At 35.6% G+C, this 57,671-nt stretch carries 49 protein-coding genes and 1 tRNA gene (1 of these 50 running past the window's edge); 22 read left to right on the top strand and 28 right to left on the bottom strand.

Annotated elements, in window-relative coordinates:
• Nucleotides 1-3 precede the first annotated feature (3 nt).
• From B2Z27_RS16240 to B2Z27_RS16225, 4 genes are all read left to right on the top strand, one after another.
• A complete protein-coding gene (locus B2Z27_RS16240; RefSeq protein ID WP_286814434.1) occupies nt 4-1,776 on the top strand; it encodes a MutS-related protein in 1,773 nt (590 codons plus the stop codon).
• 48 nt (nt 1,777-1,824) lie between these two features.
• On the top strand, nt 1,825-4,224 hold the full coding sequence (locus B2Z27_RS16235; RefSeq protein WP_286814433.1) for a hypothetical protein: 2,400 nt from the start codon (nt 1,825-1,827) through the stop codon (nt 4,222-4,224).
• 197 nt (nt 4,225-4,421) lie between these two features.
• Nucleotides 4,422-6,818, top strand: coding sequence for a hypothetical protein (locus tag B2Z27_RS16230; protein WP_286814432.1), 2,397 nt, complete (start codon nt 4,422-4,424; stop codon nt 6,816-6,818).
• An 8-nt stretch (nt 6,819-6,826) separates the two neighbouring features.
• Nucleotides 6,827-7,828, top strand: coding sequence for a metal-dependent hydrolase (locus B2Z27_RS16225; protein ID WP_286814431.1), 1,002 nt, complete (start codon nt 6,827-6,829; stop codon nt 7,826-7,828).
• A 3-nt stretch (nt 7,829-7,831) separates the two neighbouring features.
• Here B2Z27_RS16225 and B2Z27_RS16220 read toward each other — a convergent pair whose 3' ends face one another.
• Nucleotides 7,832-10,117 (bottom strand): BamA/TamA family outer membrane protein, encoded by a 2,286-nt coding sequence (locus B2Z27_RS16220; protein ID WP_286814430.1) that lies wholly within the window; start codon nt 10,115-10,117, stop codon nt 7,832-7,834.
• Nucleotides 10,118-10,163: 46 nt separating this feature from the next.
• Nucleotides 10,164-15,140, bottom strand: a complete 4,977-nt coding sequence (locus B2Z27_RS16215) for a translocation/assembly module TamB domain-containing protein (RefSeq protein ID WP_286814429.1) — start codon at nt 15,138-15,140, stop codon at nt 10,164-10,166.
• A gap of 429 nt (nt 15,141-15,569) precedes the next feature.
• Here B2Z27_RS16215 and B2Z27_RS16210 point away from each other — a divergent pair, with 429 nt between their 5' ends.
• Nucleotides 15,570-15,698: a hypothetical protein gene (locus tag B2Z27_RS16210; protein WP_257786201.1), complete on the top strand. Its 129-nt coding sequence runs from the start codon at nt 15,570-15,572 to the stop codon at nt 15,696-15,698.
• A 60-nt stretch (nt 15,699-15,758) separates the two neighbouring features.
• Here the strand turns inward: B2Z27_RS16210 and B2Z27_RS16205 are convergent, their stop codons facing one another.
• The 3 genes from B2Z27_RS16205 to B2Z27_RS16195 all read right to left on the bottom strand — a co-directional run bounded on the left by B2Z27_RS16205 (nt 15,759) and on the right by B2Z27_RS16195 (nt 19,697).
• Nucleotides 15,759-16,862, bottom strand: coding sequence for a DUF4407 domain-containing protein (locus B2Z27_RS16205; RefSeq protein WP_286814428.1), 1,104 nt, complete (start codon nt 16,860-16,862; stop codon nt 15,759-15,761).
• Between the two features lie 136 nt (nt 16,863-16,998).
• Entirely contained in the window at nt 16,999-19,329 is a 2,331-nt protein-coding gene (locus B2Z27_RS16200) for a M56 family metallopeptidase (RefSeq protein ID WP_286814427.1), read from the bottom strand.
• Between the two features lie 2 nt (nt 19,330-19,331).
• Nucleotides 19,332-19,697, bottom strand: coding sequence for a BlaI/MecI/CopY family transcriptional regulator (locus B2Z27_RS16195; protein WP_058104004.1), 366 nt, complete (start codon nt 19,695-19,697; stop codon nt 19,332-19,334).
• A gap of 204 nt (nt 19,698-19,901) precedes the next feature.
• Between B2Z27_RS16195 and B2Z27_RS16190 the strand changes: the two genes are divergently transcribed.
• Nucleotides 19,902-20,480: a PhnA domain-containing protein gene (locus B2Z27_RS16190; RefSeq protein ID WP_071341216.1), complete on the top strand. Its 579-nt coding sequence runs from the start codon at nt 19,902-19,904 to the stop codon at nt 20,478-20,480.
• 144 nt (nt 20,481-20,624) lie between these two features.
• Here the strand turns inward: B2Z27_RS16190 and B2Z27_RS16185 are convergent, their stop codons facing one another.
• Nucleotides 20,625-22,016 carry a dipeptidase gene (locus B2Z27_RS16185; RefSeq protein ID WP_286814426.1) on the bottom strand — a complete coding sequence of 464 codons (1,392 nt, stop codon included), beginning with the start codon at nt 22,014-22,016 and terminating at the stop codon, nt 20,625-20,627.
• A gap of 201 nt (nt 22,017-22,217) precedes the next feature.
• Here B2Z27_RS16185 and B2Z27_RS16180 point away from each other — a divergent pair.
• The 15 genes from B2Z27_RS16180 (at nt 22,218) to B2Z27_RS16110 (ending at nt 36,241) form a co-directional block, all read left to right on the top strand.
• Nucleotides 22,218-22,299, top strand: a tRNA-Leu gene (locus B2Z27_RS16180).
• Between the two features lie 376 nt (nt 22,300-22,675).
• Nucleotides 22,676-23,173, top strand: a complete 498-nt coding sequence (locus tag B2Z27_RS16175; RefSeq protein WP_286814425.1) for a ParB/RepB/Spo0J family partition protein — start codon at nt 22,676-22,678, stop codon at nt 23,171-23,173.
• A 3-nt stretch (nt 23,174-23,176) separates the two neighbouring features.
• A complete protein-coding gene (locus tag B2Z27_RS16170) occupies nt 23,177-24,142 on the top strand; it encodes a hypothetical protein (RefSeq protein ID WP_286814424.1) in 966 nt (321 codons plus the stop codon).
• 36 nt (nt 24,143-24,178) lie between these two features.
• Complete coding sequence (locus B2Z27_RS16165) at nt 24,179-24,460, top strand: hypothetical protein (protein ID WP_286814423.1); 282 nt, start codon at nt 24,179-24,181, stop codon at nt 24,458-24,460.
• 263 nt (nt 24,461-24,723) lie between these two features.
• Nucleotides 24,724-24,885, top strand: a complete 162-nt coding sequence (locus B2Z27_RS16160; protein ID WP_283636710.1) for a hypothetical protein — start codon at nt 24,724-24,726, stop codon at nt 24,883-24,885.
• A gap of 16 nt (nt 24,886-24,901) precedes the next feature.
• Nucleotides 24,902-25,738 carry a DUF932 domain-containing protein gene (locus B2Z27_RS16155; protein ID WP_286814422.1) on the top strand — a complete coding sequence of 279 codons (837 nt, stop codon included), beginning with the start codon at nt 24,902-24,904 and terminating at the stop codon, nt 25,736-25,738.
• Nucleotides 25,739-26,707: 969 nt separating this feature from the next.
• A complete protein-coding gene (locus B2Z27_RS16150) occupies nt 26,708-27,052 on the top strand; it encodes a single-stranded DNA-binding protein (protein ID WP_286814421.1) in 345 nt (114 codons plus the stop codon).
• Between the two features lie 78 nt (nt 27,053-27,130).
• On the top strand, nt 27,131-27,511 hold the full coding sequence (locus B2Z27_RS16145; protein ID WP_286814419.1) for a DUF6876 family protein: 381 nt from the start codon (nt 27,131-27,133) through the stop codon (nt 27,509-27,511).
• An 11-nt stretch (nt 27,512-27,522) separates the two neighbouring features.
• Nucleotides 27,523-27,720 carry a hypothetical protein gene (locus B2Z27_RS16140; RefSeq protein ID WP_286814417.1) on the top strand — a complete coding sequence of 66 codons (198 nt, stop codon included), beginning with the start codon at nt 27,523-27,525 and terminating at the stop codon, nt 27,718-27,720.
• Nucleotides 27,721-28,165: 445 nt separating this feature from the next.
• Nucleotides 28,166-28,546 carry a BfmA/BtgA family mobilization protein gene (locus tag B2Z27_RS16135; RefSeq protein WP_286814416.1) on the top strand — a complete coding sequence of 127 codons (381 nt, stop codon included), beginning with the start codon at nt 28,166-28,168 and terminating at the stop codon, nt 28,544-28,546.
• 10 nt (nt 28,547-28,556) lie between these two features.
• A complete protein-coding gene (gene mobB, locus B2Z27_RS16130; protein ID WP_286814415.1) occupies nt 28,557-29,588 on the top strand; it encodes a MobB family relaxase in 1,032 nt (343 codons plus the stop codon).
• A 5-nt stretch (nt 29,589-29,593) separates the two neighbouring features.
• On the top strand, nt 29,594-31,174 hold the full coding sequence (locus tag B2Z27_RS16125) for a type IV secretory system conjugative DNA transfer family protein (protein WP_286814414.1): 1,581 nt from the start codon (nt 29,594-29,596) through the stop codon (nt 31,172-31,174).
• A gap of 227 nt (nt 31,175-31,401) precedes the next feature.
• Nucleotides 31,402-34,506, top strand: coding sequence for an HsdM family class I SAM-dependent methyltransferase (locus B2Z27_RS16120; RefSeq protein ID WP_286814413.1), 3,105 nt, complete (start codon nt 31,402-31,404; stop codon nt 34,504-34,506).
• Nucleotides 34,507-34,509: 3 nt separating this feature from the next.
• Nucleotides 34,510-35,130 carry a hypothetical protein gene (locus B2Z27_RS16115; RefSeq protein WP_286814412.1) on the top strand — a complete coding sequence of 207 codons (621 nt, stop codon included), beginning with the start codon at nt 34,510-34,512 and terminating at the stop codon, nt 35,128-35,130.
• A 61-nt stretch (nt 35,131-35,191) separates the two neighbouring features.
• Nucleotides 35,192-36,241 carry a hypothetical protein gene (locus B2Z27_RS16110; RefSeq protein WP_286814411.1) on the top strand — a complete coding sequence of 350 codons (1,050 nt, stop codon included), beginning with the start codon at nt 35,192-35,194 and terminating at the stop codon, nt 36,239-36,241.
• Nucleotides 36,242-36,244: 3 nt separating this feature from the next.
• On the opposite strand, the gene B2Z27_RS16105 is transcribed toward B2Z27_RS16110, so the two are convergent.
• The 9 genes from B2Z27_RS16105 to B2Z27_RS16065 are packed head-to-tail and all read right to left on the bottom strand — an operon-like array spanning nt 36,245 to nt 43,479.
• Nucleotides 36,245-36,607 carry a hypothetical protein gene (locus B2Z27_RS16105; protein ID WP_286814410.1) on the bottom strand — a complete coding sequence of 121 codons (363 nt, stop codon included), beginning with the start codon at nt 36,605-36,607 and terminating at the stop codon, nt 36,245-36,247.
• A gap of 7 nt (nt 36,608-36,614) precedes the next feature.
• Entirely contained in the window at nt 36,615-37,451 is an 837-nt protein-coding gene (locus B2Z27_RS16100) for a DUF4138 domain-containing protein (RefSeq protein ID WP_286814409.1), read from the bottom strand.
• A complete protein-coding gene (gene traM / locus B2Z27_RS16095; RefSeq protein ID WP_286814408.1) occupies nt 37,448-38,377 on the bottom strand; it encodes a conjugative transposon protein TraM in 930 nt (309 codons plus the stop codon). The genes B2Z27_RS16100 and traM overlap by 4 nt, the downstream gene beginning before the upstream one ends.
• 30 nt (nt 38,378-38,407) lie before the next feature.
• Entirely contained in the window at nt 38,408-39,022 is a 615-nt protein-coding gene (locus B2Z27_RS16090) for a conjugal transfer protein TraK (RefSeq protein ID WP_286814407.1), read from the bottom strand.
• An 11-nt stretch (nt 39,023-39,033) separates the two neighbouring features.
• The gene (locus B2Z27_RS16085; RefSeq protein ID WP_286814406.1) at nt 39,034-39,876 is read right to left on the bottom strand and encodes a hypothetical protein; all 843 of its coding nucleotides are present in this window, start codon (nt 39,874-39,876) and stop codon (nt 39,034-39,036) included.
• 2 nt (nt 39,877-39,878) lie between these two features.
• Nucleotides 39,879-40,511, bottom strand: coding sequence for a conjugal transfer protein (locus tag B2Z27_RS16080; RefSeq protein WP_414673384.1), 633 nt, complete (start codon nt 40,509-40,511; stop codon nt 39,879-39,881).
• Between the two features lie 4 nt (nt 40,512-40,515).
• Nucleotides 40,516-42,918: a TraG family conjugative transposon ATPase gene (locus B2Z27_RS16075; RefSeq protein WP_286814405.1), complete on the bottom strand. Its 2,403-nt coding sequence runs from the start codon at nt 42,916-42,918 to the stop codon at nt 40,516-40,518.
• Nucleotides 42,905-43,189 (bottom strand): hypothetical protein, encoded by a 285-nt coding sequence (locus B2Z27_RS16070; protein ID WP_286814404.1) that lies wholly within the window; start codon nt 43,187-43,189, stop codon nt 42,905-42,907. Before B2Z27_RS16070 ends, B2Z27_RS16075 begins: the two co-directional genes overlap by 14 nt.
• A 2-nt stretch (nt 43,190-43,191) precedes the next feature.
• Nucleotides 43,192-43,479 carry a hypothetical protein gene (locus B2Z27_RS16065; protein ID WP_286814403.1) on the bottom strand — a complete coding sequence of 96 codons (288 nt, stop codon included), beginning with the start codon at nt 43,477-43,479 and terminating at the stop codon, nt 43,192-43,194.
• A 189-nt stretch (nt 43,480-43,668) separates the two neighbouring features.
• Here B2Z27_RS16065 and B2Z27_RS16060 point away from each other — a divergent pair, with 189 nt between their 5' ends.
• Nucleotides 43,669-44,298, top strand: coding sequence for an N-acetylmuramoyl-L-alanine amidase family protein (locus B2Z27_RS16060; RefSeq protein ID WP_286814402.1), 630 nt, complete (start codon nt 43,669-43,671; stop codon nt 44,296-44,298).
• 79 nt (nt 44,299-44,377) lie between these two features.
• Here B2Z27_RS16060 and B2Z27_RS16055 read toward each other — a convergent pair whose 3' ends face one another.
• The 13 genes from B2Z27_RS16055 to B2Z27_RS15995 form a co-directional block, all read right to left on the bottom strand.
• Complete coding sequence (locus B2Z27_RS16055; RefSeq protein ID WP_286814401.1) at nt 44,378-45,616, bottom strand: HEPN domain-containing protein; 1,239 nt, start codon at nt 45,614-45,616, stop codon at nt 44,378-44,380.
• A gap of 29 nt (nt 45,617-45,645) precedes the next feature.
• Nucleotides 45,646-47,967, bottom strand: a complete 2,322-nt coding sequence (locus B2Z27_RS16050) for a S8 family peptidase (protein ID WP_286814400.1) — start codon at nt 47,965-47,967, stop codon at nt 45,646-45,648.
• Between the two features lie 151 nt (nt 47,968-48,118).
• On the bottom strand, nt 48,119-49,102 hold the full coding sequence (locus B2Z27_RS16045; protein WP_286814399.1) for an AAA family ATPase: 984 nt from the start codon (nt 49,100-49,102) through the stop codon (nt 48,119-48,121).
• A gap of 73 nt (nt 49,103-49,175) precedes the next feature.
• Nucleotides 49,176-49,838 carry an ATPase gene (locus B2Z27_RS16040; RefSeq protein WP_210708398.1) on the bottom strand — a complete coding sequence of 221 codons (663 nt, stop codon included), beginning with the start codon at nt 49,836-49,838 and terminating at the stop codon, nt 49,176-49,178.
• On the bottom strand, nt 49,822-50,574 hold the full coding sequence (locus B2Z27_RS16035) for a hypothetical protein (protein WP_286814398.1): 753 nt from the start codon (nt 50,572-50,574) through the stop codon (nt 49,822-49,824). The genes B2Z27_RS16040 and B2Z27_RS16035 overlap by 17 nt, the downstream gene beginning before the upstream one ends.
• Before the next feature lie 3 nt (nt 50,575-50,577).
• A complete protein-coding gene (locus tag B2Z27_RS16030; protein ID WP_210708396.1) occupies nt 50,578-50,862 on the bottom strand; it encodes a helix-turn-helix domain-containing protein in 285 nt (94 codons plus the stop codon).
• A 293-nt stretch (nt 50,863-51,155) separates the two neighbouring features.
• Nucleotides 51,156-52,007 carry an RteC domain-containing protein gene (locus B2Z27_RS16025; RefSeq protein WP_286814397.1) on the bottom strand — a complete coding sequence of 284 codons (852 nt, stop codon included), beginning with the start codon at nt 52,005-52,007 and terminating at the stop codon, nt 51,156-51,158.
• Nucleotides 52,008-52,071: 64 nt separating this feature from the next.
• Nucleotides 52,072-53,286 carry an MFS transporter gene (locus tag B2Z27_RS16020; protein ID WP_210707533.1) on the bottom strand — a complete coding sequence of 405 codons (1,215 nt, stop codon included), beginning with the start codon at nt 53,284-53,286 and terminating at the stop codon, nt 52,072-52,074.
• Complete coding sequence (locus B2Z27_RS16015; RefSeq protein ID WP_286814396.1) at nt 53,287-55,404, bottom strand: copper-translocating P-type ATPase; 2,118 nt, start codon at nt 55,402-55,404, stop codon at nt 53,287-53,289.
• An 18-nt stretch (nt 55,405-55,422) separates the two neighbouring features.
• On the bottom strand, nt 55,423-55,716 hold the full coding sequence (locus B2Z27_RS16010; protein ID WP_210707531.1) for a phosphoribosylpyrophosphate synthetase: 294 nt from the start codon (nt 55,714-55,716) through the stop codon (nt 55,423-55,425).
• Nucleotides 55,717-55,722: 6 nt separating this feature from the next.
• Nucleotides 55,723-56,325: a hypothetical protein gene (locus B2Z27_RS16005; protein ID WP_286814395.1), complete on the bottom strand. Its 603-nt coding sequence runs from the start codon at nt 56,323-56,325 to the stop codon at nt 55,723-55,725.
• A 44-nt stretch (nt 56,326-56,369) separates the two neighbouring features.
• A complete protein-coding gene (locus B2Z27_RS16000; RefSeq protein WP_286814394.1) occupies nt 56,370-57,263 on the bottom strand; it encodes a ribose-phosphate pyrophosphokinase in 894 nt (297 codons plus the stop codon).
• Between the two features lie 11 nt (nt 57,264-57,274).
• Nucleotides 57,275-57,671, bottom strand: partial view of a thymidine phosphorylase family protein gene (locus tag B2Z27_RS15995; RefSeq protein WP_286814393.1) — the 3' portion only. The gene runs 1,106 nt beyond the window's last position; only the last 397 of its 1,503 coding nucleotides appear in the window; its start codon lies off the right edge, out of view — the gene reads right to left on this strand; it ends in the stop codon at nt 57,275-57,277.

The raw sequence follows: 57,671 nt of genomic DNA, 5'->3' as shown, positions 1-57,671 counted from the left end.
TGAATGAATAATTTACAAGAGTTTTATACCACTAAAGTAAACGGTTTTGAAAAACAGATCGAGGCACTGAACAAACAGTTATTTACGTTCAGTATACTTCGTTTACTAATATTTCTTGGGACCATTGTTGCCATATATTTCGCATCTGTAGATGCTAAATATGTCATTGGTGTATTGTGTGTGGGTATACCGTTGTTCTTGTATCTGGTGAGCAAATACACGAATCTTAAACATCAAAAATCAAAATTAGAGGCATTAAAGGAAATTAATGCGGTAGAGTTACAGGTGTTGAATAGGGATTATTCTAACCTTCCCAACGGAAAGGAATATGCTGACGATATTCATTATTTCAGTCAAGATATTGATCTTTTTGGCGAAGGTTCTTTTTATCAAGTTTCCAACAGAACAAAACTTGCCGAGGGTAGCTTGTTGTTGGCAGATATCTATAAGGAAAATTCCATAAATGAGATAAAGGAAAAACAAGAAGCTATTGCCGAGATAGCGGAGAAAGTAGATTGGAGGCAAGAGTTTTCAGCCATGGCAGTATTGACGAAAACAGAAACTTCTACACGTACTATCGCTACTTGGTTAAAGAACTATAAGTCCTTTGTGCCAAAGGCGATGAAATTTATTCCTTCCGTATTTTCTATTTTTTCAGTAACTATATTCATAGCGTACTTTTTGGATTATCTACCAGAATCAGTGTTGATAACATGGCTGGTTTTAGGAATGGTCATTGTTGGTTTGTTCACTAAAAAAGTGACCAATTTAGGTCAAAGTGCCTCAAAAATGAAGTCTACCTTTGATCAGTACAATCAGCTTTTGGCAATGATTGAAGAGACTGAATTCACATCAAATTTATTAAAGAGGCAGAAGGCGAATATTCTAAGTAATGGGGAGCAAAATTCTAAGGTGTTAAAGAAATTTGCTTCGTTATTGAGCAATCTAGACCGTAATAACAATCTATTGTATTTAATATTTGCTAACGGATTTTTTCTTCGTTCGTTAACCGATTGTCTTGCAGTTGAAAAATGGATCGAAGAACACGGTAAAAGCGTGGAAACCTGGTTCAATACTATCGCATTTTTTGATGCTTATAACAGTTTAGGGAACTTTGCTTTTAACCATCCAAATTTTACGTATCCTACAATTACTGGTGATGAGGTGGTGTTGAATTCTAAAAACGCAGGTCACCCCTTATTGGATCCTAAGAAAAGTATTTTGAATGATATTACTATAGAGGGCGGACAGTTCTTTATTATCACAGGAGCTAACATGGCAGGTAAGAGTACGTTTTTAAGAACGGTATCCTTGCAGATTATGATGGCGAATGTTGGTTTGCCCGTATGTGCCCAAGAGGTCAGTTATTCCCCTATAAAATTAATAACGAGCATGCGTACTACAGATTCATTGACAGATGATGAGTCTTACTTCTTTTCTGAGTTAAAACGATTACGATATATAGTAGATGAAATACAAGTTGACCGTTACTTTATTGTACTGGATGAAATCTTAAAAGGAACCAATAGTACTGATAAGGCATTAGGATCACGAAAGTTTGTGGAACGCTTGGTTAAGAGTAAATCTACAGGGATTATAGCCACTCACGATCTTAGTCTATGTGAAGTCGCCAATGAATATAATGCGGTTAAAAACCATTATTTTGATGCTGAAATCATAGATAACGAATTGCATTTTGATTATACGTTCAAAGATGGTATATGCCAAAATATGAACGCTTCTTTTCTGTTAAAAAAGATGGGGATTATTGAGTAAGAATATTTTATTCATAGATTTAGCGGTGTAATATTTTTCCGTCTTTTTATGCATAGAATAACGCTTTTATTTCTTATTCTGATTTCAAATATTCTGTTGGCCCAAAATGAAATTGGTAACAAATTGGTCAAGGATAAATTCTTAATGTATTTTGAATTACCACGAGAGTCCGTATTTCTACATACTAATAAAACAACGTACATAGTCAATGAAGAAGTATGGTTAAAAGGTTATGTGTATGATAGACATAATGGTAAACCGTTCAGTGAAACTACAACGGTTCACGTAGGGTTGTATAATGTTGACGGCAAGAAATTTGATGACTATCATTTTAAAGCAAGCAATGGTTATTTTAAAGGTAATATCGCTGTAGATTCAATGCTTGTGAGTGGCGAATATTATCTTCGTTCAAGTACCAATTGGATGAAGAATTTTATAGAAGATGATTCATTTGTTCAGAAGATTACCATATTAAATGAGAAGCTAATTGAAAAGGCTAAATCAGTTAGGGAATATGATATTCAATTTCTGCCTGAGGGCGGTAATTTAATTGAAGATGCACCCGGTGTTATGGGTGTAAAGGTGACTGATGCTAATGGCTATGGTGTAAAAATAGTAGAAGGGTCGGTATTTGATACTAATGATACGCAAGTTGCTAGATTTTATACGTCAATTTTTGGTTTAGGGAAATTTAATTTTAATCCAAAGGCGGGTATTGAATATGTGGCTAAAATAAAATTTGACGATGGTAGTACAAAAACGACCAAAATACAAAAGCCTTCTAAGGTTGGTATTTCTTTTACCGTAAAGAGTGTTAATAATGATCAGTTCGTTATAAGTCTTACTACAAACGTTGCAACAAAAGAGATTATTGATGAAAAACAGTTTTATTTGTTGGTACATAAAGACGGCCACGCATATAGAATTCCTATTACTTTCCCAAAGAATAAACTATATGTGTCAAAGGTTTTAAATAAAGAAGTGCTTACTAAAGGGATGAATATATTGACCCTATTTAATCCAGATGGTAAGCCTATTGCTGAACGGTTGATCTTTAACTATGCTGATCTTTTAGATGCCGAATTAGAGATCAGCAAATTGTCTACAGCATCAGATTCATTGAATATTCAAGTTAAGCTTCTTGATACAGCTAAAGCACTACAAAATTTAAGTGTCTCTGTTTTACCCGGTAATACAATTTCTTACAATCAAAAAAACTCTATCTATAGTACCTTTTATTTAAAGCCTTATGTAAAAGGATTCATTGAAAATCCTAAATATTATTTTAAGGATGTTACCCCTAAGAAAGAGAAAGATCTTGATCTTTTATTGATGACCCAGGGTTGGTCTAGATATGATTGGACCAATATTTTTAAAGGTACACCAAACCGGTTTTTTGAATTTGAAAATGGAATTGATTTGGAAGGGTCTATTTATAATAAAGGTGTTACTTCAAATGATAAACTTTTAGTTAGTTTCCCAGATAACCGTAGTAGGTATTTGGATATTTTGGACAATAGATTTTTAATTCAAAGGAACTTTCCGGTTAAAGGTGAGACTTTAGAATTTACTTTGATCAGGGAGAATAGAAAATTAGCGAAAGTTAATATTGATTTAAATATAAGGTTGGGGGGTATACCCAATGAAATTGAAACCACGTGGAAAGAAAAGGCAGATTTTATCAACGATAATGATTCTGAAGATGTAATTGTACCTAGCATAACTTATGCCGATAACACGATAAACCTAAATGAGGTGACTGTAATTGAAGAAAAGCTTAAAACTACTGTTGAAAAAAACACTTTAATTCCTAAGTACTTGTCGAGAAAAATGACAGAAGTAACTGAAAATCTAGAATTTAGCTTACCGTATGTTACTGATATTATAAGGTCTAGGGGTTATAATGTGCTGGAGGGGCTTCAGTTTGGTAGTACAAGCCGTGTTATTATTAGGTCAATTATTCCATCTTCCTTTCTTGGAGGTAGTACTTATCCTATTCCAATTATATACCTAGATAATGCCCGTTTACCAAATTTTGATATTTTATATAAAATGCCCACAACCGAAATAGAAAGTTTTATGATTGATAAGACTGGGTCATTTGAAGGAGCAAGAGGAGCGGGTGGTGTAATTCGAATTTATACTAGAAGATTACCAAGAGATTACAATGATCAGTATAGTAGGGATGAAAATGTTTTTAAGTACGAACTTAAAGAAGGGTTTGAGCCTGTTAAGAAGTTCTATACCCCTAAATATACATCATACCTTTCTAACGAATTTGAAAATTTTGGCACCATACATTGGGTTCCTGAATTACAGACCGATGAAAATGGTATCGCTACTTTTAAAATCTTAAATACGTTTCAATCTAATGTCTCTTTTTTTATTGAGGGCATGGGGTCAGAAGGTCAATTAATTTCTGCTGAACAGACTCTTGTGGTTGAATGATTTTAAATTTGCTAACATAGCAAAATCTATTGTTTGCAAAGTGGACGATTAACACCATGTTTCAAAAATCACTATACTTCTTAAGTAGATATTTATGATAATATGAATGCTTCTTTCCTATTTAAAGAGATGCGGATTATAGAATAGCACTTTTTTATTCATAGATTTAACGGTCTTAAAATTTTCTACCTTCATTTATGCATAGATTTTTGCTATTAATCGTACTATTTGTATCAAGTAATGTTGTAGCCCAAAATGATGTAGGTCATAAATTGGTCAAGGATAAATTCTTAAATTATTTTGAATTACCTAGAGAGTCTGTATTTCTTCACACTAATAAAACAATGTATATAGTTAATGAAGAAGTATGGTTAAAAGGGTATGTATATAACAGGCATCTTCAAAAACCATTTCATCAAACTACAACGGTTCATGTAGGTTTGTTTAATGCCAAAGGAGAGAATTTCAAAAATTATCATTTTAAAGCTAAAGATGGTTATTTTAAAGGGAATATAGTAGTAGATTCTATGCTGGTAAGTGGTGAGTATTATTTACGTTCCAGTACCAATTGGATGAAGAATTTTAAGGAAGATGATTCTCATATACAAAAGATTACCATCTTAAATGAGAAGCCTTTAAAAAAAGAATCTGCTGTTCGTGATTATGATATCCAATTTTTGCCAGAAGGAGGTAATTTAATTGAAGGCACTCCAAGTATTATGGGGGTTAAGGTTACGGATGGCAATGGTTATGGCGTAAGAATTATAGAAGGTTCCGTTTTTGATGATGACAATGCTCAAGTGGCAAGATTTTACACCTCAATTTTTGGTTTGGGCAAATTTAATTTTATTCCAAAAGTTGGTAAAAACTATATCGCTAAATTAGAATTTAGCGATGGAAACGTACAGACAGTGACACTGCAAAAACCTATGAAAAAGGGTGTTGCTTTTGGGGTTAAGCATATTGATGACGATAGGTTTATAATTACCTTGACTACAAATGAAACCACTAAGGAGATTACGGATAACCAACAGTTTTATTTGTTGGTGCATAGAGATGGCCACGCAAATAGAATACCGTTAGCTTTTCCTAAAAATAGCCTGTTTGTATCTAAGGTTTTAAACAAGGAAGTGCTTAATAAGGGAATGAATATCTTGACCTTATTTAATTCTGACGGTAAGCCCATAGCTGAACGATTAATTTTTAATTATGCAGATCTTTTTGATGCTAAATTAGAAGTAAGCAAATTGGCTTTAGAAACCGATTCATTGAAAATACAAGTAAAATTGCTTGATACTGATGTAGTACAGCAAAACTTAAGTGTCTCTGTTTTACCGGGTAACACAATTTCTCACAATCAAAAAAACTCTATTTATAGCACCTTTTATTTAAAACCCTATATAAAAGGTTTTATAGAAAATCCTAAATATTACTTTGAAGATATAACTACAAAAAAACAGAATGAGCTAGACCTTTTGTTAATGACACAAGGTTGGTCTCGGTACGATTGGAATGATATTTTTAGAGGACCTCCAAATCAATTTTATGAATTTGAAAATGGAATTGATTTGGAAGGTACTCTTTATGGACAAGAAGTTTCTTCTAATGATAAACTGTTGGTTAGTTATCCTGATAATAGAAGTAGGTATTTGGATATTTTAGATAATAAATTTCTTATTCCAAAATATTTTCCTGAGAAAGGAGACATGTTGGAATTCACTTTAATAAATAATAAAACATTAAGAAAGCCCACTGTTGGGATAAATATGGTGACGGCCGAACTGCCTGAAAAATTAGATCAAATTTGGAATGAGAAAGTTATTCCTAAACCTGAAGATTTTAACGAAAATATTAAGATGTCCGGTTTAATTTCTGACGATAATACAATTAATTTAAATGAGGTTACCGTGGTTGAAGAAAGGATGAAAACAACGGTAGAAAACAATGTTTTTATCCCTAAATACCTAAAAGACAAAATGACCGAAGTAACAGAAGATATAGAAGTAAATTTTCCGTTAGTAAGTGATATAATTAGGTCTAGAGGTTACTATGTAAGAGAAGAGCTAAGTTTTGGTAGTACAGATCGTGTCATTATTAGAATACGTACCGTACAGTCGTTTGAATCTAAAAGGGCAATGCCTGTACCTGCTATTTATTTGAATAATGTACGGTTAAATACTTTTGATCTTTTATATAGAATGCCAACTAACGAAGTGGAAAGTTTTTTAATTGATAAAACAGGAGCTGGTGAAGGAGTAAGGGGTTCTGGAGGTGTTATAAGAATATACACGCGCAGGTTACCAAGGGGGTATACGGATCAAGGTAGTTCAGATAATACTATTTTTAAGTATGAGTTTAAAGAAGGGTTTGAAAAAGTAAAGAAGTTTTATACTCCTAAATACACGTCATACTTTTCCAATGAATTTGAAAATTTTGGAACCATACACTGGGTTCCTGAGTTAATTACTAATGAAAACGGTATTGCGACCTTTAAAATTTTAAATACGTTTCAATCTAATGTCACTTTTTTTATTGAGGGTATGGGGGCGAAAGGTCAATTAATTTCTGCTGAGAGAAATCTCATAATTGAATGATATACTAAATGGACTCGTTAACACAAATAGTACTAGGGGCTGCCGTTGGTGAAGCCGTGCTTGGTAAAAAAGTGGGTAATAAGGCAATGTTGTATGGAGCTATTGCCGGTACCATACCAGATTTGGATGTTATTACACGTTATTTCCTTGATACGGTTACAGCAACGGAATGGCATAGGGGTTTTAGTCACTCCATATTCTTTTCTGTGCTTTTTGCTCCTGTGTTCGGGTGGTTGGTCTGGAAGATAAACAGGAAAGAATCTGCTACCTGGAGAGAATGGTCCTGGTTAATGTTCTGGGGATTGTTCACTCACCCATTATTAGATGCTTTTACCACTTGGGGAACACAACTGTTCTGGCCCTTTAAAACGCGGTTGGCATTTCAAAGCATTTTTGTAATAGACCCGTTATACACTGTTCCTTTTATCATTTTTTTGATTATGGCAATATTCAAAAAAAGAACTTCCGTTAAACGTCAAAAATATGTTCATTTAGGGCTTACTATTAGTACAGCATATTTGCTATTTACCCTTGTTTTAAAAGGAATCGCTTTTCAAAGATTTGAGAATGCCTTGATGGAACAAGGTATTGTTTACAGTGATGTGAATACACGTCCGGCGCCATTGAATACGGTATTATGGATGGCGAATATAGATACTGAAGATGCGTATTTGATGGGGGATTATTCTTTTTTTGATACTAAGGATGTTTCATTTTCTGCATTTCCAAAGAATCATGAACTGTTGGGTAAATGGGCGGATAATGATAAGATAGTACGACTTATTAAAATAACAGAAGGCTGGTATACCATCACAGAAAGAGAAGGGGACCTTTATTTCAATGATTTAAGATTTGGACTCATAAGTTTAGATGAAAACGAAACTCAATTTGCCTTTAGTTATAAACTGGTGCCCAATGGGGAAGATCTCATTGTAGAAGAAAGACCTAAATTTAAACGGGATGCAAAACGACTGATGACTGCACTTTGGAAGCGTATGTGGGGAAACTAGGTGTTAAAAAGGATAGCCAATAGCAAAGTTTAAGGTCATGTTATTATCGGCATTTCCAAAGAAAGGTACGTTCCATCGCTCGTTTTTAGCTTCGTAGGGAATTCTTAATGGAGACGCAAGATCAAGGCGGATAACAAAATTTTGAACATCTAATCGTAAACCAAACCCTACTCCCGCAGCAACCTCGGTAAGCCAGTCTTTTTCAAATTTACCATCTGTAAAAAGTGTTTCGGAAAAACTGCTGTTCAGTTGGTCTTCTTCTAGTTCAGAGTAATCACCGGTCAGCCACACATTACCCGCATCAACAAAAAAAGCGCCTTTTAAATAGGAAAAAAGTGGAAAACGATATTCTACATTAGCTTCTAGTTTAAGGTTACCGGATTGGTCAAAATAATCGGTAGTGGCATTTTCTGTTTCCGCATTAAAATTACCGGGTCCTAAAGAACGGATGTTAAACGCTCTAACGCTATATGGACCGCCGGAATAAAACTGTTTAACAAAGGGTAATGTTGAACTATTGCCGTATGGAACGCCCCAACCTGCATAAATACGGGATACCAAGGTGCGCTCCTTTTTCCAACGTAGGTACAGTCTTAAATCTGCATCGGCTTTTGCATATTGGGCGTATGTAGAGCCAAAAATAGTTTCTGAACCACCGCTAATAAGATTTAGCATATTACCGGCAATATCAAAGTTGGTTGAAAAGTAAATAGGAGCCTCTTTGCTAAGTTTGGATACTTCGTCATAGGTGAAACTATAGAGCAGCCCTGCTATAAAACGCTGCTCAAAACTTTGACTCAAATATTCATTGTCGTCTAAAATTGCCTGAAACTCATCGGTTACATTTGATAGCCTTGAGTAATTTATACTGATGGGGTCTAGGGTGTGGTATACGTATTGGTTTTCTTGCCATGTATAGCCAAAAGATGCATTTACAGAACTTAAGGTAAATAATTGGCTACGCTGTAAAAAATCGTAACCTAAAGATATTTTTGTTTTTGGTACGGCATACTGAAACCTACTGGGTGAAAACGGTATGGACCTGGGTATTACTAGATCGGCACTTATACCACCTGCTATACTGCTTAAACTGGAATTACTGCCGCTTGATAATTGCGATTCATAACTAAAATTGGCGGAAACACTAAAGGTCTCACCACCGTTGAACACATTTCTGTTGGTATGGCTCAGAAGAATACCGGGACCGGTGAAGCCGTTAGATTTTGATACGGCCTGTATTTCTGCCCTAATGGAGCGTTTGGTCAATGGTGCCAAGTAAATGCTTGCTGCCAATGAACCGCCATTACCATCGGTAGCCGTAGTATCCAGTTCCGTGTATTGTATGTTTACATATTTGTAACTTCCCAATGCAGATAACCTATTGCTTGTTTGTTTGGAAATATTGGCATTGTACAGGTCGCCCTCATTGAATAATAGATAGGATTCTAAAAGCTTTGGTTTAAAGTATAGCTCATTCTGTACAAAATCAATACTGTCTATTTGGGTTACATTTTCTTCAGTTAAGGGCAGTGTGTCACCTTCAATGGTGTAATTGGGGTAAACGGTAATGGAATCAATAGTGTACGGAATTGATGCCCGCGCGGGAACATCTTTTTTTAGTCTAAGAAAAAGGTCAAATTTTCTGTTTTTATATTGATTGGTATCTGCCTCAAAAATGAGTAGATCTTCTTGACTGTTGTAAAACCCTTTTTGTTTTAATCCATTGTTTAATCTTGCTCTTTCGGCCTTCAGTAAATCTAAATCAAATCTATCTCCCTTTGCCAAAGAGGTTTCCGGGAGCATTTTTTCTATTTCTTTATAAATGGGCAATGAGTCAGATTCAAGATGATAGTTTTCCAAAACATAGGGCTGCGGCATACTGGCCGTATAATTGACCGAAGCGAATTTGTCGTTGTTGACTACTTCAGAAGATGATTTGCTATAGAAGAATCCATTATTGTCCAAGCGATTTAAAATCAATTCTTCTACACGGTCTGTATTTACTTCAGAAAAATATACCGGTTCTTCCCCAAAAGATTTATTCAAAAATTTATATAGAAACCCTGGTTTTTCTCGCTGCGCCTTGTAATGAAAAAATAGGGCAGGCTTCATGCCTAAAAATGTGGTATTCGGGTTAGGTTCAATAAGATTTAATAATTCGGCCTTTACCTCTTTACTGTCATGTATCTCACCTTCGGAAAGTAACTCAAGCTCGGCACCGGTGTACAGTTGCTCTCCTTCAGGAATATATTTTTCAATGCCACATGAATATATCAGCAAAAATGCCAAACAAATTAAAGTTCTATATGTGCAGTTGTTCGTTTTCAATGTACCGTTATTCTTCTTTTTTGTTCGCGTCTTTTTTAGACGGTTTATTCTCTTTTTTCAGCGGACTGAACAATTGACTGAATTTATTGAACTCGCGATTAAAGATAAAAGCTAAACCCGTTACTATAAGTTGACCGTCAATAATATTTTGATACTCTTGTTTTCTAAACCCCTTTAGTCTGTACGTGCCTTCTTCACTCAATAGGTACTCCAAGGTTACGTTACCGATCAATGGTGTTTCACTTTCGCTGGAATATGCACTTCCTTCAACATCTACTGCGCTACCTGCGGTAACGATCAACCGATCGTTAAATAGTCTTTTGCTGGCATTGATATTCAATTGGGTACGACTTTGGGCGCTTCCGCTTTCGTAATCCTCAAAACTGTCCAAGTCAAAACCGAGCTCAAAACCGGTATTGCCCAGTAATTTATTGGAAATGGAAGTAAGTTCGTTAGACAGTACTTTGTTTACGTTGTTTCTGGCAATAGTTACAGCGCCACCACTACTACCATCACTTCCTGTGGTAGGATAAAAACGGTTCAGTGCCAAGAGCGAGAATACCTGTTTGTTCAATTCGGATTCTTGCTCGTTCAATTGTTGAATACGACTGTACACGGCACCACCAAAGTTACCTTGCGCATTTTCTGGCATGTCCAGGGCAAAGGAGAGTTCTGGCTGCATAAGCTGCCCGTCTATGTTTAAATATACCAAGAATGGTGTAGACTGTGCATAGGAGCCAGAAACACTGCTGTCCGTTCCGTAACTAATGGAAGACATTAATGAAGAAGCAGATGTTTCTATTTCATAAATAGCGGTTACGTCCATTTTGGCATCGAATGGGTCACCGCTCCATACAATACTGCTACCTTTTTGTAATTGAAATTCGCGACTTACCAAGTTGTATAAACTGGTTCTGTAAAAGCCCGAGTTCAATTCTAGCCTGCCCGATAGTCTTATGTCTTGATTTGGATCTATGTTCAAATTCAATGTAGCGTTACCGGATGCCTGCAACTTGTCTTGGGTTTTTTCATCAAGTACAATGGTAAATTTAGCCTCGTTCCCAATTTCTAGAACCGTATTGATATCCATACCGGCAAAAAAGGAATTCGTAGTTTCTTCGTCTGATCTGGTAAGTATGGCATCAGGGTTTTCCCTGTTTACAAAAATGACAACACCGTCTCGCTCCTGAATGTCCAATTGGTCTTGAGGTACAACATAAGTTAGATCGGTAATATCGCGAATGCGTAGCCTGCCATCTATAACGGGTAGTTCTAAATCTCCCTGTACTTTTACATCTGCTTTTATACTTGCAATTCCATAGACCAATTCATCATCTCCTTTTTTGGAATCTAACACTCTAAATTGATCTGTTTTCACCGTTAGGTCAAAACTTGGGTTGACAAAACTCTCTGTGTAAACCGTACCGTCTATAGTCAATGCACCTTGATTAATGTCCTCTATGGCAAAGGAATTAAAGCTTACTTCGTCTTGATCAATATCTATGAATTGATCATCTATGGTAAACGTAGACTTATAGGCCGCCAAGGCTAAGCTAAATTCATTAAAGTTTATTCTGCCGGAGTATTTTGGTTCTGCCAGGGTACCCTTTACCAATAAGCTTCCGTCTAGATAACCCTTGGCATTCGTCAATTGTTCGTTAGAGAATCCTTCTATTATACTGGCTTCCAGCTTTTGAATATCCAGTTCCATATTCAGATAGGCGGTATTTTGTTTTGCGGTATAATCTCCGGTTAAATTAAGCTTTGCACCACCGTCTTTTAGGGCGAGGTCAAAGTCATATTCTGATAACGATTTGGAAGTTGCATCTAGGGTAAGGGTGCCTAACGGATTTTGAAGTACCTGAAAATCTTTGATATCTAAATTGGCAACAAGCCCAGACGCGGTGTAGGGATTAATGATTACAAAATAGCCTTCTACCTTACCTTTTGCCAAGGCTTCATCAGGATTGAAAAAACTGAGAAATGTCTGTAACTGAAAATTCTCGAACAGGATTCCAATATGTTCCGTATCCATCTTTGGAAACGTATTGGATATTTCCATCTTTTGAGAATTTCGAGTAAAGATTACTTTTTCAAAATCTGAAAATGATTCACTGATCACTATAGAATTATCTTCTGGAATTTCCCATTGCTTTTTGTTAAGGATTAAATCTTCTGGATCAATATGGAGTTTTAAAGTGTCTTTCTGGAATACTAGACCAGATGCTATGTGCATGACCTGTACCGTGTCATTTTTTGAATTGAAATCAAGTAATAATTCTTTATTCTTTAAACTACCTTCTAAATAGGTTTGTTTAAGATGAATGGGTTCGTAAATTAAATCTGCAAGGCCTGCAGAAAATTTCAGGTCTACAGAATCTCCTTTTACATAGGCATTTAAACTATCTACAGAACTACCGGCATACGATATGTGCGGTACTTTCACTTGAGCGGAAATTTTTCTCTTTTTAGAATCAAAACTGGCATCTATATTCAGGGAATCTAAATCTTCTACTCCGTTAAAAAATACTTTAGACAATACCGGTGTTGGTATTATGGCAATCGCCAGTTTTGCTTCAATAGTATCTTCGACCTCATAGACGGTGTCGTCTGTTGAGAAATAGTGTTCCAATTGTTTTTTTAATGCGTTGGTAATACGATTAGGCGATGCATTGGATGCCAACTGACCGTTCAAGAAATTACTTTGTACGGAAACGTCGGTTATGGTATCTTCAACATGTGCCTTTAGAATGATGGTTGACACTTGATATTGCTCGTTATCCGCTACGGCAATACCATCATCAATGACGGTATTTATCGTAAAATTGGATGGTATGCCGGTATAATCACCATTTATATTAGCGGCAACTTTAATGTTTTCCTTTGTAAGTCCAAGCTCTTTTAAATCTGCCCCAATAATATTTGAAGTAAATTGAATATCATTGTCATTGGATGTAAGAAGCAAAGTTGCACCTGCATCCATATTCAAATTGGGGTCGTTGATATTTGCGGATATGTTACCCTTGCCATTATTTAGAATACCGTCAATATCAATCGCTTTATAACTGTAACCGCCGTATTGAAATTGCGAAATGTTACCGGTTATGTTGGCATCTAAATTGCTTGTTTCGTTACCAGAGCCATTAGCATTTATTTGCAATGAAATTTCACCTAACTGATCGTTCTGTAACAGTTGCCCTAGTTGAAGACTGTCTATAGAAACGGTACCATCAAATTTCATGATTTCCCCAAAGTCAACAAGGGCATTTATATTTGCATTCCCTTCTGGAATTTTAAGGACCATGTTTGGTTTTACCCAGCTAGTTCCACCAGATAAGCTGCCTTCGGCTACAATGGTTTTAGGAACAGAAATTCCTAGTTCCTTGGAGGATATTAATTTGTCTATAGCGGTTTTATTGCTTTTAAAGCTAATATTGTTCAAATTATAAAAAAGTGAATCTGTTTGGGTAAGATTTTCAATACTGCCTTTTGCCACAAGATGTGTGTCTGGCCCCCATTGTATTTCTGTACTGAGATCATCAACTTTTCTTAGGTTTCCTCTTGCTTTTAAATGACCGGTAAAAGGATGTTTTGATAAGGAATCTAGATATTGATTTTGGGCAAGTTCCGGTTGAATATTTAAGAGGTCGCCAAGCTCTAAATTTAGATCGGCAATGTTTGCGGTTAGGGTGCTTTTTTCAGGATTTTCCAATGCATCTTTCAACGAATTGAACTGAACGTTAAGATCTGCATTTGCAGAACTATTGTTTATTTGAAAAACGACATCTGACAGTGATGCCTTGGTATTGTTTAAGCCAGCTTTAAAGGCCAATTGATTTAAATGTATACCGTTAGGTTCTGAGAAGGAGAATTTAGAAACATCTAAATTGAACTGCTCTGGGCGATATTCTAAATTTTGGGCCAGTAGTTGTAACTGCTCAATTTTAAATGCATTGGGGTTGAAGCTTTCCGTGCTTTGCTGTTTGCCATTTATGGAATAACTGAATGTGTTCTGGGCAAGGTCTATATCGTTAGCTGCAATGATGAATTCCGGCCATTCAAATTCAGCTGTATTGGTGGTAGTTATTTTAGTTTCTTCACTCCTTAGTTTTACATCTATTTCTGAATCATGAAGAACAAGGTCATCTGTCTCATATCTATTTTTGGATACATCTGCCAGTATTTCTGTAAGTTCAATGGTACCAAGTTTTAACTGGGTCTGTAAACCGCCTGGCTGACTGTTGTAGGTGATATTTACGTTATTTACATTAAAATCTTCCACCTCAATATGTGGTAGAGCTGTACTTGTGGTGTCTTCGGTTATTGGGAATTCATGAGATTGAACGTACTGGAGTTGGGTATTGCTCAACTTAAAATCATCCAAAGAGAATTTCATGGAATTCAAGTCGAATTCCGATACGTCAATATCTAATTGACCAAGTATAAGGTTGATATCTGTTCCAAGATAGGCATCGGAATAATTCAATTTCCAATCAGTGATATCTAAGCTGCCAACATTTATATTCATGGGGGCACTAGTTGTAGCAGTCGTATCTGTCGTAGTAGTCAGTGCATCTATTAAGAACGTAAAGTTGAAAACATCTGGGTTGTTCTCCCTATTTATTTTGGCAACAACACCTTTAGATATAACATCATCAATTGAAATTTCATTTTTAAAAATGGCAGGGTATATTGGAATGTCCGCTTGTAACGATTTTGAATAGAATAGGGTATCTCCCTTAACATCTTCCAGATAAACACCTTCTATTTGTATATCACCAGAAAAGGTAATGTACAATTTGCCAACTTCTACTTTAGTATGTGTTTTGCTAGAAATATAATTGGTAACCTTAGATACAATGGCATTTTGTGCCCAAGGTGTCCGTACTAACAGGACTAAAACAAAAAATAGCAAAATTAGCCCAAGGAGAATTTTTCCAATGCGCTTTAGGTATTTTTTGAATTTCAGATTTTCATTGGCCATAAGGAAAACAATATAATATTGAATACAGTCATTCAATTTTTAAGCTTAAACCTGTTACGATCCCAGCTGTGCCATAAAACCTGTAGCAATTATAATTAGTAGAACTATGATGATCATAAGGTTATAAAACCTTCTCTTCTTTTTCTTGGTTTCTTTCAGTGATGCCATTAAAATGCAAAGTTAAGATTACCAATATATAAAATTAGCTTATTTACTAAGAAGATTATCGGTATAGAACATGTTGAGAGTCCATTACTGTTTTTGATTTATCAAAGGATAGCTTAAGAAAAATAGGTTCGTCTACACTTATGGTCCATTGGCCTATACTTAGATTGCCCCGGTCAGAAATCAAAGATCTAAGCTGAATTGATGAGGTACCTTTGGAGTGTAATTAATGACTAACTCAAAAAATCACCAATACTATAAAATATGAAAACAGTAATTAACACAAATAGATGCTTAGGTTATTTTGAAACTGCCAACCAAGAGGAAATTTATGAAATATGTACCTATAACGTTACAAATTCAGAATTGATCTTAGAGGCTATGACCGTGTAAAGAAGTTGTTCAGGTAGTTCCCCCAAACCGAAGAAGGCCAATAGAAATATTGGTCTTTTTCTATTTTAATCCTTTGGTTTGAACATTATGGAAACTATCTGCCTGTAAGCGTAACAATTCTTCCGCTTTTTTCTTTTTGTATCCGTATAGCTCTTCTTCGCCCTTTAAATCTTCATAAATTTTTTGGTTGATTTCTCCATCTGTAGCAACTATTAATTTACGTTGCGCCAATTTTTGGGCAACCCATGTAGCTAAAACACTTTCTTCTTCTTCCAATTTAATGTCGTACTCACCTTTTGGAGCAAGTAATTTCGCAATTATGGGCGAAGTTTCAATAGCTAAGAACAGTAGAAATATAAAAAATGATGGCATCCATGGCAACTCATTTAGGGCCGTAATTCTTGCCATTAATCCGTCGAAACCATCAATAATGGGTTGCGAGTTTTTCACCACGTCTGCATAATCTGTATTCAATGCCGTTATTTGGGCTTCTAAATCTGTAATTTTTTCTGCATTAGTGGTCTTTAATGCCTGTAGTTCAGCAAGTGCGGCATCATGTTTTTCCCGCTTCTCCGCATATACAGGTCCTTTGCCCAATAGCTTTGTACCGGCAGTGCCTTCTGCTTCATTGATATAAATATCATAAAGGGTATTGGTTTCTTTTTCTTTTTCTGTTATTTCAGATTTTAAGTCGGTGATGTCGTTATTTAACTGCGTTATCTTAGGAGTGTACTGTAGGGCAAGTTGATCTTTATTGGCAAGGGTAAGGTCATTCTTTTGCTCTAATAAAACCTGATTGATCTCTTTTTCAAAAATCTTCATTTCCAAAGGTTTTGAAATTACGATAGCAATGATAACGGCAAGAACTATTCGTGGTACTGCCTGTAAAAACTCTTGCCCAAAATTGCCTCGTTTTTTTATGGTCGATACTATAAAACGGTCCAAGTTAAAAATTAGGAGTCCCCAAATGAGTCCGAAAAATACGGCGGCATAGACATTGTCAAATACGGTATACAGAGCATAACTACTTGCTATAAATGCCATTACCGCAGTAAAGAAAACTGTAGCGCCAATACCTGCGTATTTGTTTTGTTCGCCTTTAGAGCATGTTTTTAAAAGTTCTGAGTCGGCGCCAGAACAAAGAATGAAGAAATTTTGAATCATGATGAAAATTCGTTTTTTGACCATCCTTACGGCTGGCAAGTTGATGATGATGTATACTGGGTGAACGTAACTATTTTGTTTTTGGTACGTAAAAAGCCCTCTAAAAGAGGGCTTTAACATATGTTTGACGTTGTGTCTATCGTATTGTTACAGGTGCGGTAGTGATTCTTACTTCGGTCTTTCCAAGTTTCTTACGAGATTCCATATTCAATTCTTTGTTCTTTTTAAGTAAGGCGATCGCTTTATCAGACGTTATTTTTTCGCCTTCAAAATAAAATATTGCTCCTTTTTTTGCCATGTCTATAGCGTAGTCAAGAGGAGAGGGTGGAGTAGGAGGAGTGGGTGCCGTGGGACTAGTAAGTTCCATAGTCGTTTTTGAGGATGTTCCTTTTATTCCATTGATGTCTAAGTTCAAATGGTCATAGGGGTCTTGATTTTCAATGATTTCTTTAATTTGATTATCTGCATAATCTGAAGAATTCGGTGCTTTTGGAGCTTTGGGTGCTGGTGGTGGTTCTGGAAAATCAGGAAATGGTTCAGCATGCTCTTTTTGCTCTTTGGACATTAATCTGTAAATATGTTTTAATTGATCTATATCAGATTTCAAGATGCGGATATTGCCACCATCGGCTATCATACTGTTGTATTTTTTTGCAAGCTCATTATAGTAGACTAATTGCTCTTTACTTGCGCCATCTTGATTTTGTTTAGGTAAGCATTCCGGAAATGGATCTGCCAACTTTTTTTCGGCATCACTCATGTTTCTGTAAATAGATTCCAATACTTTTAAATCATTTAAAGGAATTGTTCTTTTAGCAATGGGAATAGCGTTATATTTTTTGGCTAAACGGTTATACAAACCAAAAGCTCTTTTGTCTAGGTTCGTATTTATATCTCCTGAGATTGTATATATAGCGTACTGTGCAGTGTCATAGCTTTCTAATGGAGACATTGCTTTTATGTTGTTTCTATTTATGTAAGTATTTAATTTAGATGCAGGTAAATTCGTTTCATCGTTTATGGCTATTACATCATTAAAAGAATTTAATTTTATCCATGAGGTAGCACTAACCAAATAGAATGTTTTATTAATCTCAACAATACAATTGGTATTACCCTTCTTTACATCTTCTAACTTTGAAGTGAAAAATTTTTCATTTTCAATTACAGAAATATTTTGGGCAATTGATGCATAATCTAAATTGATGTTCTTTGTGAATAGTTTGGAGAACTCTGGTGTAGGTCCATTATTTTTTTGAAGCCCAAAGTACATTGAAGTTTTTATTTCACCACTAAGATTTCCCCAATGCTCTTTTTGAACTAACGGTTTGTAACCTTCTTTTTTGACTATGAGATTAAAGTCAATTTCACCTTGTTGTGCATTGACAAACTCAAGTGAATAATAGCCTTTGTTGTCTGTTGTGGTGAATACAGTTCCATTATAGTTTTTGATTTCTGCATTTATTATAGGTTCTAAAGTTTCAGAATCAATTACTAAACCAGCGAGTTTTACAGTTCTTTTTTGAATTTTCTTTTCTGTTTTATCAATACTAAAATTAGTTGTTGAACTCCCATTTATATATTCTGTTGATCTACTACTAAAACTAACTAGTAGAAGGACCATTAAAGGGAATACAAGAACGCTTCGAATTAAAATACCTCTTTTTGATGTTTGTTTTTTCATGATGATGAATCGTTTTTTGATTGATGAATAATTTATGGCATTTGCAATGCCAACGGATTGATGCGTGTGAAAGTTGTCGTTTGATAAGTACGACAGTAAAGTGTTTTGATATTGTAATTGATTTTCTTGCCCTTTAATTACGGCACTATCAGCTAGAAATTCATGATTGAGTTTGATACTTCTTTTAAATACATAAATCAGCGGATTAAACCAGAATAAAACTTGTAGCAATTCAATAAAAAGAACATCTAAACTATGCCACTCCTTAGCATGGGTTTCTTCATGTAATAGTACAGCAGCTGGTATACTCTTAGATTCAAATTTTTGCTTGTTAAGAAATATATAGCGAAGAAATGTATGTGGCGGTAGTTCTTCTTTTAACAAGACTTTTACCAAGGAATTAAATTTAATTTGGGTATTGCGCCTAACACGGATCCATAGTTTGGCAATGTTATAAAGAAAACGAAATCCAAAAATTGCAATTCCCAAACCATAAAGAGTATAAAGAATCAAGGTCCAATTCATGGGCGATTCTTCCATCTCATGAACTATTGGTGTTATTTCTGGTTGTTCATTTATGGTCAAAACTTGAGTGACAGCAGGGGTTGGTTCTGCTTCTATATATTCGGTAAAAACAATTTGTGGAATTATTAGAGAAATAATAAGCGCAGTTAATAGAAAGAATCTTTTAAAATGGTGCATACTTTCCCTTTCAAGCAAAAGTTTATAGAACACTAAAAAAATGCCCATGCATGCCGTAGATTTTAAAAGATAGATTTCCATAATTACTTCTTTTCTATTTCAACATCTATTAATTTCTTCAATTCTTCCAATTCAGCTTTGCTTAAATTGGTTTCTTGCGTAAAAAATGATGCAAACTGACTGGCACTATCGTTGAAAAAGTTTTTAATGAGTCCGTTTACATGTTTAGAGAAATAGTCTTTTTTCTTAACTAGCGGATAATATTCTCTGCTTCTGCCATAACTTTTATAGTCAATAAACTTTTTATCGGTCATTCTTTTCAATAAGGTGGCTACGGTGGTGGTAGCGGGTTTTGGCTCTGGGTAAGCATCCAATAAGTCTTTCATGAAAGCTTTCTTTTGCTTCCAAAGTATATTCATTAATTCTTCTTCCGATTTGGATAACTGCATTTTCTACAAGTTTAGAATTTGTTCTACAAACATAGAATAAATATTTATATTCTACAAATGTAGAGTAAATTTTGGGTGGTAGGCGTAAAGGAGAAAGTAGCCTTACATTATCGAATTGGTTAAATTATAAAGGGCAATTAGAGAAGGTACTTATAGTTCTTACCTATAATAAAGTGTAAATTTGCAGCCTAAAAGCAACCTAGAATGAGCGTAAAAGATGATTTAGAAGCACGTAGTGGTTCCACATGTGAATTATGTACCGCAACCAATAATTTAGAAGTTTTTGAAGTTGAACCGGTTTCTATTAGTGGAGTTGATTCTAGTATTTTGGCATGTGAAACGTGTCGTACTCAAATTGAAGACCCGGAACAAATGGATGCTAATCACTGGCGTTGTCTAAATGACAGTATGTGGAGCGAGTACGATTCTGTAAAAGTTGTGGCGTGGAGAATGCTTTCTAGATTAAAATCTGAAGGTTGGCCCAAAGATTTGTTGGATATGATGTATTTAGAACCTGAGGTTTTAGATTGGGCAAAGGCTACGGGAGAAGGTTTGGCAGAAAGTGAGAAGATAATTCACCGTGATGTCAATGGTGTAATCTTACAAAATGGTGATAGTGTTGTATTGGTGAAAGACCTAAAGATTAAAGGTTCTAGTCAAGTAGCCAAACAAGGTACTGCAGTAAGGCGAATTTCGTTAGATAGGGAAAATGCTGAATATATTGAAGGCAAAGTAGGACCTACCCTTACCGTAATCATCACTAAATACGTGAAAAAAATATAGTTGTTCGTTATTGGTTCTCGGTATCAATTTATCATCAACAAAATATACTTCTACAATAAAAAACGTCTTTGTAAGCAAAGACGTTTTTTAATTTACTGTCAACTGTCAACTGTCAACTGTCAACTGTCAACTGTCAACTGTCAACTACTTCTTGGTCATTTCCGTGAAGTATTGATAAAAATAAGGGATGGTTTCAATGCCTTTTAAGTAGTTCCATACCCCAAAATGTTCGTTAGGGGAGTGTATGGCATCACTATCTAAACCAAAGCCCATAAGAATAGTTTTACTCTTTAGTTCTTTTTCAAATAGAGAGACTATAGGAATACTACCACCACTACGTTGCGGTATCGGTTTTTTTCCAAATGTGGTTTCGTATGCTTTTGATGCTGCTTGGTATGCATCAGTATCTATTGGCGTTACATAACCTTGACCACCATGATGAGGTTTTACTACTACGGTAACACCTTTAGGTGCAATAGATTCAAAATGAGTTTTAAATAGCTCGGTAATTTCTCTCCAATCTTGGTAGGGTACCAATCTCATGGATATTTTAGCATATGCTTTACTTGCTATAACCGTTTTGGCTCCTTCCCCAATATAACCGCCCCAAATGCCATTGACATCTAAGGTAGGTCTAATGGAGTTACGTTCGTTTGTAGAATAACCTGCTTCACCATAGACTGAATCAATATCCAAAGCTTTTTGATATTTTTCTATGCTAAATGGTGCTTTTGCCATTTCTGCGCGTTCTTCGGCGGAAAGTTCCTCTACCTTGTCATAAAACCCTGGAATGGTAATATGGTTATTTTCGTCATGTAAACTAGCGATCATTTTTGTTAAAATGTTGATCGGATTTGCAACGGCACCACCGTATAAACCAGAATGTAAATCACGATTAGGACCCGTAACTTCCACTTCAACATAGCTAAGTCCGCGTAAACCCGTGGTAATTGACGGCACATCATTGGCAATCATGCCCGTGTCCGATATTAAAATAACATCGTTTGCCAATTTTTCTTTATTCTCGGCAACATAAATACTTAAGTTATTACTCCCAACTTCCTCTTCGCCTTCGATCATGAATTTTACATTACATGGCAGCTGATCGGTTTTTACCATCAATTCCAATGCCTTTACATGCATGTACATTTGCCCTTTGTCATCGCAAGCACCACGTGCAAAAATGGCTCCTTCTGGGTGTAAGTCGGTTTTTTTGATTACCGGTTCATAAGGTGGGGAAGTCCATAATTCCAATGGTTCGGCCGGTTGTACATCATAATGGCCGTATACTAGTACCGTTGGTAGGTCTTTGTTTATGATTTTTTCACCATAAACTATAGGGTAACCGGCTGTTTCATGAATTTCAACAATATCACAACCTGCATCTTCTAGTTTTGATTTTACCATTTCCGCAGCGTTTAAAACATCTTGAGAGAAGGCAGGATCTGCGCTAACAGACGGTATTTTAAGTAGTTCTATGATTTCATTTAGAAATCGGTCCTTGTTTTCGGAGATATAATTCTTTACGTTTTTCATGCAATTTTTTATCTGACTTTTGATAAAAGTACAAAAAGCGTAATTTTTAAATAGCTAAAATTTAGAGAATTGATTTTTTGCATTATATTTGCACCCCGATAATCACATATCGTGATTTTGGAAAGAATGCAGGCGTGGTGGAATTGGTAGACACGCTAGACTTAGGACATAGCGAAATAAAAAATGTTAAAATATTAAAATGCGGGCGTGGTGGAATTGGTAGACACGTCAGACTTAGGATCTGATGCCGTGAGGTGTGGGAGTTCGAGTCTCCCCGCCCGTACGAAAGCCGAAGAGAAATCTTCGGCTTTTTTTGTTTAAAATACTTCTCAAAAAATTGTTAGGTACAACATAGGTACAACATTTTGCTTTTTTCAAAGCGAAATTTGTTTTAGTACCGAATCGAATCATTTGTCATCAATCATTATAAATTCTTAGTCCGACTAATAAATTTTACTAAGCTGCAACCCTATTCCTTCGTAAGGGAAGTTTATTATCATACAATATAACCGCAATTTAAACTCGTAAAATACTTCCATCAAAAGACTACGGCATAAAGCCGTTCGTGCCTCACTTTTTATTCCGTTTCCTTTTGAGCCAAGATTTTATCTTCCGTTTGGTTCCTGCTTAAATATTGTTTAATCAAAAATTTAAGTATTATGACAACAAAAGCAGTTAAAACGAGAAGGAACGGTAAAGCCAATACAACCGTTAAAAATGAAGTCAAAGAAAAATTGACTCGAAAAGCTATTGGACTGGAAATTCAAAATTTGAATATCGAAAAGGTTATACCAGACCCCATGCAGCCTAGGAAAACTTTCAATGAATTATTATTAAAAGAGCTTTCAGAAAGCATCGAAAAACACGGGGTACTTCAACCGATTACAGTTCGAAAATCAGAAAAAGAATACATCATCGTGATGGGCGAACGACGTTATCGTGCCAGTAAGTTAGCAGGTAAAGAGACTGTGCCTTGTATCGTGAGAGATTACGAAAGCAATACAATCTTGGAAATTCAAATCATCGAAAATCTACAAAGACAAGATGTTGAACCTACAGAGGAAGCAGATGCCATTGCTTATCTAAGTGAGAAGTATTCGGCTTCGGAAATTGCTAAGCGATTAGGAAGAAGTGATAATTTTATTCGTCAGCGATGAAAATTGGCTGGACTAATCGAAGGTTTTAAAGTATTCGTTCGTAATGACGAAATGACCATTTCATTAGGTGTCGGTGTCGCACTTTTTGAGCCAGAAGAACAACAAATGATGTTGGAAACGATGGGCGAAGAATTTAGTGCCCATCAAATCAATAGGATGATAAAAAATCAGACCTATGATTTAGAGAAAGCACCGTTTGATGTCGAAGATTCAACATTAGTTGCAAAAGCTGGGGCGTGCACTATGTGTCCGTTCAACGCTGCGAATCAAGGAAATCTATTTGGGGAAGGAAAGAAGGTCTGTACAAAGGCATCTTGTTTTGAGTCGAAGAAAAATAAATCGTTCTTAAACCTGATTGAGACATCCAAAAAAGAGAATGTGCTGTTAATTCCTGAAATACGGAAGTATTGGGCGGACGACGAACGTAATCAGCTTGTGATTTCACAACTAGAGAAAAATGGCTTAAAAGTCTATTTGCTGGACGATGTGGAACTTATAGAAAAACCAATACAGCCTACCTTGGAAACTATCAAGGAAGAATATCGCAACTATGATTATAGCGAAGATGAATTTGACGAGGCCACCAAGACCTATAACGAGGAATTGGAAAAATACAATTCGGCCAAAGGGAATGGATTTAAAAATGGCATTGTTTTTCATCCTGAATCTTACCTGCACAAAGAAGTGTTTTTAAAGCTTATCGAAAAATCAGAAGATGAAAGCGAAGTTCATTCCGTGCCGTTATCGAATAGAAAAATGGATGATTGTACACCAGACGAACAAATCATCAAAATTAACGAAAGGGAAATTAGAAAGAAACAAATCGAGAATAACCGACAGTTTGAAGAAGTTGTCACAATGATTCGAGAGACCAACTACATCGAGACCAAGAAAACACTTTCGGTAGATGAAATGGTTGCCTTTTCAATTTCGCTCTACGAAAACAATGTGGATTATTTTAGTCAGTAAAAGTACTTTTCAGGATTATTGGACGATACGTCAAAAATGACAAAAGTTGAAATTATACAGAATTTCAAAGAAAAGTTCAAAAAAGAAATCTTTCATAAGTTGATACGGTATATACTTACCAAACAAGTCCATTTTGGGGAAAGTAATCATACTAGTAATTTGACGAATATGTCTTTCTACAATGCCATACTAGGATATCATAAAACCAAGATTACGGATATCGAAAAGGAATACATTGAAAGAAGAGATATACGTGAAGAACGTTTGAAAGCCAGAATAGAAATCCTTGAAAAAGAAATCAAGGAATTGAAAGCGTAGCTTTTGTTGTTGGAAGGAAGGGTCGGCATTTGTGCTGGCTCTACTTTTTTTTTAGATAAGTTTTTTGGGAAGGTAGTACTTTAAAAGGAAGAAATAATCAATCAATAGTAGCGCAAAGGTAAACTCGTAAAATACACCCATCAAAAGACTACGGCATAAAGCCGTTCGCACACTCACTATTTATTCCGTTTCCTTTTGAGCTGAGATTTTAGCTTCCGTTTGGGTTCTGCTCAAATATTGTTTAATCACTAAAATTTAAAATTATGAAAAAAGCAACATCAAAATCCCAAGTTTCATTAAAAAAAGCAGAAGAGCATTATCAACTAAGTAGCAACAATTACAAAATTGAAAGTGCAGAGAGTCATTTAGCATACTACAGAGAAAAGCATCCAATCTATTACGCTGTACTGTCACAAATTGTTTAATCTAAAATCAAAAGTTATGTATTTACACAAATTACAACAAGATGAAATTTTCGTTTCCAATGAAATGAAATCCTTAGAAAGTATTACCGGAATGCCATCCAGAAAAGGACTGGAAAATACCATTATATCCAATGGACAAATTGTCAATGTATTGTCTAGCAGTTATGGACACATTCCAAATGAACTCTTCTTCAAGAAAGCGGAACAGCTCTTGATAGACGCACATCTAAAATACCATAAGCGAACTATCAACAGAGATGACAGGGCTTTTGTAACCGACTTTATCATCGAGGATGACAATCAGTTTTCCCTGAAAAATGAAAAGGGTAAAATATTACCAATGCTTCGTTTCAAAAATTCCTATGATGGCCGAGAGAAAACTTCAGGACATTTTGGATTTTACAGAGAAGTTTGTACGAACGGATTACACGTCTCAAATGCACAGATTGACTTTTCAATAAAACACACAAAAAATAATACAGAGTTGATACTGCCGAAACTGAACGGACTGTTCGAGCAGTTTTTGGATAACGAGTTTTACGAAATCACTAAAAAATTCAGGGAAATGGAAGAAATAGTACTTATCGATACTAAAGCTTTCGTGAAGGAGATACTAGAAAAAACGAAACTGTTCCGATATGAATGTAGCGACAAGAACGATAGCCCTTCCAAAAAATCTAGAGAATTACTAGATTTAATTGCTGAGGAAGGACACGATTGGTACTGCACACCGACTTTATGGGATGGCTACAATGCCTTCAACTGGATGCTTCATAATACCTTAAAAAAGACTTTTTCCCAACAAGAAAAGTTAGATAAGTTGATATTCGATGAAGTATATGCGATGGTGTAGATTTCGCAAATAGGTTTATCTAGTGCCATAAACTGGATACTTAATTTGAGGTCAAGGCAAAGAATTAACAAGCTTATACACCAAACCGTTCAGCACATTCCCCTACATTCCGAAAAAAGCTTCATTCCAGGAAAAGAGCTTCCCTACACAGGTCTTGGACACAACTTCAAAGCTTCCGAATTCCATTTCACTTGCCCGTTCAATTCCGAAAAAACGGAAAACGGTCAAAGTACATTTCAAGCTACAGCTTTAAAGTTAAGTCCGCTTTAAATCCTACTAAATAAGAATATACAGTTTTCATAATCCGTTCAGCACATTCCCCTGCATTTCGCGAAAAGCTGCATTACAGGAAAAGAGCTTCTCTGCAAAGGTCTTGTACATAATCCCCAATTTCAGCTTTCCATTCCGTTAACCCTTTCCGCTACGCTGGAAAGGAACACTTCATTCCCTAGCCAAAATTATGAATCAAGTCCGCTTTTTCATCGGAAAGTCATCACTTCGATTTTCTTAACGGAATTTTCGGTGCGGTCTTCTTGAGGCCTTACTCGAAAATGACTAAAAACCGAACCGCAGCCTTACACATTTTAAGGGGTTTATAATGGATAAAGCCTTTATTGTTTTTCGGGTCGTCGAAAAACAGGCAGTGCATAACCAATTTTAGATTAACCCCAGCTTCATATTTCGCTAAACTGTCTGTACGCTCAAACGCAACTGCGTTTAAAATAATTGCTAATGCCCTTATGGAACTTGTCAAGACCATAGCAAGTTTTAGTGAAAAATAAGGTTTCTACTTCCTTGAAAATGCAAGCATTTTTCTACGTCGCAAACACACCTGATTTGTTCCTGAAAAGTCTTGACAAAACCCACTCTATCCATTGTGCGGTGCACAGAAGAAAAGAACAAACACCCCTTAAAATTTAATCTGTTTTAAATCAATGGGGAAAATATAAATCACTTAAATATTTTATTATGACAAGTATTAAAAATCAGGTACAGTTAATTGGAAACGTTGGACAAGAACCAACCATTACAAACCTTGAAAGTGGGAAGAAAGTAGCTCGTTTTTCAATCGCCACAAACGAGTATTACAAGGACGCTAAAGGCGAGAAACAAACGGACACGAACTGGCATACCGTAGTTGCTCGGGGCAAGACTGCCGAAATTGTTGAAAAATTTGTAGGTAAAGGCAAAGAAGTAGGAATAACAGGAAAGTTAAAAACAAGAACCTACACCACAGACGACGGAAACCAACGCTATGTAACGGAAGTTGTAGCCGATGAAATTCTTTTACTTGGAAGTAAAGGCGATAAGTAAGACTAAAATTAAAGAGGGCGTAACCGTCGAAAGTTGCGCCCTCTTTTTCATTATTCACTAATTTAAAAAAGCAAAACAATGAAAGTTCAAGTTAATGAAATCAAAGAAAATTTACAGACATTTAGTGGTACTAATTTCTTTTATCAAATTCCACTTTTGAAAACCCGATTTACGGATGGGTTAAAATATTTAGCTGAAGTTGCCGAATGTTTTTGGCTCATTACGGACACCTCCGTAACTGCAAAAAGTCTGATGAATCGTAGTGAATTTGTAACCATAGACTTTAAAAGATTGTCCGAAGAAAAACAAGATTTTACAGGTTATGAAGCCGAAATTATTTACACAGATGGCAACGATAATATTTTAGAAAAACACGGGTATCGAGCGACTGATTTTCCACTCGATGAACTGCGGTTATTTTTTGTAAATAATACGCTGATGTTACCTAGCGAATATTAAAATCTGTAGCTATGGTATATCTGAATTTTACAGACCTGAGCGAAGAGGCTCAAAACCGACTTTTGGAAACTTCCAAAGAAGATGTGAAACGAAAATTTGGCGATAGTATTCGCAAATACTTAAAAGAAAATTATGGCTGTTTTGAAACGTTGATAGAGGAAGAAGCACTTCGGAATTTATATTCCTATACCTACGTTTTCAATATATAGTTTTCGGCAAAACTGAACCAAGCACCTCTAAAATTTTAGGGGTGTTTTTGTGTGTAATTAAACCTATATCAAGAAAAAATCACTATCTTTATTTCGCTGAAATTCAGCATTCAAATTAAAGTAAGGTTATCCACTTTTCGACTTTCGCCGTTACCCTTGCACATCGAAAAATAACATATTGGAAAATCATTTTCCCTGAAAATGGCAATCGGCTTTTTAGCCGGATTGTATGGATTTTTGTCACGCTTGCGCGTGACGAAAAGGAATAGCAAGAGGGTAACGGGCTGCGCCGCGTTACATATTCCATTTTCGTTTTAATCCATTGATTTTTAATCACTTAAAAGCAAGCAGTATTTAAAAATTCCAACAATTTGCGTCAAATGGTCTTGGAACACCAGTAAATAGGGATGGATTTACGTCAAATCTTTAAAAAAAGCGAAAGGAAATGGATTCATTCATCACTATCAGGTTCAAAAGAAAAACGGCCAAGCGGTTTCAGGAATTTTCAAAAATGCACTTTAAAACGCACACCGAAGCGATGGAAAACATCCTCGATTTTTTCCTCTATAACGAGATTTCCCCAAAGGAAAAATTAGGACCTACAGGTAGAACCATTGAAGCCAAGCTCTTAAAAAGAATCAATGCGGTCATTGCCATAATGCGTGATGTCGAAAAGACACAAACCAAACCTACGGTCGCAATGTTGCAGTCCCTTTTTGTGATGGAAGAACCCAACAAAAAACCATTAATAGTTGAAAAGAAATATGCTGAAGAAAATAAAGAAGTGCGCTTTCGCGAAAAGCGAAATCTAAAAAACGAACTCTAATATTCGAGCTATGTATATCACAATAACACCCCAAAAAATGGGCGGTAATTTTTCCAAAAGTTCGGCAGATTTTGTTGGGTATTTAGAGAAAGAAAATCAAGGTTTGGAACAGCGAGAAATGGAACATTTTTTCAATCAATACGGCGATGAGATTTCTGCTGAGGAAGTCATTAAGGAAATCGATGGGAATACCGCAAAATTGGAAAAACACGAACCAAGATTCTATTCAATTACCGTTAGTCCTTCAAAATATGAATTGCAAAAACTTCAGAACAGTAGCGAAGATTTAAAACGATACACAAGAGAGCTAATGAAAGATTATGTGGCTTCATTCAATAGGGAAATCAAAGGGCGGCCGGTTAACATCGATGATATAAAGTACTATGCAAAAATAGAGCATCAACGCACCTTTAAGGGAACAGATTTTCAGGTAAAAGAGAACCAACCGTACGCCACCAAAATTCTTCAGCTCAAAACGGAAATCCGAAATATCCAAGAAGGAAGAGCTGAAGGAAATATTAAAAGGATGGAAAAGGAAATCGCCAAACTGGAAAGCCAAGCGACCCACCAACAAAACGGAAAACGGATTGTCCAGGGAATGCAAAAAGATGGTAACCAAAGCCACATCCATATTATCGTGAGTCGTAAGGATGCGTCCAACAGATTCAGTTTATCGCCCGGAAGCAAATACAAAGCATCTGATGTAAAGTTGAATGGGGAAACCGTAAAACGGGGATTTGACCGTGATTCATTTTTCGAGAATGCAGAAAAAACATTTGATAAGACTTTTGGCTATAAACGAAACTTTGCTGAGACATACAAAGCCCGAAAGGATTTTGTAAAAAACCCCAATCTATATTTCGCTGCCTTGATGAAACTACCAGCTAACGAAAAAGCATTGGCTTTCAAAATGATAGCAAAAACTGGATTGCCGATAGTGCCAAATATTCCACTTAGTCAAACACAGATTGCACTTCGGATTCTTAAACGATTAAGGCGTGGTGCTGAAATAGCGATTAAATCAAGTTCCATAGGAATCTAATAGTTATGCAGATAGATAATTTCATAACGATACTTTCAATTATTGGTCTGGCCAGTATTGTTTTCTATACGATGTTTCGGGCAAGTAGGTATGCATTCATCGTTAATTTTCTGGTGCTTGGTGCGATGGTGTTCTATTTGAATGAGGAAAACCGACTAATTCTGATTTCTCTCTATCTGGTTTGCCCTCTCATATTAATTAACATAGGAATGTATGTGTTCCTGCATAAAACGGACAAGCCGTTAAATGGCGATAGCAAATATCAGGTCAATTTTGACACCACTAAGGGTAATTTTAAACTGGACAATATTAAACGTGGTGCATCCATTATCGGTTCTGCTGGAAGTGGTAAGACCGAAAGTGTGGTGTATGGATTTTTGAAACACTTCCGAAAAGAAAGCTTTTGTGGCATTATACACGATTATAAAGATTTTGAACTTACCGAAATAGCATATCCTCTTTTTAAGGATGGCGATATTCCGTTTAAGGTTATATCCTTCGATAAAATCATCCATCGGGTAAATCCTATTGCACCACGCTATTTAGAGAACGAGGAAAGCGTAAACGAGGTGTCACGGGTTTTAATCGAGAACCTTTTAGAACAAAGAGAAAGCGGAACAACGGGAACAACCAAATTTTTTAATGATGCTGCGGAAGGTTTGATTGGTGGGTTGATTTGGAAACTAAAAACCGACTATCCTAAATACAGTACTTTGCCACATTTGATAGCAATTTATCAATTGTTGGACACCGATAGCCTTATACAGTTTTTGGAAACCAATACTACATCGAGAGCAATGGCAGATGCTTTTATTAGCAGTAAGGATTCGGATAGGCAGACAGCTGGCGTTAAAAGCACCTTAGCCAATGCGCTAAAACGAATTAGCACACAACGCATTTTTATGGCATTATCCGCAGATGAAGTGCCACTCAATATAAACAATGAGGAAAATCCAGCAGTCATTTCAATAGTCAATAACCCGAAATTTGAAACGTCCTATTCGCCAGTAATTGCCACCATTATCCACACCATTACTAAGCAAATGAGCGTGCGAAATTCCAAGCCTTCATTTCTGCTAATGGAAGAAGCACCGACCATACGCTTATTAAATATGCACCGTATTCCAGCAACATTGCGAAGCTTTGATATTGCTACAATTTATGTGATGCAAGACAAAATTCAAAACGATATGATGTATGGTGATAAGGCGAGTAAAGCGATTTTAAGCAATCTTTCTTATCAGTTTTTCGGAAAGGTAAATGACCCGGATACCGCAAAGTATTACGAACGCTTTTTTGAAATCATTAAAGACCCAACCAAAAGCATAAGTCGTGGTCATAACCTTGATTTTGATACACGCATTACTACAGGCGAAAAGGAAATTCCCAAAATAAGAGCTGATGTGTTTTTTAGACTGAAACAGGGCCAGTTCATTGCGTATGCTGATGGGGAGGATAAGAAAGTTCAATTCAAATTGGCAGATATCCAAAGAGAGTTACCAAAGGAAACTAAGCAGTTTTCACAGGTTGATTTGGTAGAAAACTTTGAACGAATTTATGACGAGGCGAAGTCGATTTTTAAATGATTAGAAGGTGGTGTAACTAGTGGTGTAATGGGGGGTGCAATAGAACTGATTTTTAAAGGAATTGATTTTAATATTAAAACGGTAGCACATTAAACTATCGCATCCATAAATTTGGAAATATTCCAAATAATAGTAAAACTTCGATTATCAAAATCGCAAAATCATTTGTACCTTTGGAATTAATTTAGTATGTAACTAGCTATCAGATATTTTGGACAACTTTCGATATGATTGATTTTGATATAATAGAAAATTTAGGCTTGGATAAGGCCGTCTCTGTCACTTCGGAATCTACTCAAATTTCGGAAAGTCAATTAGTTGTAATCAATCAAGTAAAAGATTTCGGTATTGATGAAATTTATTTCAGTACCGACGAAAATCATAATAGTTATCCTGCGGTTTTTTTAAAAAAGGTTGAAAAATTTGATGATAGGGCTCTTCATCAAGTTGCAAAGACTCAAAAAAAAATCTGGAACTTCAAAAAGGTAATTTTTCTATACGTTTATTCGGAAACTGAAATCCGTATTTACAATTGTGCCGAGAAACCTCTTATAATCAAATCAGATGATTTTGATTATAAGAAAGAACTTAAAACACTCGAAATAGAGTCTTATAAGTTCAAGGATAAAACCAAACTCAAACAGCTTCAAAATCTTTTTTCCACTATTGCCATTGATACAGGTATTATATGGACATTAGAGGAAGCCTTTGAGATTAGAAAGAAAATAAGCCTTCAACGAAGGGTTGATAAATACCTTGTAGAGAGCCTAACCCATACTGCCAAGCAATTACAAGATGAAGGGTTAGAAATTAACCTCATTCATAAAATAATAATGCGCTCTCTATTCCTTTTGTACTTAGAGGACAGGGGAGCAACTGATGAAAAGTTTTATTCTAAAATAAAAATAGGGGCTAAGTCTTATTTTGACATTTTGGACGATGCTGATAAGACATACTCACTTTTTAAGAAACTGGAAGAATATTTTAATGGTAATGTTTTTACTATAGATAGCAATGAATCAATTTCTAGAGAGCATCTAAAAATTATCCGAAAGTGTTTTATAAACGGTAATGATAATTCCTTACAGCAGAATCTTTTTGAAGATTTACGCCTGTTCGATTTCAGTATTATTCAAATAGAATTGTTGAGTGAAATCTATGAGAACTTCCTTGCTGAAATAAACCCTACTTTAAAACAAGATACAGGTACTTATTACACACCACCTTCCCTAGTTGAACTCATATTAAATGAAAAATTACCAATCTCTAGGACAGAAAAAGAATTTAATATTAAGGTGTTAGACCCAACGTGTGGTTCGGGGATTTTTTTGGTTGAAAGTTTTAAACGTCTAGTCAAGCGTCACGAAAATGCAAATGCAGAAAAGCTTACGGATTTTAACGAATTGAAGAAGCTACTGACGGACAATATATTTGGTATAGAAATACACCCTCAGTCTATCAAAGTAGCAGCTTTCAGTCTTTATCTGGCTTTAGTAGACAACTTGAATCCTAAGACAATTTGGCAAAATAAAGACTATCGCTTACCATATTTGATAAATGACCCTTCGGATGATACTTTGGTCGAACAAGGCAATAATCTATTCCGAAGTGATACTATTCAGAAAAATCCACAAGTAGAACAAATAGATTTTGATTTGGTGGTGGGCAATCCGCCTTTTGGCACTAAGAACTTATCCCAATCTCTTCGAGATTATAGTGATAAATATGGATTTGCTAAAGAAATGGTTCTACCATTCTTACATAAGGCAACTAACTTCTCTGAAAATGGGGAAATTGCTTTGATTTTCAATACCAAAATACTGACGAACACCAAAATAACGTATCAAAATTTTAGAAAGTGGCTCTTTAATGAATGTTATGTAGAGAAAATATATAATTTCTCGATTTTACGAAATGCACCTAAAGATTTCGGTGGTCAATTGTTTGGTTCAGCAACTGGACCAATCAGTATTGCATTTTATAGAAAAAATCCACCAAAGAAAAAATCGGACACAATTGTCTATTATGCCCCTAAGACCTACATTAAATCTAATGTTATTGAAGGTGTTAGCATTGATGGAACAGATTTAAAATATCTTCCACGGGAAGAATGCAATAAACCAACTTCAAAAATTTGGAAAATTGCAATGTGGGGTGGAATTGGAGATATTAATTTAATACAAAAACTAAATGCTTTAGGCAGTCTGGAACAGTTTATATCGGATGAGAAAATTGACAAGGGCTCTGGATTACAATTTTTGAATAATTCTACTAAGAACCCGAAAGTAGATAACGAAATTCCAAATAGATACATTGCCCCTAAGAATATTAGACGTTACGTTTCACACTCATTTTTAGATTTGAATTCTGGGCTTACTCAGCGGTCTAAGGAAATATATGCTAAGTATTATGGCGTGCAAGTGGAAGACTTACCCACAATCAATGTATTTAGACGCGTCGGAGCAAAAAAAACTTATTTTGCACCACATATCTTAATTAAGGAAGGGCTTTCCAATTGGAAAATTTGTGCTTCTTATGAAGATGAAGCCTGTTCGTTTAATAGTAAAGTCTTAGGGCTTAGTCATCCTGATTCAAAAGTACTTAAAGGATTAACTTGTTTTATAAACTCAAAGCTTGCTTATTATTATCTTTTCTTATGTTCAGCATCTATCGGAATAGAAAGAGAAGAAATCAAACCTAATGAAGTTTATCGACTGCCATTTTCTTTGTCCAAAAAGAACCTATATCATCTTGCTGATATTTATGATAAGATGATAATTGAGGAATCTAAAATTTTCAATACAAATTCAAAAAAATTTGAAAAGGAGATTGATAGCTATATATCTAAATGTTTTGACTTTTCAATCAATGAAAGCTTAATTGTAGACAATTTTGTAGAATTTACAATTCCATTATTGATTAAGAGATATCAATATGTTCTCGGTCCAACTAACAAAAATGAAATTCAAGATTATGCCATAAAGGTTTCGCAACATCTAAATGACTTTTTGCAAAATCAGAATCTCTATGCTAATTGTACCATTTATGGAAACATAAGTCATTTCTCACCTTTAATGATAACTAAGGTTGCGTTTGAAGATTCTGAAAGAGAAGTTTCAATTTCTAGCGTGGATATACACGACATATTGCGGGACCTGGATAAAGAATTGTGGCAAAAGAAAGCAACCAACATTTATTTCAGAAAAAAACTAAATTATAAAACAGGCAACGAGATTTTTATTGTTCGTCCCAATCAGAGGCGATTCTGGACTCAATCGATGGCGATTGAAGATGCTTCGGAATTAATACTGGAAATTCTTAATGAGGTATAGTAAATGGGATTAAACAAAGTAATAGTTGCCAGCTTCAAAAGAGGCTTTGAAGAAAAATGCTTTCAGCTGATAACAGAATCTTATGTTTCAGCTATGGAAACAAAAGTCATCAAACTAAACTGGGATGAAAACGACATTACTTCGGAATTGCACGGACACATTAAGGAAAATCCACTAAGATTAAAGTGGAGCATCGTTACAAATGTTGAGCAGCATCTGCCTAAAGATGATATAGAAAAGGAAAAGGGTTTTGCAGCGAAACTTCCTAGAATAGACCTTAGATTGGTAACCATAAATTCATCCCTAGAATACGAATACCATATGGAAGCCAAAAACCTCAAGGAAAAAGATTCTGGTTTAAAACGACGATATATTGATACTGGAATTAACAGTTTTGTTACTCATAAATATGAGAACGGATGCCTACTTGGGTATGTACTCGAAGGAGATTTGGAAAAAACCGTAAATGGGGTTAATAAGCTTTTGGAAAAAGACGAAAGGGAACTTGAATTTTTGAAACCCAAACCCTATCACTTTCACGATAAGTATTACGAATCAAAGCACCCTGACAATATGGTAATAAAACATTTTATGTTTGATTTCACTTCTTTAAATAGTGCCTAGAAGCATATAAAAGAGGTGTTTTTACTTTCCGAAAAGACTTTAACTAATACCATAATTTCATTTGGAAAACAATACAGAATTATCAAGGGAAATACTCAACGAATTTCTTGAAAGGTGGGACATCGAGACCATCAAATCTATGAACTTAGAACAGTATGTTTCTATTGGGAATAAAGATACATTCTGCCAATGGTTGGAAACCAAAACTAGAGCTCTGGGAAGTATTAAGGGTATAAATTCTAGCAAATTTGGAATTTATAAACGAAGTGACACAAATGCAAATCCAAAAAACTTAATAAACGACAATCTTTATTCCTGGCAACGTTACTATGGAGAGAATAGAAAAGAAGCATTTGAAAACGTAAAAGCTGAAATCTTAAAGATTATTGAATATTCCGAAAAGGGAGACTTTGAAAAAATTGATGATTTACATCTAACTCTTTTTGTAAAATGGAAAATAGCCTATCTCTATTCAAACGAAAGATTGATTCCAATTTTTAAGAAAGCCGTACTTCATAAAATTGCTGAACATTATGGGTTGAATGTTACTAGAAAAACTAGAACTTCTGAAATTCAGAATTTGATTATTGCCAATAAACCATCCCATTTATCAATATATCAATTTGCTGATTTTCTATATGAGAAATTTGGTCGTGATAACGGAAAAACGACAAACACCGGAAAAAAGAGAAAAACTAACAGAAAGGGAACTAAATTGAGAAGTTCATCTAAACAGAAAAGAAGGGGAAGCACCAGTTACATGGCAGAACAAAAACACAACAAAATTCAAGAAATACTACAGAAACAGCTGGAACAAAAATACGGTAAAGACAATGTTATACTTGAGGAAAACTATGTTGACATAAAAGTTAAATTAGAAAATGAAATTCATTTCTATGAAGTAAAGTCATCGTCCTTTGCCTCTGATTGCATTAGAGAGGGTTTAGGTCAATTTTTATCATATATGCAAAAGGACGATGACAATAGAACAAAATTATTGTTCATTGCAGGACAGTACCCGCCTAACCAAGATGAAATTGATTATTTGAATTTCGTAAAGAAAAAATTAAAAATCGATTTTGATTATGTTAATGTTGAACTAAAAGATTAACCATTAAAAAGGCCCTTTTTCCCTCGGTCCTTTGCTCGTTACTTTCCATTGACCATCTTCCTTGATGAGTTTAAAGATACCAAGCTTATTATCATAATTAGAACTGTATTTGACCCACGCAGTATCGGTCTCAATAACTTCATCCGATATGGTAACCTTTGCATCATTATCTGCATCTGGCACTAAACCTTGAATCATCATTAAACTATCATAACCATCAGAAGTTGTATGCTTTTTTAAAGTGCCATTGTCCTTAGCATAAAAGCTTTCAACAACAATCTTCACAGTTTCGGATGGCGACATATTCTTGGTTTCAGAGCAAGAAATGAATAAAAGTACGAGTGAGCAAATGACTAATCTTTTCATAATATTATTAATTTGGGTTATTGATATATCTGTGCGATATATTCAGTTTTATATTGCGTTCGCCATCTTTCTCGTTCAATTCTAAAATTGCCCTACGGTCATTGGATAATGAGAATTTGGGCATTACATAAACTAATCGAACCATTTTGCCTTCTGCAATTTTTGAAGGCAGACGATGCTTGCAAATAGGTTCTTGATATAAACTCTGTAAAGATTTCCTTTTCCCTTTTTGTCGAGTCTCGATTGAGAGGTTCAAGAAATTCAAATCGTAATCCATCGTAGAATTATTCTCAATATGGATAACGAAGTAGAGTTCTTCTTTATCAAAAACAACATTCTCAACGGTCAAGACAATGCCTTGCGTTCGCTTCTTAATCCGACCAATACGTTGGTTTCTGTTAAGAAGATAGGAGCAGAATTTTTGATAATAGTAGGTTCTGTTATCTATATTTTTTTCAGAAGTTACAACCTGAATCGAATCGGCTACGATTGGCTTCTCATTACCAATACTATTTGATAATGGGATAAAATAATTGAGCTTTGATAGCTGCTTTTTATATCTTACAATATACGAAAAAATTGCATCATTTCTATTGACTACCAGTAGATTACTTTCTTTCCCGGGCTTTGCCTGAAGTAATCCAAAATACTGTTCTTTTTCACGATTATAACTAAAGACAAAATTATCCGAACCGGTTATGCCTTGTCTTATGGGTTCTGGAAAAAAAAGCGCAACGTTTTTAGTATCGTTTGCATAAATGGTATCGAGTACGTGTGTTGCTTGTGCATTAACTTTCGTAAAAGTTGAAACTGACACAATCAATATTAGGATTATTGTTCTCATAATTTTGGTTTTAGGATTAATCTATAATTGTTCAACACGGTCACTTTTACCCTTCGATTAGAACGCCGAAATACTTGAGTAAGTCCACCCACTTGTGGAAAACTAGGAATATTGATATCACCAATGACATCATCCAGCACTTCTCTCGTTGCTTCCGCTCTAAAATTGTTCTCAACATAAATGCCTTCGCTTCCATCTTGCAAATCAAATGCTTTGAGCTTTGTAGGATGATGATTAATATTTTCGATTTCAATGAACGCACGATTTGGCTGAAAACTCATAAATCCAAAAACAGGCGTATTCTTTGGTATCAACTTACCATTGATAGTTGCCGATTTAGTAACGCGCATTCTTAATCTAGTATTTGCCGTTACGATTTGGTCGCCATCGACGATGACGTAAATACTTTCATCTGTATTGCCAATAATCGAAAATTCATTGGGTTTAGGCGAGGCGGCAAAGAACAATTGATGTTCCAGACCCAATTCTTTCACTTCAATTTTTTGTTCTCTTTTGATATCGGCAGAATCAATTTGTCGTGTATTCTTTTGAGCTACTTTCTTTTTTCCAAAGTTTTGATATTGCTTTTCAGAGTATTGAATCTTACTGGCCTCATAAATACTATCAACAATGCGTTCTTTTTCCTGTTCCGGTAAATCAGGATTGTATAGACCTGTTGAATCCAAAAATTTTTCATCGTAGATGCTGGGTGCATTATTTTCGCGCACTTCCTTCAAATCATTGATAGCATCAAGTTTGGAATCGTATTCTTTTTGATTTTCGTCCAAATCTGGTATCAAGGTCTGTTCGAGGTTTTCATTCTCATTTTCGTCATCGCCCATAACCATCATAGAATAGGAAATCAGAAATATGAAAATCACGACCAATACCGCTGCAAAAACTATTTTGTTCTTTTCTACTTTCATAATAGTGGTTTTTAAATGCCGATTATCGGCTTAACTTTCATCGTTTAATTTTTTTAAGGTGTTCTCGAAATAGTTTGTAATCAACAAACCGTGGGGATTATTTGGAAAGTTCCTGTCAACAGGAATTAGGTTTCCACTAGAAACAAGTTCGTAGGTGTCAATTATTGAACCTCTATTGATTTCAAAGACGGTAACCGTTCTAAAGACGTATGTTCCGTTTTGTTCTTCAATTTGTGAATCAATACTCAGTACTTTTTGAACGAGTGAATACTGAAGTAATCTGTTGTATACACCATCCGCTTTTTTCTGGCGATAGAGATTGTCCACGGAACTATTACCCAGCCAAAGCGCCTTTTCCAAATTGCGTTCATAATTACTCGCATCTATATTATAGAAGTAGTTGTGAAAAAGGTCTAAATGGGCTAATGCCTCTACTTTAAAATTTTCTTTTTGGGTAACGAGCTTCAACGGAATAATAGTGCCATCCGTATTAATAGCAAAGGCACTATTAAGGGCTTCTTTATTTGTCTTGAATGCCATCCATAATGAAAAGGTACTTGAGAACATTGCAAAAATGACAACTGCCAACACGATAAACCTGTTCAACTTTAATACTGCATAAATGTTTTTATAAGGTGTTTTCATTTTCATTGGAATTAACTGGTAAACAATCTGAGCGTGAATGATGTGGCACGTTTATACAATTTGAACTTTAGGAAGACAATAAAAAATACAGACCCTAACTGTACAACAGGTGCGAAAAAACCCTGGCCAGCATCTGTTCCAAATAGGTTCGTCCAGAAATTTGTATTGATTTCGGTGTAGAGTGCATTTACAAACACATTGACCAAAAAGAAAGCTGGCACCAACATATAGACCGCAGCGTATAATTTAAAAAAGGTATAGGCAAGCGAACGGAATTTTTCAAAAACTGCTAGACTTATCACTAATGGGAAAAAGGCCTGCATTATACCCAATAAAAAATAACGTTCCGCAAGGAATAGCGGGTAAATAAATAAGTCCAAAATCCAGAGGATAAGACTTATGATAAATGCAAAGATTTTAAATCCATAGAGTGGCGTAACGAGAGCCTCGTATAATAATGCCATTGCTGCTTGAGCCGCCTCTAAAAAATTGATTTCCTCTTCTATAGGAATATCCTGCATCTGTAATGGTAATAAGGCTGGTGCCGTGCCACGATATTGCGCTTCTATGGAAACCAGAATACTATCGAAGAAGCCCAAAACCTGTGTTGAAAATATAACCAGAAGTACAACCGCAAAATTCTTGGTCAATTCCCCTGGACTTAACCCCCAAGTGTAACCGTCCTTATCCGCAATGCCTTCATTATATTTTTTTAGGATATTGACCAGAAAGAACAATACAGCAAGCGTTTTCATTCCTGCAATGGTATATTGCGAGAAACTACTATTCTGTATGGTTTGAAATACCGCATCGACGTATTCCAGTCCAATCCCTAAAAGTATGGCTGCGGTCATTATTAATACTCCGTTTCTCGATTATTGATTTTATCCTGCATTTTTCTGAAGGATATAATATCCTTGTAGCGTTTCGTTCTTGTATGAATATTTGAAACCATTTCCTTAGATTCTTTCTCTTTCTGTTTTAAAACTTTAGCACGTTCAGCATCAGACATTTTAAGATTATCGCTGGATAAGATTTCACTCATAAAATCAACCGTGTCCAAAGAGTTTTGAACTATGGCATCAAATGATTCCGCAACTCGTGTTACTTCCTCTGGTTTGATATAAGGCGAGTTTAAAATATCTTGTAAATCATTTTGCATTATATTGATAAGGCGTTGATTGTTCTGTGCAATTTCCTCAACCGCCCTAAGCTGTTGAACAACACTAGATACTTTCTCTATAGCTTCCTTTGCATCTTTCAAAAACTTTACGGACTTTATAAGTTGAGAGGTCTGTTTTGCCGATTCTACAAGCGATTTTACCAAACTGATAAAGTTGGTATTGTCATAAACTGGCATCCCCTGAGCGGTAGCACCACTAGGTAATAAAAGGGCAACCATTAAGAATAGCCCGAACAAGAATGTTTTGATTTTTGTTTTACTCATTGCTGAATATTTCTTCTGGTATTCGTGAATCTTCGATTTCATAATATTATGTTTTAGATGTGAATTGAATTATTGCTTTTTCCATATCGTGATGCTCTTCATAGAGCTTCATTATTTCCTCGTTTTCCTTTCCATCGGTTAAGTAAGCTGCATAGACTTCTTTAGGAACTTCAAGCCGAAAGATGTTGCTTTCCTTCCCAATCTTGATAAACATTTCGGTATACTTCCGTGGTCCAGAAAGATTGTTTTTGATGGACTTTAGTTGGTTTAAATCGTGGCTAGATAGATTGAGACGTTTGACCAATTCGTCATAGCCTTTTTCATTATTTAAGCTGTAAATGACTTGTGTGTTTTCAAGTATGCTCTCAGAAGTAGAATTATTCGGAAGTTGATTGATGGATTGCAGAATAATCCCAATCGCACCATTTTGTTTACGGATGGCTTGATAGTAGAATTCCACACTTTCCAGTACATTTTCAAACTTCAGTTGCTTTGCAAACTCATCAAATAGGATGATGCCTTTTTCGGCCCTGTTTTTCCAAATGGTTCTTTGGATGGCCGACTTTATCAGCTTCAACATTACGGACAAGATTTCCTTGTTATCCTTTACTTCATCCAGTTCAAAAACAATTAGGCGTTTGTCCTCAATTTTATAGGTCTGGTCTTCGCTTACTTCAAAGAGGAAGCTATATAGACCATCGCCGACATATTCGGACATTACGTGCAAAAAGCTGGTAATATTGAAATAGTCGGGATGGATTTTTAAGGTGTTCAGAAGGTCTTTCTGATTCCTCTCTATAAAGTTGCAAAAACCATCTAGCGAATGATTTTCTGATGTACTGTTGTAATAGTGGCGCAATATCTTTTTAACCGAAACCGATTGTGCCTTGGAAACTTTTAAATCTGATGCGAATAGTTCAAACAGAAAGACTGATAAATCTTCCAGTCGCTCAGGTGTCAAGTCATTTACATCACTTATATAAAAAGGATTGATACCGAGATTTTTACCACTTTCATAACGAAGCACGGTATATTTTTCTGGATAGAGTTTGGCAAATTTTGTGTAGGATCCGCCAAGGTCAATTATGACCAGACGGACACCACTCTCAAAATATTGCCTCAGTATATTGTTTGCCAAGAACGATTTACCCTCACCCGTTGGCGCAAAAATGGCAAAATTGCGTGCCTTGATGCGCTTCTTGCGCTCGTCCCAAACATCCTTTAGAACTGGAACGTTATGTTCCCTGTCATTAAAGATAATTCCAGTAGCATCCGAGTTGTAGTTTGTATTATTAATAAACAAGCATAGTGCGTGTTTTAAATCCGTTACATATAAATCGTTATTTGAAAAGTTTGAAGAAAAACAGCAGTAACTATTTAGTATATAGTTCTTCCGTTCCTCACCTCTTGGATAATATGGGATAATATCCAGTTCCTTAAATTCAGTTTTGATTTTAGAACCGATTCGGCTTAAATTTTCTGGGTTTTTATCCCAGTACACTATGTTTAAATGACCCCGTATAATACGTGCATTATCATCGGCATTGATTTGGTCAAGAATGTGTTGAATTTTACCTAGTACGACTTTGTTCTGTGAACCGAAGTTGGAACTTTTATTGAGTTCCTCGACTTTCTTATCGAGTAGCTTGCGCCACTTCTGTTTATCATCCAAATACAGGATTTGATTAACAATATGATTCTCATTAAGCGTAAGCCCTAAGCCATCAATAAACCCTTGATGAAACACAAAATCGTCAGATGTGAATTTCTCATTGGTCTTGCTACTCTGTACACTTTCGCCAAAGCACAGTTCGCTATTGATAGCCAGGGCATCAAAATGGTTTTCGCCAATATTGACGCTTTTTTTATCTAGTATGATATCGGTATCAAACCCATCATTGAAGCCATTGAAATAGCCATTTGTGAGTTGCTGTATCTCTTTCGCTTTAAGCGAAACGAAGGTCATCTTTCGGCTATTGTTTATAAAGGAGATAGAATCGCTTACTGAACCGATGAAGCTCTTAACGTTATCATCCAATTGTTGAACAATTCCTTTGGAAACTTTACGAAAAGGATTGACATATTTTGAATTATTCAACGCTTTGTTCTTAGTGAGCGTAAAGAACAAAAAGCAACGATGTTCCATATAATCCCTCCCTTTGAAGTGGTCGTGGGTCGCTTTTTCTAGAAAGGTTGTATTCGGAAGCTTTTCTGAAGTGTATGTTTTCTTTAGGTAGATATCCTGTTTTTGCACTACCGTACCAATAGGCAATGATTTTAAAGCCTGAAACCAAGCACCGTGTATGTCCTCGAAGTCTTTTTCAGATTGTGAATAGATTTCTGGTAGCGTTCCTTCATAGCATAGGACGACATTGCCATTATTGGCAAATACGATATTGTCTTGAATATCCGCAATAGGGTTATATGCTGAAAGATTAATCTTGTTCATAATAGAAGCCAGAATTTCTTTTGTTACTTATTATTTTAGGGAAGGCTTTAGCTGTTTGAAAAAGTTGTGGATTATTAGCCATCCTTGTAAGAGCGATGTATAAGGCTGCATTAAAAACCATAACACCTATTATCATTAAGAAGCTGAATGAAAAAATGATGATTAATAACGAAGCAAGAATCGCAACCATCATTAATGCAAACAAGGAAATAGGCAACCCAAAAATGACCGCTCGTTTCCTGATGTTTTTATAGACCTCAAACTTCTTCATAGTTACACTACGATTCCGATTAAGTATGTGAAGATGCCGACTACTGCGCCAGCAATCAAAACAAATACTAGTACTCTAGTAATTCCTTTTTTAAGGTCTACATTTTCCCCAAAGAAATGCCCTGCATTAAACAGGAAGCCAACTAGGAAAATGACACCCAATAAAATTGGAAAAATGGTTCTGATGGTATCGCCAACATCATTAACTGAATCTTCTATGCCACCAATTTGAGCAAAAAGCGAAGTGGATAAGAGCGAAAGAACTGATGCTAAAAAGTGTGATTTTTTCATAATAAAATTGTTTAGATTTTCGTGTTGTTTTCGTTGTTAGAAATTTACATATATTTGTTTATAAATAACTGAAAATCAAATATTTGTGAATAAAATATTATTTGAAATCAATTGAATTTAATTGCTATTATTTGGTATCAAATTCTATGAGGTTTTGAAAGAAAGTTGTTGATAACCTGAAAATTGAAAATGAAAAAAGTGTTCAAAAACGTCAATTTTGTCTTTTTGCTTCTAAAAATGAGCATCATTTTTGGACAAGAAATGAGTGCTCAAAAACGAATAATTATAGACGTTGGACACGGTGGAAAAGATGCTGGTGCAATTGGTATAATTAAAATCCAAGAAAAGGACATCGTATTGGATATTGCGAATGCCATTTTGAAGCTGAATTATGACTTAGATAAACCTTTAGATATTTATTTGACCAGATATAAGGATACGCTTATTTCATTATCTGATAGAACAAGGCTTGCCAAAATCTTAAAAGCAGATTTATTTGTGTCTTTGCATTGTAATCATTCGGATAATCCAAATGCAAGAGGAATTGAAATTTATGCTTCAAAAACGCAAGGGGAATTTTCTAAAGAATCTGTTTTTGTCGGTTATCAAATAGAAAAGACACTTTGCGCAGCGATAGGATATGAAAGTAGAGGTGTGAAGTTTGCTAATTTTCAGGTGCTACGGGAAACGGTTGGTTATTGTCCTTCCGTGCTTTTGGAATTGGGGTTTTTGAGTAATGAGGATGAGGGTAATTATATTTCAAGTTATGTAAATATTAAGCAAATCGCATCAACCATTTTAAAATCGATAGAATTATGAAAGAGTTTAGAATTGAAGTGGTAAAATGTTTAAGAGATTTAATTATAACGGTAATCCGTACACTAAATAAAAAAAAGAATTAAGTTAAAGGATTTGAACCAAGTATCACATTGGTTCTCTGTAAACCTACAAAGGTGTTCTTGCCTTGTTCGATGAATTTATTTAAAAGGGAATCTTCGATGTTATCAAGCTTTGCTAGCAGTAAATAGGCTATAGTGTAATCAAACAAGAAACTGATATAGAGTAATTCGAATTCAGAGTAGATATTTTTATTATCAAGATTGCTGTGAATATGATAGTCTCTAGCTCTTACAACTTTATTTGGGAATGTTTTCCAAATGTCATCTGCAAAATCGCCAATTTTTATGAAGATTTCTTCATTCTCTTTTATACGCTTGTATAATTGATTTTTTCCCTCTTTTGAATAATTTTTACAATAAGCTTCATAGGCTGAAATACTATTTATGAAACGTTTATTATGACTTGGGTGCTTGCCTATAAAGTTTTCCATCAATTTATCTAAACAAAACTTAAAAGTATCATCTGTGTATGCAGCTGCTAATATCGATTTGAGACTGCTTTTTACTTTTTCGTAATCTGTATGGATAAAGGTTGAAGTAGATTTTGTTAGTTGAGTATCGTTATAATAGAAATCCTTGTCTTCACCGCAGCCTAGACATTTAAAACTAAATTTTCTAAATTTCTCTGAACGACCAAAAGTTAATTGTAATACTTTTTGAAATTGATTGTAATACGCAATTGCCCCTAGAATATCTATAGGCTCTTCTAATTCAAATTTTATAGCACCTCGATTAGAAATATCCAAGCCAGTTTGTCTTTTTGTATTGATATTTTGATAGTGGCATATTGTAATCTTTAAATTAATATTTTCAATTAAGTACTCATCTTTAAAAATCTTCTTATGAAGTTTATCTTCTGTATGGTCATACCAAAGCGTATGGCTAACCCATTTTGAAATAACGTCATTTACAATATAGAATTCCTTAATTTTGAGCGTTTGGGTGTCGATTAAGTGTTTATGACTAACGAATGAATATTTTGCTCTATAAATTCTAGTTTCAGTTATGCCACTAGATGAGTGTTGTATGCGGCAATCAATAAATGTTATATATCCGAGACCAGTAAATAGTCCTAAAATTTGAGGTTCTTTATAATTTCTTTGTTTTGAGTGTAGGTTGGTTTCTAACCAAATATCATCATCGTTAAATGACATCACACAGAATTGCTTTTCGTCTTCTTTTTCTACAAACCAGACCTCGCCATAATATTTTTTATTTTTATCAAAGCCATCAATCATAGAAGCAACATATTGAATATTTTAGAACATTAGATAAGAATATCGATTTGATTTAATACAGGGTTATATAAGTCAATATCATTATTAGAAGAGTCTATTGATAAGATTAAGCTATATCTAACAGAGTTATTGTAACGAAGTAATTTCTTTCTAGTGCGCCACCACCCATTAACAGGAAAAATGGCAACAGTATTTCTGGTGGCAAGGTCAGCCGCTGTCCCTTTCCAAATATCTTTATGAGTTGAACCTTTATCTCTTACTTTGTTACCAATAATCCAACTTTCACCAGAATAAGTACCACCTTGGTCTTCCATTCTTGCTTCCCTATTTACCCTTTCACGAAAGTGTTCAATAGATTCACCAGAATCTATCATTTTAAACCTAAGACCGTGTGATTGATAATAATATGATTTACTATATTGTTTGTTCCCAGGATTTGGTTCTATGAAATAACATAAAGTGGCCGTTAGCGTTACTTCACTATCAAAAAGAGCAGTTAAAACCTCGGTAGGCCAAGGTAAACTATGCAGATGCATTTCGTTAGTTTTCACTGTGCTACCGTCAAGTACAAAAGGGCTCAAAGATTCCTGAGCTATAAGCGTAAGTGAGTTATTTGCGCTTCGAACCGCTTTTTGAAAATCGGGCATTCCGTAACCATAGGTTCGTAATAAGTCTCTTTGTTCAGGATTATTCAGTTCTTCAATATTTCGATTTGCTAGCATTTCGGAATTCCAGTCTGCCGAATGCACAAGAAGACCTTTTATAGTTTCTGGCCACAACATAGGATATTGCGATGTCAACATTGCAGCATATCTCGATGCCAAGGCAGTAGCGCCACTAGTATCACCAAAACTATGAAGTGGCTCTGTTCTAAAATTCTTACCGATAGATAGTAATCGTAGAGAATCTGGGTCAATGATGCCATCGTTGTGAATACCATAATTACCACCTTCCAATACTAATTCAGGTTTCAATGCCCAATTGTTTTCCCACGAAAGTGAGGTACTATTACTAGGGGACATACCACCTGCTTGAACCAAAGGGGTCGCACCTCTAAATTGAGCTTGGTCTATTACAGTTTTATGAGTGATTGAACCAATCGTTAATGCGTTGAATGCCTGAGCTGGGTCGTGTATAGATTCTTCAATATTTTTTTGGGGATATTCAGAAACGTGATTTATATCGGTGTTGCCACTTGAGATGCAAAATAATGATTTATCATTTGTAGTTCCTGCTTCACCAAAGGCAATCTTGTCAATTGAACTTGACCACGATGACGGTTTCCCTTTGTCTCGACCATCTGTTGCAGTAACTGCCATTGTAAGAATACGTTTGTTTACAGGATTGAGAATGGTTGCCCTAGCAATAGCTTCTTCTGTCACCGCACCATAGAGCTCTGGTTGATGTGGATTATTTGGATGAATTAGTTTGATGGATTCAAGACGATGGAATATTTCAATGTTTGAAGCGTCTTGTAATATATCGGTAAGGTCACCATACAATGAGGTTCCTGCCATTGGTGTTCCGTGTCCGTGTCTATCTGTATCAGCGTTTCCCCATTCAGGATTTACAGAATCCATATTCCTTTCTGGAAGAAAATCTTCTAAAAGAGGATGACCACGGTTCACACCTGTATCCAAAATACAGATAATTACTGAATCATCAGTAGTTCTATTAATTGTGCGGTTTCTTAAGTCTTGCACCCAATCATTTGCATCAGCATTATCTAGTCCTGTAAAAAAATTAGCTGCTTCTTTGGGTTTTCTTAGTTCAGCTAATTTGTCTGAATATAGTATTGTGGTTGAAAGTTCTCGTGCTGTACATCTTACCATTCGAACAATGTGTTCTGGAAACAACAATCTACGTTCAGCAACCACAATTATGTTATCGACCAGCATATTAATGACAGCTTCATCTTCACGAATGTCATTTTGAGTATCTTCTCGTCTCAACCAAACTTCCCACCAAACTTCTTCATCTAATTCGGGAAAATCGATTTCATTTTCTTGCCAAAAGCTAGATAGTGTTGCTCTTTGAATATCAGCAATATTGTTTAATAACTTGGTGTTGCGCGGATTACCTGATGCACTATCATTTTCAGGATTTAAATACGCTTCAATTTTTCCTAGAAACTTTGATATTCCGTTTGTATTTAGGTAAATACAAGCTCTATATTGCTCGTGTTCTTGACCGCCAATGATTAATTTTTCTAATTTCGAGGATACAAAACGATGGTCACCGCTTCGACCATCCTCAAAACTATCGAATGCCAAAAGACAGTCTTTTTCAGAAATAAACTCTAGATATACGAAATCGATTTCAGTATTCTCTCTAAACGACTCAACTGCCATACCGAGTTGATTCCGCAAGGTATTACCGTGATTGTTTCTATTCCTTCCAGTAGGATTTACTGGGTCACGACCTGTACCAGGACTTGTGTAAGACTAGGTAGATACATACCCAGAAAGAATTATGTGGTCTAAATTTCTTGGCATTTATCTATTAAAACTGGGTCTTTTTACTTTTAATGAATTTAAGAAGTATTGTTGATGAAACTTTATCGGTATTATGTACAATCATTTCCTTTATGGCATCTTTACAAGCATTTGAAACATCTGCAAAGCTTAAACCTACTGCCTCTTTTGAAAGCGCATTTATGGTTTTACCTTTAGCGAGAGAATATCCCTTAAGCTGAACTTTTAGTAGTTTGACTATTTCTTTATCACTAGGAAGTGGATATTGTATAATGTCATCAAAACGTCTAAATAAAGCTTTATCTAATGATTCAGGAATATTTGTGGCTGCAATAAGTAAACTATTTGATTCATCTTTTTCGATATTCATCAAAAAACTAATTAGAACCCTTTTTATTTCCCCAACATCGTTTCCATAACTTCTATTCGACCCAATTGAATCAAATTCATCGAACAAATAAACAGCTCTATGTTGATACATAGAATCAAAAATCAGTTTAAGCTTTGCAATAGACTCACCCATATATCTACTAATCAACCCATCAAGACGAATTATGAATAATGGTATTTCTAAATCACCAGCAATTGCCTTTGCCGTCATTGTTTTACCACAACCCGGTGGTCCAACGAGCATTAATTTTCTTCTAGGTGCTAAATTGTGTTGTAAGAGTTGGTCAAACTTTTGCTGTTCGGAAAGAACACGAGTAATTGCTTCTGAAACTTGCTCGGTCAAAACCATATCCTTTGTTTTGATATGCGGACGGTAAACTTCTAGTAAATCTTTTAATTCTCTTTGAGCTTCATTTACAGGAAGAATTCTTGTCTTAGTAACTGATTTTACATTTCGCTTTGACTTTATTTTTTCAATAAGTCCCTTCAGTTCCTCGGCAAGCTTAATGTGCCCTTTTTTAGCTTCAGCGGCGGCAATCTGCATAGCTGTTGTATAGAAACGACTATCGTCTTCGTCACCATAACTTTGTAATAATGCCTTTATCTTTTCTGCTGCTGCCATAAAACAAAAGTACTGAATTCCAAATTATTTATAACTAAAATTTTAAACTGATAAGTATATTTTAAGTTTTAAATCACTTCCGCTTATCCCCAGCCTTAGTGTCAAACGCAATTAAGTTAAATAGTTCTCGCATTCTGCTACGAACCCGATTGCCGTAGCGTTCTTCCAGTTCTTCGGCATTGAGATTTGTGGTAGCGTGTGTCTTGATTTTATGTTTGGTCTGAAGATAAAGTTCATATCGGGAAAGCAACACTTCGCCCATTACGTTCAAGTCTTTGCCATAGAATCTTCCGGCAGGTTCAATGCCTAAATCATCAAAGCAATAAAATCTGGTATTGCCATAGTCTTCAATAGTTTTAAAACCAAGGTGGTTAAAACTGAAGGCTACATTCCTGCACGGAATCATTTCATAAGGTCTTTGCATTGGTACGATATGGCGCAGTAGTTTCATCAAGGTTGTTTTTCCGCATCCTACTGGGCCAGAAAGTAAAATACCTTTGTCGATATCAATTCCGTTCTTTTCACAATTTTCTTTGTCCTTGATGAAATAATGGCAAAGATTACGAATGATAACGGTGTCTTCATCATAGATTCTAAATTGCTGACCAAAGAGTTTCATTCCCTTTGCATTTAGATAAATCAAGATTTTGTCAAAATCGTAAAGAACGCTTTTGCCATCAAACTTTCCGAGCGAATATTCCACGCCACCTTCGTTAATTTTAGAGGGGTTGTCCATAATCTTTGTTTTTAGTGGTTCGCAAGTTGTCCTTGATTTGGGACGCCTGTTTTTTATTTGAATTGTTTTCATTGTTGAATAATTCGGTTCTATCCATCCAATTCATAGCTAAAGCTCGCCAATCTCGAATTTCATTTCCATCGCTCGTTTGCCAATTCCGAGTTTCGTAATGCTCGAAGAATTTTTTTCCTTCATCAGCATTAAAACCTTTTTCAATAAAAAAATCAATAACAGCCTGCCAGCCCTTTGGTTGTTTTATAGTATTTACTTGTTTGGTATTGTTTATAGTAGATACCAATGCTTGTCCACCTATGGGACGGTGCGGGTCCAGAGCTTGTCCGTTAATGGGACGGTGCTGTCCCACAACTGGTTCCCGTATGGGATGGTACTGTTCCGCAAGCTGTTCTAATGTGGGATTGTACCGTCCCATATCAGGTTCATCACTTGTACCGATAATGGTCATCTTAATTTTACTGCCTTTGTATGGATTGTTTGACGGAAAATAGGATAAGTATTCCCAAGAGTCTAAATCGGTAACACACCTATGGTACGTAGATTTCGAACCGATTTTTGAAGCCATCATTAAGTCTCGTCGGTTCACGTAGAACTCACCTGCAAACCGGCTACTATTCCATTCTTGGAACAGCGCCATATACAGACTTATATGTGTTGTGTTGAGGCGATCGTCGAATAAGAACTTTTCAAAAGCCGCATTTAGTAGCTTTATGTAGTTCATCGTTTATGAATTTAGCTTGTGCTGCACACGATTTGATGTCATCACACCTTGAATTTCCTCGGCATCATAGTAGATAATACCGCCAACTTTTGTGTATGGTAGCGTACCATTTATGCGAAGATTCTGTAATGTTCCTGGACTGACTTGAAGCATATCCATTACTTCGGAAGATTTTAGATATTTCTTAAGTTTTCCAGTTGCTTGTTTAGATAGAAGATTTTTAATATCATCGAGCAATTCCATTTTGAATTCTCGAAGATCATCGGTAGTAATAATATTTGCTGGCATAATAGAACGATTTTAAAGAAAGGGACTATCGTTTTAATTTCAACTAATTTGATAGCCCCTAACCTGATTTGACTTTCGTTCTACAAATTTGGGATGGTTTATTGGATTTTAATCCCAAGTTGCACCCAAGTTGGGTGTTTTTATTTACTCATTTTCAATGGTTTAGATTAGTTTGATTTAGAGGCTATTTTTTAATTCACCCATACCAAATGATGATAAATAAAATTAATTTTATTTTTTCCCAAGTTACACCCAACTTGGGAAAAAATTTAACATTTTGAGCTTATTGATTATTACCCATCCGTTTCTTGCATTCGCCTCAAAAGTGTAGCTTTTAATCTATCAATAAATTTAGTCTGGTCACTTTTTCGTTCTCTTATTTCTAGAAAAGTTCGATACACATTACCAAGTTTTAAATCGAACATACTCTCACAAGCTGAAGCCATTTCTTTAATGCCTGCTGTGCCACTTTTTATTGCTCCTGACGCTTGTAATGCATAAATCAATTCAATTAAGTCTGTTTTTGAGGCTGTCCACCCAAGTTGCTCACCGTTTGATAAAGTGTTCCACTTACTTGGTATGCCGTTGGATAGATCTCTTAAATAGCTTAATTCCTCAACGTAGTGGCTAATTAATAGATCATAGGCCATAATTTGGGCAATTGTATTATCATGGCTTGTAGAAAATTCAGCATCTGTATAAAAATGGGAAGTGTCTGATACCAAGCTAATTTTATCATGTCCTCTTACAAAATAAAATTCATCTAGAAGTTCAGAATCCTCCCTGTAATATTTTACAAAATCTATATTTTGTCGATTACTTTCTTGTAACCTATTTATTTCTGAATCAATAAATTTCTCTTGGGATTTTATTGTTCCTGCAGGCCTGTTTATCAAAAAATTATAGAGCATAGCATAAAATTTTAATCTACTGTAGATGTAGGGCTTATGCTTTTTAAAGAATATTATTTCATTTTGTTGATCGACAAATTTATTTTTCCTTACGCATATGCGTAACTTCTGTAAATATTCTCTTGAAATAGAAATACCTTGTTCAACATTGTTGAAATCGCCAAGATTAGATTCCTCAACTACTTTTATTTCCTCTTTGTAATTATCTAGTATTATATGAATTAACTTATGCAAAATGTTTTTGGGGCTTTAGACTTGGGTTAATTATCAATAAGTAATATGTATATGATATATCTTTTTATGGGGGATTTTTAAAAAATAACAGACAACCAATAGCAACCAAAACAATGATTCCAGCAATTATGAAAGGATAGTAAAAACCGCCTGTAATCAGCCAAGTTCCTAAAACGGGACCTAGAATTTGACCAATACTATTTGTCGAACTCTGTATGGAAATGTTCCTGCCAGTATTGTTTTTTGATATTAATGAAACCGCAGAAAGTAAATTGGGCGTTACCATTGCACCTCCAGCAGCAAAAACAATGATTAATGCATAGACCAAAAATTCATTATTAAAAAATGGAAAGGCAATTAAGGATAATCCAGATATTAATAATCCTAAAGCAATTTGTTTCTTTGTGGATAAAAACTTCTCTCCGTAAGTAGCGAACACGGGTTGTAAAACAGCCATTATTGAACCACATAGCATAAAACCTATACCAACTTGATTACTGTTAAATCCTAATTCATCTTTCCCATAGATTGAAAAGACAGTTTCAAATAGCGTCACTACAAATTGGATGACAAACGATAGCACTAGTAACACGATAAAATATTTGGTAAATGTGAACCGCAAGCTCACTTTTTGTGTTCTGAACTTATGTACGCGAGTGGTGTTTTTTAACCATTTCATTACAACCAATAAGACAATCAATCCTAAAAGGGCAGCAAATAAAAAGGGGACTGAAAATCGGTCTAAATGTAGCAGACCAATTGTATATTTTAAATGAAGGTCAGTCTGGGACAAAAAACCACCGATGACAGGGCCGAAAATAACCCCAGAGCTAATAGCAACGCCAGACCAAGCCATTATTTTTGTTCTCCGTTTTTCAGAAGTAATATCGCTTAAATATGCGTTGCTAACTGGAATAACTGAAGACGTGAAAATACCACCAAAGATTCGAGCGATATAGAGCATTGTCAAAGATGTGGCTAGGCCAGTAAGTAATTGCATAATTACAAAGCCGATTAGTCCACAAATGATAATAGGTTTACGACCGTACTTGTCTGATAGCTTTCCCCAAACCACCACAAACAGTAATTGAAAAAACGGATAGATGCTCGTGAGCAGTCCAATGTGGAAGTTGATAAGGTCAGTATCGAGATTGTCTTTTAAAGCTAATCTTTCGGTATAGTAGGGAAGGGTTGGTAATAAAATACCATACCCTAACATTACTACAAATAAACTCAATAGGATTAAAAATATCCTGTTGAGTTTTTCTTTCCTATCCATTTACTTTTTACCAATTTTTCGCTTCAATAATTGAGCATTAATAGCCACTATAATAGTACTTAAACTCATAAATACCGCACCTACTGCCGGCCCTAAAACAAACCCTGAAGAATACAGTACTCCAGCAGCTAAAGGAATGGCTACTACATTATAACCCGTCGCCCATATTAAGTTCTGAATCATTTTATTATAAGTAGCTTTACCAAATAAAATTAGGTTAGCTATATCTTGTGGATTGCTATTGACTAATATAATATCAGCAGTTTCAGCAGCTACATCAGTACCAGAGCCTACTGCGATTCCAACATTAGCTTTAGCAAGAGCAGGCGCATCGTTTACACCATCTCCTGTCATTGCAACAAATTCACCTTCTACTTGAAGCTTTTCTACGATTTCCACTTTTTGATGTGGTAACACCTCTGCGTAGTAACCGTCCAATCCTAATTTTTCACTTACGGCTTTAGCTGTCTTTTCGTTATCGCCAGTAGCCATTAATACCTTGATGTTGTTCTTTTTGAACACTTTAATCGCATCCGCAGATTCTGGTCTTATTTCATCAGCAAGAGCGATGTATCCTGCTAGCTGACCATCGATTAATACAAACACAACAGTTTCAGCAGCGTCACTATAAGCATCTTCAGGAATAGTGATTTTTTCATCCCTTAAATAACCAGGACTAACCACTTTTACTTGCTTACCTTCTACATTTGCCTCTACACCTTTACCAGTAATCGCATTAAAGCTTTCAGGCTTTGGGATTGTAATATTGTCTTCTTTAACTTTTTTAATAATCCCAACAGCAATTGGATGTTCTGAACTTTGTTCCAATGCACTTGACAGTCTTAAGATTTCTTCGTTTGAATAAGTCGCATTTACAGATTTGATTCGAGTAACGCCAAAGTCCCCTTTGGTCAAAGTCCCTGTTTTGTCAAATAGTAAGGCGGATATCTTTCGTGATTCTTCAAATGCAGTTCTATTGCGGATTAATAATCCATTTTGTGCAGATACAGCGGTAGAAATGGCAACTACAAGAGGAATTGCAAGACCGAGTGCGTGTGGGCAAGCGATAACCATAACGGTAACCATTCTTTCTAAAGCATAGACAAAAGGAAAGCCTAAAATCAACCAAACTGCCAACGTACCAAAACCAATAGCCAAAGCTATATAAGTCAACCATTTTGCAGCTCTATCGGAAAGATTTTGCATTTTAGATTTGGTCTTTTGCGCTTCCTCAACCATCGTAATAACCTTGTTGAGATAGCTATCTTTTCCAGTATGTTCAACCTTTACTTTTAAGGTGCTATTGCCATTTACAGAACCACCGATTACTTTATCTTTTTCTTCTTTTTTTACAGGTTTAGATTCCCCTGTTAGCATTGATTCGTTCAAGTAACTTGAACCTTCTACTATAATACCGTCAGCTGGCACTTTCTCTCCGGGTTTTACCAATATCACATCATCTTTTAATAAATCTTCAAGTGCGATATCTTCAATAGTATCTCCTTTAACGCGATGCGCTTCCGCAGGCATCATACTTACCAAAAGCTGTAATGCTTTTGATGCACCCAGCACGCTTTTCATCTCAATCCAATGCCCTATGAGCATAATGGCGATAAGAGTCGCTAATTCCCAAAAGAAGTCAACGCCTTGTAAACCAAAAACGGTTGCAGAACTATAGAAGTAAGCGACACTTATTGCCATAGATATAAGTGTCATCATCCCTGGTGCACCATTCTTTACTTCGGAAACAAATCCTTTAAGAAAAGGCCAGCCACCATAGAAATATACAATGGTAGAAAGCGCAAAAAGGACATACGAATTGCCAGGAAGTAAAAATTCATATCCAAAAAACTCTTGAATCATTGGCGAGAAGAACAAAATTGGAATGGTAAGGACTAGCGTTACCCAAAATCGTTTTCTAAAGTCTGCAATCATCATTTTATGATGGTCGTGACCCATTTGTCCGTGACCCGGATTATGGCCCGAATGGTCTCCACCGCCCTTTTTCATTTTGGAATGATCCATTTTGGAATGGTCTTCTTTTTCGTGGTTCATTTTAGAATGATCCATTTTCGAATGGTCCATTTCGTTGTGTTTGTGCTGCTCGTGATTTTCCATTATAGTATTGTTTAAGTGTTATCGTAATTTTTTTCTCATTGCTTCCGAAATGTTTTCGGCATAGACGCCATAAGCATCTACTAAAAGACCTTTGATGCCATCTTTAGAAGATATTGCATATAAAATGCTGTTATCATCTGTACTGCTCATTCCTTCAAAGCGGTAAGTTTTATCTACTTTAAAATCTTCTGGTCGAATCTCAATTTTCAGAGAAGCACATTCCAGACATTCAGGTTTTAAGTTGAAATCATAAGGATATTCGTTTACCTGTAAATCGTTTATAGCCTCTGATAGTGTATCGTAATTTTTCATTTTCTTTTATTTATAGTTTATTGTAAAATAACTACCATCGGCTTCAGTAAATTTCTGAAAGGTCAATAGGCCTTTACGATTTAATTCTTCTTTGACATTATAATTGAGTTGCTTAATGCGAATTCCCCAGGCATAGGCCTTGATATCGATTTTGGAATTAATAGTATTATAGGTTTGTCCAGTATCTAACTCACGGTTAAAAATCTTTATCACGCTTTTTGAACCGAAGAAATTCAACAAGCCAGAGTCAAAACTCATTTCTAATTCTATGTCTTTTAAGTTTTTCAGATCGTAGAGCTCTTTAAAATTTTTAGATGTGGTATTGATTTCGGTTTCCTTTGATTTTGGGTTGGAAAATGGAAATGCCATTACCATTATACTGGCTTCATCAGGCTTACAACGATAAGTCGTGGTGTATTTGTCAGTAGATTTTTTATCCTTATCAAATAGTTCTGTAACGACCTCAATTTCATAATAACCGTTCTTATCGATGACTTTTCCAGACTTAAAAGTTTGCTTATTCAAAAAAGCACCTTCTTCATTGAAATTTTCCCTAACGACAAGTCTGTCTGAAATCTGCCCGATAAGCATTTCAGTTTGTCCAGTCATTGTGATGCTGAATAATGTGATTAGTACTATGAAAACTCGTTTTCTCATATATGGTGCATTAATTTTTTTACTTCTTTTGCCAGTATATCGCTCAAATCAATAGCATTTGAAGGGTGTGGAATGGTATTGCAGGTCACTATTTTTTCTACGCCGGAATCTAACAAATCCTGATAGGCACTACCTGAAAAAACTGCGTGAATACCCACACAAATAGGTGGTCTCATTCCTGCTTTTTTCAAATGCACCACGGTTTCAATCATCGTTCGAGCGGTCGAGATAATATCGTCTACCAAAATAGGTGTGGCGTTTTTATATTTTTCCACATCTGGGACAGAAACCTCCACATCACGGTCGCCGTGACGCACTTTTTGCAGTACCGTAAATGGTGCTCCCGCTTTTTTAGCAACTTCGGAAACCCATTGTTCACTTTCTGAATCTGGACCTATAAGTACAGGGTTTTCGACGTTTTCTTTTATCCATTCTGAAATAGCATCGGCTGCGTGGATGACTTTGTTTGGAATTTGATATACTTCCCCTAAAGAGCTAATTCTATGTAAGTGTGGGTCAACCGTGGTAATACTATCGGCAAAACCTGAAATCAGTTTTCCGAAAAAACCAGAAGTAACACCTTCGCCTTCATTGAAAATCTTGTCCTGACGCATATATGCGAGATATGGCGCTACCAAACACGTACACATTGCCCCTAATGATTTGGCAGTATGACTTAAAAAATAAAGAGGCAACAGTTTTTCGTCTGGTTCGTGCAAGGTGCAAACCAGTACAACACATTTATCCTTCACATCAGATAAGATACGTGTGTAGGATTCTCCGTCGGGAAACTTACGTAGGGTCGCTTTCCCGATTTCCGCATCCATTTTTTTTGCCATAAGTGCTGTAAGTTCTTCGTTTCCGGGAAGGCTGAATAATATTGTTTTCATCGTGTGTTTTTTTAAGATATGGTTAATATGTTATTGTGGTAGTTTTTATATTCCAGAGCATAGTTCAGCTCGCCTTTAGATTCTGCGTATATGGTATATAACAATTGGTCTTTTTCAATCTTTTCATTTAAATGGACATTCAAAAGAATCCCAGCCGATTTAGACTGCGGTGCGCCAGAAAGCTTGGCGAGTTTTGCAATCTTTCGATTATCTATCCGCTTTAGACTGCCCGATTTTTCTGCTCTGATTTCAATTTTATAAGGTGCTAAAACAGGTTTTGAAAAGCGGCCTTGGGCTTTACAAATGGCAAGGAATTTTTCATAAGCTTTACCAGATATAAGCACTTCTTTGGCGGTTTCCGTTCCTTTTCCTTTTTCGACTTTGCCCGAAAGCTCTATAAGTTCTCCA

Source organism: Maribacter sp. UBA3344 (genome assembly GCF_002362375.1).
GTDB lineage: Bacteria > Bacteroidota > Bacteroidia > Flavobacteriales > Flavobacteriaceae > Maribacter > Maribacter dokdonensis.
This window is presented reverse-complemented; position numbering and strand designations above follow the sequence as displayed.

Bases quoted from the DNA above. Each gene is read 5' to 3' on its own strand.
- B2Z27_RS16000 (WP_286814394.1), bottom strand. From the start codon at position 57,263: ATGAAAACAATATTATTCAGCCTTCCCGGAAACGAAGAACTTACAGCA.
- B2Z27_RS16065 (WP_286814403.1), bottom strand. From the start codon at position 43,479: ATGAAAAAATCACACTTTTTAGCATCAGTTCTTTCGCTCTTATCCACT.
- B2Z27_RS16150 (WP_286814421.1), top strand. From the start codon at position 26,708: ATGACAAGTATTAAAAATCAGGTACAGTTAATTGGAAACGTTGGACAA.
- mobB (WP_286814415.1), top strand. From the start codon at position 28,557: ATGTATATCACAATAACACCCCAAAAAATGGGCGGTAATTTTTCCAAA.
- B2Z27_RS16070 (WP_286814404.1), bottom strand. From the start codon at position 43,189: ATGAAGAAGTTTGAGGTCTATAAAAACATCAGGAAACGAGCGGTCATT.
- B2Z27_RS16015 (WP_286814396.1), bottom strand. From the start codon at position 55,404: ATGGAAAATCACGAGCAGCACAAACACAACGAAATGGACCATTCGAAA.
- B2Z27_RS16005 (WP_286814395.1), bottom strand. From the start codon at position 56,325: ATGACTGGACAAACTGAAATGCTTATCGGGCAGATTTCAGACAGACTT.
- B2Z27_RS16035 (WP_286814398.1), bottom strand. From the start codon at position 50,574: ATGAACTACATAAAGCTACTAAATGCGGCTTTTGAAAAGTTCTTATTC.
- B2Z27_RS16050 (WP_286814400.1), bottom strand. From the start codon at position 47,967: ATGGCAGTTGAGTCGTTTAGAGAGAATACTGAAATCGATTTCGTATAT.
- B2Z27_RS16090 (WP_286814407.1), bottom strand. From the start codon at position 39,022: ATGAAAACACCTTATAAAAACATTTATGCAGTATTAAAGTTGAACAGG.
- B2Z27_RS16225 (WP_286814431.1), top strand. From the start codon at position 6,827: ATGGACTCGTTAACACAAATAGTACTAGGGGCTGCCGTTGGTGAAGCC.
- B2Z27_RS16190 (WP_071341216.1), top strand. From the start codon at position 19,902: ATGAGCGTAAAAGATGATTTAGAAGCACGTAGTGGTTCCACATGTGAA.
- B2Z27_RS16080 (WP_414673384.1), bottom strand. From the start codon at position 40,511: ATGAAATCGAAGATTCACGAATACCAGAAGAAATATTCAGCAATGAGT.
- B2Z27_RS16105 (WP_286814410.1), bottom strand. From the start codon at position 36,607: ATGAAAAGATTAGTCATTTGCTCACTCGTACTTTTATTCATTTCTTGC.
- B2Z27_RS16215 (WP_286814429.1), bottom strand. From the start codon at position 15,140: ATGGCCAATGAAAATCTGAAATTCAAAAAATACCTAAAGCGCATTGGA.
- B2Z27_RS16055 (WP_286814401.1), bottom strand. From the start codon at position 45,616: ATGATTGATGGCTTTGATAAAAATAAAAAATATTATGGCGAGGTCTGG.
- B2Z27_RS16120 (WP_286814413.1), top strand. From the start codon at position 31,402: ATGATTGATTTTGATATAATAGAAAATTTAGGCTTGGATAAGGCCGTC.
- B2Z27_RS16045 (WP_286814399.1), bottom strand. From the start codon at position 49,102: ATGGCAGCAGCAGAAAAGATAAAGGCATTATTACAAAGTTATGGTGAC.
- B2Z27_RS16205 (WP_286814428.1), bottom strand. From the start codon at position 16,862: ATGATTCAAAATTTCTTCATTCTTTGTTCTGGCGCCGACTCAGAACTT.
- B2Z27_RS16165 (WP_286814423.1), top strand. From the start codon at position 24,179: ATGACAAAAGTTGAAATTATACAGAATTTCAAAGAAAAGTTCAAAAAA.
- B2Z27_RS16010 (WP_210707531.1), bottom strand. From the start codon at position 55,716: ATGAAAAATTACGATACACTATCAGAGGCTATAAACGATTTACAGGTA.
- B2Z27_RS16160 (WP_283636710.1), top strand. From the start codon at position 24,724: ATGAAAAAAGCAACATCAAAATCCCAAGTTTCATTAAAAAAAGCAGAA.
- B2Z27_RS16145 (WP_286814419.1), top strand. From the start codon at position 27,131: ATGAAAGTTCAAGTTAATGAAATCAAAGAAAATTTACAGACATTTAGT.
- B2Z27_RS16060 (WP_286814402.1), top strand. From the start codon at position 43,669: ATGAAAAAAGTGTTCAAAAACGTCAATTTTGTCTTTTTGCTTCTAAAA.
- B2Z27_RS16020 (WP_210707533.1), bottom strand. From the start codon at position 53,286: ATGGATAGGAAAGAAAAACTCAACAGGATATTTTTAATCCTATTGAGT.
- B2Z27_RS16175 (WP_286814425.1), top strand. From the start codon at position 22,676: ATGACAACAAAAGCAGTTAAAACGAGAAGGAACGGTAAAGCCAATACA.
- B2Z27_RS16125 (WP_286814414.1), top strand. From the start codon at position 29,594: ATGCAGATAGATAATTTCATAACGATACTTTCAATTATTGGTCTGGCC.
- B2Z27_RS16240 (WP_286814434.1), top strand. From the start codon at position 4: ATGAATAATTTACAAGAGTTTTATACCACTAAAGTAAACGGTTTTGAA.
- B2Z27_RS16185 (WP_286814426.1), bottom strand. From the start codon at position 22,016: ATGAAAAACGTAAAGAATTATATCTCCGAAAACAAGGACCGATTTCTA.
- B2Z27_RS16140 (WP_286814417.1), top strand. From the start codon at position 27,523: ATGGTATATCTGAATTTTACAGACCTGAGCGAAGAGGCTCAAAACCGA.
- B2Z27_RS16200 (WP_286814427.1), bottom strand. From the start codon at position 19,329: ATGGAAATCTATCTTTTAAAATCTACGGCATGCATGGGCATTTTTTTA.
- B2Z27_RS16100 (WP_286814409.1), bottom strand. From the start codon at position 37,451: ATGAGAACAATAATCCTAATATTGATTGTGTCAGTTTCAACTTTTACG.
- B2Z27_RS16040 (WP_210708398.1), bottom strand. From the start codon at position 49,838: ATGGACAACCCCTCTAAAATTAACGAAGGTGGCGTGGAATATTCGCTC.
- B2Z27_RS16210 (WP_257786201.1), top strand. From the start codon at position 15,570: ATGAAAACAGTAATTAACACAAATAGATGCTTAGGTTATTTTGAAACT.
- B2Z27_RS16195 (WP_058104004.1), bottom strand. From the start codon at position 19,697: ATGCAGTTATCCAAATCGGAAGAAGAATTAATGAATATACTTTGGAAG.
- B2Z27_RS16075 (WP_286814405.1), bottom strand. From the start codon at position 42,918: ATGAACAAGATTAATCTTTCAGCATATAACCCTATTGCGGATATTCAA.
- B2Z27_RS16155 (WP_286814422.1), top strand. From the start codon at position 24,902: ATGTATTTACACAAATTACAACAAGATGAAATTTTCGTTTCCAATGAA.
- B2Z27_RS16135 (WP_286814416.1), top strand. From the start codon at position 28,166: ATGGATTCATTCATCACTATCAGGTTCAAAAGAAAAACGGCCAAGCGG.
- B2Z27_RS16115 (WP_286814412.1), top strand. From the start codon at position 34,510: ATGGGATTAAACAAAGTAATAGTTGCCAGCTTCAAAAGAGGCTTTGAA.
- B2Z27_RS16235 (WP_286814433.1), top strand. From the start codon at position 1,825: ATGCATAGAATAACGCTTTTATTTCTTATTCTGATTTCAAATATTCTG.
- B2Z27_RS16085 (WP_286814406.1), bottom strand. From the start codon at position 39,876: ATGACCGCAGCCATACTTTTAGGGATTGGACTGGAATACGTCGATGCG.
- B2Z27_RS16230 (WP_286814432.1), top strand. From the start codon at position 4,422: ATGCATAGATTTTTGCTATTAATCGTACTATTTGTATCAAGTAATGTT.
- traM (WP_286814408.1), bottom strand. From the start codon at position 38,377: ATGAAAGTAGAAAAGAACAAAATAGTTTTTGCAGCGGTATTGGTCGTG.
- B2Z27_RS16030 (WP_210708396.1), bottom strand. From the start codon at position 50,862: ATGCCAGCAAATATTATTACTACCGATGATCTTCGAGAATTCAAAATG.